General features: G+C 47.9%; 43 protein-coding genes, 2 tRNA genes and 1 rRNA gene. 45 read left to right on the top strand and 1 reads right to left on the bottom strand.

Annotation, left to right across the window (positions count from 1 at the left end):
- The first annotated feature begins 120 nt into the window (after positions 1-120).
- The 9 genes from KNP98_RS14865 to rsmI are packed head-to-tail and all read left to right on the top strand — an operon-like array spanning position 121 to position 6,579.
- Complete coding sequence (locus tag KNP98_RS14865; RefSeq protein ID WP_214806002.1) at positions 121-1,542, top strand: aminotransferase class I/II-fold pyridoxal phosphate-dependent enzyme; 1,422 nt, start codon at positions 121-123, stop codon at positions 1,540-1,542.
- Positions 1,539-2,177 (top strand): dTMP kinase, encoded by a 639-nt coding sequence (gene tmk, locus KNP98_RS14870; protein ID WP_088835962.1) that lies wholly within the window; start codon positions 1,539-1,541, stop codon positions 2,175-2,177. The genes KNP98_RS14865 and tmk overlap by 4 nt, the downstream gene beginning before the upstream one ends.
- Positions 2,174-2,503 (top strand): cyclic-di-AMP receptor, encoded by a 330-nt coding sequence (locus tag KNP98_RS14875; protein WP_029332194.1) that lies wholly within the window; start codon positions 2,174-2,176, stop codon positions 2,501-2,503. Before tmk ends, KNP98_RS14875 begins: the two co-directional genes overlap by 4 nt.
- Complete coding sequence (locus KNP98_RS14880; protein ID WP_088835963.1) at positions 2,503-3,495, top strand: DNA polymerase III subunit delta'; 993 nt, start codon at positions 2,503-2,505, stop codon at positions 3,493-3,495. The genes KNP98_RS14875 and KNP98_RS14880 overlap by 1 nt, the downstream gene beginning before the upstream one ends.
- Positions 3,496-3,501: 6 nt before the next feature.
- Positions 3,502-4,332, top strand: coding sequence for a PSP1 domain-containing protein (locus tag KNP98_RS14885; protein WP_214812178.1), 831 nt, complete (start codon positions 3,502-3,504; stop codon positions 4,330-4,332).
- Complete coding sequence (gene yabA / locus KNP98_RS14890) at positions 4,329-4,691, top strand: DNA replication initiation control protein YabA (RefSeq protein WP_029332197.1); 363 nt, start codon at positions 4,329-4,331, stop codon at positions 4,689-4,691. Before KNP98_RS14885 ends, yabA begins: the two co-directional genes overlap by 4 nt.
- Positions 4,692-4,740: 49 nt before the next feature.
- Positions 4,741-5,478 (top strand): tRNA1(Val) (adenine(37)-N6)-methyltransferase, encoded by a 738-nt coding sequence (locus tag KNP98_RS14895; protein WP_214767925.1) that lies wholly within the window; start codon positions 4,741-4,743, stop codon positions 5,476-5,478.
- On the top strand, positions 5,471-5,725 hold the full coding sequence (locus tag KNP98_RS14900; protein ID WP_088835965.1) for a GIY-YIG nuclease family protein: 255 nt from the start codon (positions 5,471-5,473) through the stop codon (positions 5,723-5,725). The genes KNP98_RS14895 and KNP98_RS14900 overlap by 8 nt, the downstream gene beginning before the upstream one ends.
- Positions 5,722-6,579 (top strand): 16S rRNA (cytidine(1402)-2'-O)-methyltransferase, encoded by an 858-nt coding sequence (gene rsmI, locus KNP98_RS14905; protein WP_214812181.1) that lies wholly within the window; start codon positions 5,722-5,724, stop codon positions 6,577-6,579. The genes KNP98_RS14900 and rsmI overlap by 4 nt, the downstream gene beginning before the upstream one ends.
- Positions 6,580-6,620: 41 nt before the next feature.
- Here the strand turns inward: rsmI and KNP98_RS14910 are convergent, their stop codons facing one another.
- Entirely contained in the window at positions 6,621-6,917 is a 297-nt protein-coding gene (locus KNP98_RS14910) for a transition state genes transcriptional regulator AbrB (RefSeq protein ID WP_012368944.1), read from the bottom strand.
- A gap of 341 nt (positions 6,918-7,258) precedes the next feature.
- On the opposite strand from KNP98_RS14910, the gene metG reads away from it, so the two are divergent.
- The 36 genes from metG to KNP98_RS15090 form a co-directional block, all read left to right on the top strand.
- Complete coding sequence (gene metG, locus KNP98_RS14915) at positions 7,259-9,211, top strand: methionine--tRNA ligase (RefSeq protein ID WP_214767919.1); 1,953 nt, start codon at positions 7,259-7,261, stop codon at positions 9,209-9,211.
- A 58-nt stretch (positions 9,212-9,269) separates the two neighbouring features.
- Complete coding sequence (locus KNP98_RS14920; RefSeq protein WP_214812183.1) at positions 9,270-10,037, top strand: TatD family hydrolase; 768 nt, start codon at positions 9,270-9,272, stop codon at positions 10,035-10,037.
- Positions 10,034-11,314 carry a 3D domain-containing protein gene (locus KNP98_RS16205; protein ID WP_214771748.1) on the top strand — a complete coding sequence of 427 codons (1,281 nt, stop codon included), beginning with the start codon at positions 10,034-10,036 and terminating at the stop codon, positions 11,312-11,314. The genes KNP98_RS14920 and KNP98_RS16205 overlap by 4 nt, the downstream gene beginning before the upstream one ends.
- A gap of 69 nt (positions 11,315-11,383) precedes the next feature.
- Positions 11,384-11,941, top strand: coding sequence for a ribonuclease M5 (gene rnmV, locus KNP98_RS14930; RefSeq protein WP_088838386.1), 558 nt, complete (start codon positions 11,384-11,386; stop codon positions 11,939-11,941).
- Complete coding sequence (rsmA, locus tag KNP98_RS14935; protein ID WP_029332205.1) at positions 11,938-12,816, top strand: 16S rRNA (adenine(1518)-N(6)/adenine(1519)-N(6))-dimethyltransferase RsmA; 879 nt, start codon at positions 11,938-11,940, stop codon at positions 12,814-12,816. Before rnmV ends, rsmA begins: the two co-directional genes overlap by 4 nt.
- An 84-nt stretch (positions 12,817-12,900) precedes the next feature.
- The gene (locus KNP98_RS14940; protein ID WP_012368950.1) at positions 12,901-13,140 is read left to right on the top strand and encodes a Veg family protein; all 240 of its coding nucleotides are present in this window, start codon (positions 12,901-12,903) and stop codon (positions 13,138-13,140) included.
- Between the two features lie 96 nt (positions 13,141-13,236).
- Entirely contained in the window at positions 13,237-14,097 is an 861-nt protein-coding gene (gene ispE, locus KNP98_RS14945) for a 4-(cytidine 5'-diphospho)-2-C-methyl-D-erythritol kinase (protein WP_029332206.1), read from the top strand.
- A gap of 69 nt (positions 14,098-14,166) precedes the next feature.
- Positions 14,167-15,006, top strand: coding sequence for a pur operon repressor (gene purR / locus KNP98_RS14950; RefSeq protein ID WP_029332207.1), 840 nt, complete (start codon positions 14,167-14,169; stop codon positions 15,004-15,006).
- Positions 15,007-15,168: 162 nt separating this feature from the next.
- Positions 15,169-15,480, top strand: coding sequence for a septation regulator SpoVG (gene spoVG, locus KNP98_RS14955; protein WP_088835971.1), 312 nt, complete (start codon positions 15,169-15,171; stop codon positions 15,478-15,480).
- A gap of 326 nt (positions 15,481-15,806) precedes the next feature.
- Positions 15,807-17,156, top strand: coding sequence for a bifunctional UDP-N-acetylglucosamine diphosphorylase/glucosamine-1-phosphate N-acetyltransferase GlmU (gene glmU, locus KNP98_RS14960; RefSeq protein WP_214767913.1), 1,350 nt, complete (start codon positions 15,807-15,809; stop codon positions 17,154-17,156).
- A 69-nt stretch (positions 17,157-17,225) separates the two neighbouring features.
- Positions 17,226-18,182 carry a ribose-phosphate diphosphokinase gene (locus KNP98_RS14965; protein WP_029332210.1) on the top strand — a complete coding sequence of 319 codons (957 nt, stop codon included), beginning with the start codon at positions 17,226-17,228 and terminating at the stop codon, positions 18,180-18,182.
- Positions 18,183-18,282: 100 nt separating this feature from the next.
- On the top strand, positions 18,283-18,840 hold the full coding sequence (pth, locus tag KNP98_RS14970; RefSeq protein ID WP_088835973.1) for an aminoacyl-tRNA hydrolase: 558 nt from the start codon (positions 18,283-18,285) through the stop codon (positions 18,838-18,840).
- Positions 18,841-18,895: 55 nt separating this feature from the next.
- Positions 18,896-22,414 (top strand): transcription-repair coupling factor, encoded by a 3,519-nt coding sequence (gene mfd, locus KNP98_RS14975; protein WP_088835974.1) that lies wholly within the window; start codon positions 18,896-18,898, stop codon positions 22,412-22,414.
- Positions 22,411-23,961 (top strand): polysaccharide biosynthesis protein, encoded by a 1,551-nt coding sequence (locus KNP98_RS14980; protein ID WP_214812185.1) that lies wholly within the window; start codon positions 22,411-22,413, stop codon positions 23,959-23,961. Before mfd ends, KNP98_RS14980 begins: the two co-directional genes overlap by 4 nt.
- The gene (gene yabN, locus KNP98_RS14985) at positions 23,958-25,388 is read left to right on the top strand and encodes a bifunctional methyltransferase/pyrophosphohydrolase YabN (RefSeq protein ID WP_214803555.1); all 1,431 of its coding nucleotides are present in this window, start codon (positions 23,958-23,960) and stop codon (positions 25,386-25,388) included. Before KNP98_RS14980 ends, yabN begins: the two co-directional genes overlap by 4 nt.
- Entirely contained in the window at positions 25,385-25,657 is a 273-nt protein-coding gene (locus KNP98_RS14990; RefSeq protein ID WP_214767903.1) for an RNA-binding S4 domain-containing protein, read from the top strand. The genes yabN and KNP98_RS14990 overlap by 4 nt, the downstream gene beginning before the upstream one ends.
- Positions 25,658-25,722: 65 nt before the next feature.
- Entirely contained in the window at positions 25,723-26,103 is a 381-nt protein-coding gene (locus tag KNP98_RS14995; protein ID WP_088835978.1) for an FtsB family cell division protein, read from the top strand.
- A gap of 83 nt (positions 26,104-26,186) precedes the next feature.
- Positions 26,187-26,711, top strand: a complete 525-nt coding sequence (locus KNP98_RS15000) for a S1 domain-containing RNA-binding protein (protein WP_088835979.1) — start codon at positions 26,187-26,189, stop codon at positions 26,709-26,711.
- A gap of 153 nt (positions 26,712-26,864) precedes the next feature.
- Positions 26,865-26,941: transfer RNA gene (locus tag KNP98_RS15005), tRNA-Met, on the top strand.
- Between the two features lie 9 nt (positions 26,942-26,950).
- A tRNA-Glu gene (locus tag KNP98_RS15010) sits at positions 26,951-27,022 on the top strand.
- A 76-nt stretch (positions 27,023-27,098) separates the two neighbouring features.
- Complete coding sequence (gene tilS / locus KNP98_RS15015) at positions 27,099-28,343, top strand: tRNA lysidine(34) synthetase TilS (RefSeq protein ID WP_214812187.1); 1,245 nt, start codon at positions 27,099-27,101, stop codon at positions 28,341-28,343.
- Between the two features lie 33 nt (positions 28,344-28,376).
- Entirely contained in the window at positions 28,377-28,922 is a 546-nt protein-coding gene (hpt, locus tag KNP98_RS15020) for a hypoxanthine phosphoribosyltransferase (protein ID WP_012368964.1), read from the top strand.
- A gap of 120 nt (positions 28,923-29,042) precedes the next feature.
- Complete coding sequence (ftsH, locus tag KNP98_RS15025; protein ID WP_214809049.1) at positions 29,043-31,049, top strand: ATP-dependent zinc metalloprotease FtsH; 2,007 nt, start codon at positions 29,043-29,045, stop codon at positions 31,047-31,049.
- 161 nt (positions 31,050-31,210) lie between these two features.
- A complete protein-coding gene (locus tag KNP98_RS15030; protein WP_088835982.1) occupies positions 31,211-31,972 on the top strand; it encodes a type III pantothenate kinase in 762 nt (253 codons plus the stop codon).
- An 11-nt stretch (positions 31,973-31,983) separates the two neighbouring features.
- On the top strand, positions 31,984-32,910 hold the full coding sequence (gene hslO, locus KNP98_RS15035) for an Hsp33 family molecular chaperone HslO (RefSeq protein WP_029332221.1): 927 nt from the start codon (positions 31,984-31,986) through the stop codon (positions 32,908-32,910).
- A gap of 12 nt (positions 32,911-32,922) precedes the next feature.
- Positions 32,923-33,234, top strand: a complete 312-nt coding sequence (locus tag KNP98_RS15040; RefSeq protein ID WP_214803562.1) for a SurA N-terminal domain-containing protein — start codon at positions 32,923-32,925, stop codon at positions 33,232-33,234.
- Between the two features lie 80 nt (positions 33,235-33,314).
- Positions 33,315-34,259, top strand: coding sequence for a cysteine synthase A (cysK, locus tag KNP98_RS15045; RefSeq protein WP_088835983.1), 945 nt, complete (start codon positions 33,315-33,317; stop codon positions 34,257-34,259).
- A gap of 92 nt (positions 34,260-34,351) precedes the next feature.
- The gene (locus KNP98_RS15050; RefSeq protein WP_353048603.1) at positions 34,352-35,740 is read left to right on the top strand and encodes an anthranilate synthase component I family protein; all 1,389 of its coding nucleotides are present in this window, start codon (positions 34,352-34,354) and stop codon (positions 35,738-35,740) included.
- Positions 35,737-36,318, top strand: a complete 582-nt coding sequence (locus KNP98_RS15055) for an anthranilate synthase component II (RefSeq protein WP_214771754.1) — start codon at positions 35,737-35,739, stop codon at positions 36,316-36,318. Before KNP98_RS15050 ends, KNP98_RS15055 begins: the two co-directional genes overlap by 4 nt.
- A complete protein-coding gene (pabC, locus tag KNP98_RS15060; protein WP_088835986.1) occupies positions 36,302-37,141 on the top strand; it encodes an aminodeoxychorismate lyase in 840 nt (279 codons plus the stop codon). The genes KNP98_RS15055 and pabC overlap by 17 nt, the downstream gene beginning before the upstream one ends.
- The gene (folP, locus tag KNP98_RS15065) at positions 37,138-37,929 is read left to right on the top strand and encodes a dihydropteroate synthase (protein ID WP_159172872.1); all 792 of its coding nucleotides are present in this window, start codon (positions 37,138-37,140) and stop codon (positions 37,927-37,929) included. The genes pabC and folP overlap by 4 nt, the downstream gene beginning before the upstream one ends.
- Before the next feature lie 2 nt (positions 37,930-37,931).
- Complete coding sequence (gene folB / locus KNP98_RS15070; protein ID WP_088835988.1) at positions 37,932-38,303, top strand: dihydroneopterin aldolase; 372 nt, start codon at positions 37,932-37,934, stop codon at positions 38,301-38,303.
- Positions 38,300-38,797, top strand: coding sequence for a 2-amino-4-hydroxy-6-hydroxymethyldihydropteridine diphosphokinase (gene folK, locus KNP98_RS15075; protein ID WP_088835989.1), 498 nt, complete (start codon positions 38,300-38,302; stop codon positions 38,795-38,797). Before folB ends, folK begins: the two co-directional genes overlap by 4 nt.
- Positions 38,798-38,828: 31 nt before the next feature.
- Positions 38,829-39,824: a tRNA dihydrouridine synthase DusB gene (gene dusB / locus KNP98_RS15080; protein ID WP_214771757.1), complete on the top strand. Its 996-nt coding sequence runs from the start codon at positions 38,829-38,831 to the stop codon at positions 39,822-39,824.
- Positions 39,825-39,994: 170 nt separating this feature from the next.
- Complete coding sequence (gene lysS, locus KNP98_RS15085; protein WP_157898521.1) at positions 39,995-41,476, top strand: lysine--tRNA ligase; 1,482 nt, start codon at positions 39,995-39,997, stop codon at positions 41,474-41,476.
- Positions 41,477-41,875: 399 nt separating this feature from the next.
- A 16S ribosomal RNA gene (locus tag KNP98_RS15090) occupies positions 41,876-41,938 on the top strand; the annotation flags it as partial.

Below are 41,938 nucleotides of genomic sequence, written 5' to 3' on the forward strand. Positions count from 1 at the left end.
ACGCCGAAAGTAGTTGGGGGCTTCCCCCTGTGAGGATAGGACGTTGCCAGGCAATTGAAAAGGACCGATCTGCATCTTGCAGGTCGGTCTTTTGTATTTTAAAAACAAGAGGTGTATTTCATGAAAAGTCAGCTTCCAATCATTGAGGCACTTAAGCGACATGTCGAACGTAAGGCAACATCTTGGCACGTTCCTGGTCATAAAAATGGATCAATCGTATTAGGTCTACCTAGTTTTTTGGAATGGGATAAAACAGAACTAGCTGGCTTAGATGATTTTCACCATCCGACAGAAGCGATTCTAGAAGCAAAAGTATTGTTGCGTGAAGTCTATGATTCGGAAGATAGTCATTTTTTAATCAATGGTTCAACAAGTGGTAACTGGGCAATGCTTGCGGCTGTGACTAAACGAGGAGATCGCGTCTACGTTCAGAGAAATTCACATAAGTCGATTTTTAATGCACTCGAATGGTTAGGATTGTCTCCAATCTTCATGAGCCCTGAGTATGATGAAGAAACACAAATCGCCGGCAATGTTTCACGTGAAACATTAAAGGAAGCGTTAACATCTTATCCGGATGGAGTCGCGGTATTTTTAACTTCACCGAGTTACTATGGAGAAACAGCAGCTATCGAAGAAATCGTAGCAGTGACAGCACGTTATAAAATACCATTATTAGTTGATGAGGCACATGGTGCACATTTTGGAGAAGCAGTTGGAATCCGCTCAGCCTTTGAACAGGGTGCTACAGCTGTCGTCCAATCTGCTCATAAGACGTTACCGGCATTAACGATGGGGGCTTGGATTCATGAGCGATTAACGGACGTACAACGTCGTAAGCTCCACCATGCACTCCAGTCGTTTCAAACATCAAGCCCTTCGTATCTCATCATGGCTTCGCTCGATTATGCTCGATACTATCGACAGCAGTGGACGATTGATGAAATGGAAGAGGTCCGGAACAGTCATCAACTGTTCAAAGACGAACTCGACGGACTAGATGGAATGCATGCTTTTACTTTTGATGATTGGTCACGCGTGATTCTTTCCTATGAGGACTATTCCGGAGAACAGTTACTCGATGCATTAGCCAATGAAAAAATAGATGCAGAGTTTGCTTTAGCTTCATTTGTCGTCTGCATTTTACCTCTTCACAAATTATCGGAAACTGTCCGAACTCAGTGGTTAAGACAGGTAAAAGATGCGATTGAAAAGTTGAAAATGAAAGGAATTCCCTCAAAAAGGTATATCGAGCAATCAATTATGGGTAAAATAAAAGTATCTTCACTCGCTTGCCCACTGGATCAGTTAGAGGAGAGGGAATATCGGATTCTTCCGCTTCGTGAAACGATTGGTCAGATTGCACTTGAAACGATTATTCCATATCCGCCAGGTATTCCAGTCTTGTTGCGAGGAGAGCGTGTGACAAAAGAACAGATAGTATGTATTGAGCATCATATAGCCGCATCCGTCCATCTTCAGGGTGGAGAGTCTTTGCAAGAAGGTACGTTGCGTGTCATAGAGGAAGGGTTTGTTGAATGAAGGGAACGTTTATTACAGTCGAAGGACCAGATGGCGCAGGAAAAACGACACAGCTTCAATTGATGGCAGAAGCATTAAAAAAAGAGGGTTATCAGGTCATCATGACACGAGAGCCAGGCGGCACACGCGTTGGGAATGAAATCCGTTCGTTGATTCTGAATCCAGATTTCACGGAGATGGATGAAATGACAGAAATTTTATTGTATGCGGCGTCACGGGCGCAGCACGTCAATGAATTGATTCGTCCGTCACTTACAGCTGGGACTGTCGTTTTATGTGATCGTTTCGTTGATGCCTCGATTGCGTATCAAGGATATGGACTCGGGTATTCAATTGAACAGATCCGTAACGTCAATCAGCAAGCAACAGGAGGATTAACCCCTGATCGAACGTACTTGTTTGACTTGACGGTCATGGACTCGAAAAGACGAATGATTGAACGAGGGGCGCTTGACCGGATCGAGCAACGTGATGATGCATTCAGAGAGCGTGTCTATCATGGCTTTTTATCATTAGCCGCGTCAGAACCGGAACGCATTCGATTGATTGACGCCAATCAATCGATTGAAGCAGTCCAGTCGCTATTGTTAGAAGATGTGTTAGCCTATTTGAAGAAAAGGGAGAGATTATCATGAAAATGGTCATTACGATTGTTCAAGATAAAGATAGCTTACGTTTAGCAGAAGCGCTTGTTGAAAATGATTTTCGGGCAACTAAACTTGCGACGACGGGCGGCTTTTTAAAAGAAGGTAACACGACATTCATGATTGGGGTTCAAAGTGAACGCGTTGACGATTTGATGCGTTTGATCAAGAAAAATTGTTCGAGCCGCGATCAAATGGTCTCGCCGATCTCACCAATGGGAGGACACGCCGACTCGTATATTCCCTATCCGGTTGAAGTTCAAGTCGGAGGCGCGACAGTCTTTGTCTTGCCGATTGAAGGGTTTCATCAGTTCTGATGCGGACATTTCATGAGCTCGAACAAACACAATCTGTCATCTCGACGATTCTTCAAAATTCTTTACGAGCAAATCGAATCAATCATGCTTATATCTTTACGGGAGACTATGAGCCGCTTCTTTTGGAAGCGGCTCAATTGTTCGCCAAGAGTTTATTTTGTGAGCGGAAAGATCAAGTAGAGCCGTGTAATGAATGCCGAAGCTGTCGACGGATGGATAGCGGAAATCTTGTCGATTACTACCAGATTGAGCCAGATGGGGCAACCATCAAAAAAGAACAAATCCAGCAATTGATGCATGACTTGTCACTTCGGGGGTTAGAAGGGGATCGGCAAATCTATGTCGTGACGCAAGCGCACCGGATGACTCCACAAGCAGCGAATAGTTTATTGAAGTTCTTCGAAGAACCGGGCGAAGGAAAAGTAGCGATTCTACTAACGAATCAACCGCAACTGTTATTACCGACGATTCGTTCTCGTGGACAACTGTTAAGTTTTCGACCGGCCGATCGTGTGATGATTGGACAAGTTTTATCGGATAAAACGTCCCGAGATGCGGAGTTAACCCAACTTGCAGCGCGCGTCTATTCAAAAATTGATGATGCGGAGCAAGCCTTAATCGAAGACTGGTTTGTAAATGCGCGAGCGTCAGTGTTACAATTGATGGAGGAATTAGCGAATCGTCCGGCAGATTTGCCTTTGTTCGTTCAAGAGAAGTGGATTAATCAATTTAAGAATCGGCAAGACGTCCGGATTGGTCTAGAACTCGTGACATGTTTCTTCGAAGATGCCTTGCATCTGAAGTTGAATCCATCATGGGAGATCATTACGTATACAAATAGCCGACCATTACTTGAGCAGATGGGTGGAAAGAGTCAGGCGACGATCACCCGCTGGTTGCAGGCAGTACTTGCAGCCGTCAAACGGGTCGAAGCGAATGTTAATCCTCAATTAACAGTTGAGCGTCTCATGTTTGACTTACAGAAAGGGTAGAGCGATATGCTAGAAGTAGTAGGCGTTCGCTTTAAAGAAGCGGGCAAAATTTATTATTTTGCACCTGGACAAGAGTCATTATCACGAGGACAAGCCGTCATCGTGGAGACAGTACGGGGCATTGAATATGGCGAAGTGGTAATCGCCGATAAACAAATGGACGAGGAAGATGTGGTCTTACCATTAAAATCAATTCTTCAGATTGCTGATGATAAAGATGCAATGATCGTCCGTGAAAATAAAGTAGCAGCACTTGATGCACATGCAGTGTGTGTCGAAAAGATTCGCGAACATAAGCTCGATATGAAACTCGTGGACGTCGAATATACGTTTGATCGTAATAAAGTCATCTTTTACTTCACAGCGGAAGGTCGCGTCGACTTCCGGGAACTCGTTAAAGATTTAGCAGCAGTCTTCCGGACACGGATTGAGTTGCGCCAAATCGGAGTTCGTGATGAAGCGAAATTGCTCGGTGGAATCGGTCCGTGCGGCCGTGTCCTTTGTTGTTCATCGTTCTTAGGTGAATTTGAGCCGGTCTCAATCAAGATGGCGAAAGATCAAAACTTATCACTGAACCCAACGAAGATTTCCGGGGTCTGTGGCCGTTTAATGTGCTGTTTGAAATACGAGAACGATACGTATGAAGAAATGCGACGTGATCTACCGGATTACGGAAAACGTCTGACTGTACCAGAAGGCGAAGGTCGTGTCGTCGGATTGAACATCCTCGATCAAGTAGTTCAAATTGAACTGAAAGACCGTTCCCGCGTTCTGACTTATTCGATGGAAGAATTGTTATCCGTCGGTGCCGTAAAACAAAAACGACCAAAAGAATGACGGGGTGCATACGCGTGGAGAGAGTCGATAAAAAAGAAATCATTACGCGTGTCGATGCGATCGAGCAACAGATTCATTTGCTGACTGAGCATCTGAGCGTATTAAAAGATCAGCTTGCTTACATGATGGAGGAAAATCAACACCTCTACCTCGAAAATCATCACCTGCGTGAGAAGGTGGAGCGAGACGAACAACAACCGATTACAGAAGAAGCGGAAGCCGAAGCGTTAGTAGGTGCCGGATACGATAACCTCGGTCGCCTCTATCAAGAAGGATTCCACATTTGTAACTTGCACTACGGTCAAGTCCGTAAAGACGGGGATTGCCTGTTCTGCTTGTCCATGTTAACGAAACATTGAGAGGCTGACTTCCTAGGAGTCAGTCTTTTTTTCAGAAAGGAAGACACCTATGCTTGAATTATTACCAGATGAGCGACTCGATCATCTCCTCGGAAGAGACGGTCGCATCATTCAAAGTCCGACCGTCTTTTCGTATTCACTGGATGCCGCGTTACTCGCGCAATTCGTCTGGGTCCCGATCCGCCAAGGTAAGTTGGTCGATTTGTGTGCCGGAAACGGTGCGATTCCGCTCTTTTTATCGTACCGGACGAACGGAACGATCACGGGACTCGAAATTCAACCGCGCCTCGTCGAGATGGCACGCCGTAGTATCGAGTTGAACGAAAAAGCGGGACAGCTCCAAATGATTGAGGGGGATGTCAAAACGGCCGGGAAACAACTCGGATACGGTGCCTATGATGTCGTGACCTGCAATCCGCCGTATTTTTTAGCACATGAATCATCGAACCGAAATGAGAGTGAACACTATACGATTGCCCGGCATGAAGTGTTATGTACACTTGAAGATTGCATTCGTTCAGCCGCCGACTTACTTAAACAAGGCGGGAAAACGGCATTCGTCCATCGTCCGGAACGTTTACTCGACATCGTGACGCTGATGCGTCAGTACCGGATTGAGCCGAAGCGGATGCAATTGATTTATCCGAAGGCAGGGAAAGAAGCGAACATGCTGTTGATTGAAGGCATCAAGGATGCAAAACCGGGCTTGAAGATGTTACCCCCGTTCATCGTCTACGAGCAAGATGACACGTATACCTTACAAATGCGGGAACATCTGAATGTCTAAGCATGCGGTGTATATCGTGCGTTGCCGTGATGGGAGTCTGTATACGGGATATGCCGTCGATGTCGAGAAGCGTGTTGCGACGCACAACACGGGGCAGGGTGCCAAGTACACACGGGCGCGGCTACCGGTCGTCCTTGCGTACACAGAGACGTTTGAAACGAAATCGGAAGCGCTGAAACGCGAGTATGCGATCAAACAATTGACGCGTGCGAAAAAAGAACAGCTTATTCAAGGAGGGACGTCATGAAGGCGACCAGCAGTTTTAAGGATCAAACGAACGGCTTATATATCGTACCGACGCCAATCGGGAACTTAGAGGATATGACGTATCGAGCCGTCCGCATCTTACAAGAGGCCGATATCATCGCGGCAGAAGACACACGCCAGACGATGAAATTGTGCAATCACTTTGAAATCGACACGAAACTCGTCAGTTATCACGAACACAATAAGCAAGTTAGCGGTGAACGGCTGCTCGAAGACTTATTGTCGGGGAAACAGGTCGCCCTCGTCTCCGACGCTGGAATGCCCGGGATTTCCGATCCGGGGAGCGACTTAATCCGACTCGCGATTGCAGCAGACATTCCGGTCGTCGTCTTACCGGGTGCGAATGCGGCATTGACGGCCCTCGTCGCGTCAGGTCTACCGACGGAACGTTTTTTATATTACGGCTTTTTACCACGCAAGAAAAAAGAGCGGCGTGAAGCACTCGAGACGTTACGTTATGAGCAAGGAACATTGATATTTTATGAAGCACCCCATCGGCTAAAGGAAATGCTTGGAGGTGTCCTCGAAATACTCGGTGATCGCCAACTCACGCTCGCCCGTGAATTGACGAAACGTTATGAAGAATACATTCGTGGATCGGTGACGGAAGCGTTAGACTGGGCGTCAGAAGAGGTCCGGGGCGAATTTGTCGTCATCGTCGAAGGAACGACGGAAGAACGTCCGAGTGAAATCCAGCAAGAGGCAGATCCACTCGATCAAATCGAACGGTATATCGCAGACGGTGAAAAACCGAATGCGGCGTTAAAGCGTGTTGCGAAGGAACGGGGACTTGACCGACAAGCCTTATACCTGTCTTATCACGAATCGAAATGAAAAAAGGAAGCGTACCGAATCGGCGCGCTTCCTTCTTGGTTTTATTCGTTTCCTGCGTAATGACGATCGAGGAAATCTTTTAACTCAACGAGGACACGTTGTGCGCCGTCTGGAGAGAGAATTAATTTTCCGTCTGCCAATTTGAAGTTATCTTCTGATACTTCACCAGTAACTTGGCAAGTCATGTTTGGTTTGTATTTTTTAAGAATGATTTGCTCGTTATCGACGTAGATTTCGAGTGCATCTTTCTCTGCGATTTGGAGTGTGCGGCGAAGTTCAATTGGAATGACTACCCGGCCGAGCTCGTCTACTTTACGTACAATACCTGTTGATTTCATTTTGTTGTTCCTCCTCTGGATGTCTAAGTCTCTGTATTTTTTTAAAAATCGTCAAAATTCGACATCACTTCTATAGAATGTAGAATACTAAACTTTCCAAAAGTAGTCAACCAATCCGAATAGCTTGAAATCAAAATGTCATTTATTTCTCAAAAAAGCCATAATTGAAACGATTTATTAATAGATTTTCCCTTTTTAAAGGAATTCAAACTATTGAGTGTGTTTTTTTGTAATTTGATGTCTGATGTCAAAAAATGTTTTGATTCGACAAAAAACGAGTTTCGACAGCGGCGATAGAACAGCGTATAATAATGGAATGAACAATAGAACGGAGGAATAACATGTCAAAAACATTTTATATCACGACACCGATTTATTATCCTAGCGCGAAGCTACATATCGGTCATGCGTACACGACGGTCGCAGGAGACGCGATGGCCCGTTATAAACGTCTTCAAGGATTCGATGTACGTTACTTAACAGGAACGGATGAACACGGACAAAAAATTCAGGAAAAAGCAGCTGAAGCAGGTATTTCTGAACAAGCATTCGTCGACGGTGTCGTCGAGCAGATTAAAGTCCTGTGGGATCGTCTCGACATCTCGTATGACGATTACATTCGAACGACAGAACCACGCCACAAGAAAGTCGTCGAACACGTTTTTGAGACATTACTCGAAAAAGGTGATATCTATCTTGGTGAATATGAAGGCTGGTATTCGATTCCGGACGAGACGTATTACACGGAATCGCAGTTAGTGGATGGAAAAAGCCCAGATAGCGGCCATCCCGTCGAACTTGTTCGTGAGGAATGTTATTTCTTCCGAATTAGTAAGTATGCCGATCGTTTAGTCGAATACTTTGAAGCGAACCCATCATTCATCTTACCGGAATCACGGAAGAATGAAATGATCAACAACTTCATTAAACCAGGTCTCCAAGATCTCGCCGTCTCACGGACGACATTTGACTGGGGCGTTAAAGTCCCGTCGAATCCGAAACACGTCGTCTACGTTTGGGTTGATGCCTTGACGAACTACATCTCGTCACTCGGTTACGGAACGGATGATCAAGGGAACTTCGACAAGTACTGGCCAGCAGACGTTCATCTCGTCGGAAAAGAAATCGTTCGTTTCCATACGATCGTTTGGCCGGCACTCTTGATGGCACTCGATCTCCCATTGCCGAAACAAGTTTTCGCGCACGGCTGGTTGTTGATGAAAGATGGGAAGATGTCGAAATCAAAAGGCAATGTTGTTGACCCGATTCCGATGATTGACCGTTATGGTCTTGATGCTCTTCGTTATTATCTCTTACGCGAAGTTCCTTTCGGCTCAGATGGGATGTTCACACCCGAAGCATTCGTTGAGCGGATGAACTTCGATCTCGCGAATGATCTCGGGAACTTACTCAACCGGACGATTGCGATGGTCACGAAATACTTTGATGGGGTCATCCCGACCTATGCGGGAAATGTCACGCCGTTCGATGCGACATTGTCGACGCTTGCGAAAGAAACAGTCGAGAAGGTCGAGGCTTCGATGGAGCATATGGAATTCTCGGTTGCCTTAGCGCACGTCTGGCAATTAATCAGTCGCGCGAATAAATATATCGACGAGACACAACCGTGGGTACTCGCGAAAGACGAAACGAAGACGGATGAACTCGGCTCGGTCATGGTCCACCTCGTCGGAACGCTGCGTCACGTCGCGATCATGTTGCAACCGTTCATGACACAATCTCCGACCGAGATGTTCCGTCAGCTTGGTCTTGCTGGTCAGCCGATGAACTGGGAAGCACTCGCACAGTTCGCGTCGATTGAAGAAGGAACAAAAGTCGGGATTGCTGAACCGATTTTCCCGCGCCGCGACATGAAAGAGGAAGTTGAAGCAATCGTCGAAATGATGCAACAGGCATCTGCTGCCCGAGTTGAGGAAGAAGAAGTCGAAGAAACAGATGAGGATGTTCGTCCGGAAACGACAATTGATGTCTTTGATCAAATTGAGCTGCGTGTCGGCGAAGTCGTCACAGCAGAAAAAATCAAAAAAGCAAAAAAACTGTTAAAGTTAACGGTCGACATGGGGAAAGAAACACGCCAGATCGTTTCAGGCATCGCTGAATGGTACGAGCCGGAAGACCTGGTCGGTCGGAAGGTCATCGTCGTCGCGAACTTGAAGCCGGTCACTCTCCGTGGCGAATTATCGCAAGGTATGGTGCTTGCGGCTGAAAAATCAGGTAAACTTGAACTAGCGACCGTCCCGTCAACGATGGCGAACGGTGCCAGTGTAAAATAATTCGGATGCCTGTGGACTTCACGTCACAGGCATTTTTTTGAAAAAGGAGTTGAGGATATTGTTAATCGATACACACACACATTTAAATTCCGATCAGTTCGACGGAGACGTCGAAGAAACGATTGAACGCGCACGCGCGAACGGAGTCTCACCAATGATCGTCGTCGGATTCGATCATAAGACAATCGACCGGGCGATGGAACTTGTTGAACAGTATGATGATCTGTATGCCGTCATCGGTTGGCATCCCGTCGATTCAATCGATTTCGACGATGCAGCGTACGCGAAAGTCGAGCGCCTCATGGACCTTGAGAAAGTCGTCGCCCTCGGTGAGATTGGTCTTGATTATCACTGGGATACGTCACCAAAAGATGTCCAGGAAGCTGCGTTTCGTAAACAAATTCAACTCGCGAAGAAAAAGAATAAGCCAATCGTCATTCACAACCGGGAAGCAACGGAAGATACGTTACGTATTCTCGAAGAAGAAGACGCGAAAGAAGTCGGTGGGATTCTCCATAGCTACAGCATGAGTGCCGAGCTCTTACCCCGTTGCCTAGCGATGAACTTTTATATTTCGCTCGGTGGACCGGTAACGTTTAAAAATGCGAAGATGCCAAAACGTGTCGCTCAAGAAGTTCCGCTTGATCGGTTACTCGTCGAGACAGATTGTCCTTACCTGACACCGACACCATACCGCGGCAAACGGAATGAACCGGCGTACGTCCGGTTCGTGGCGGAAGAAATCGCGCAACTGCGTGGCATGATGTATGCCGATATCGAACAAGCGACAACAGAAAACGCGAAGCGGGTCTTCCGTTTACCATGATGCGTTCGTTCTCTTATATCGCGACAGGGTGTGCCTTATTGTTAATTGCGATTCTAATCTACTTGGCGATGAATCATCCGCGTGACGTCACTATCATGATTGACGGACAAGAACAACACGTCAAGACGATAGAAACATCAGTCTATGGTGTCTTACGTGAAAATGGAATCGAAGTGCGAGCGGAGGATAACATCGAACCTTCGCGCAGTGCGGATTTACCAAAGAATGGTTTGATTGTCATCCAACGTGCAAAAGAAATTACGATGATTGTCGGATACGGGCAAGCACAGACGGTTCGGACACATGCTCGTCTTGTATCGGATTTATTGAAGGAACGTGGCATCGTCCAAGCCGATACCGATGATGTATACCCTTCGATTCATGCCGTCTTGACGACCGGGATGACAGTCCGATTCCGTGAAGCATTTCCGGTTGACATCGTCATCGGAGGACGAGCCAGTCAAGTCTATACGTACCAAACGACCGTCCGTGAGCTCCTTGCGAAACAAGGAGTGACGTTACAAGCAACAGACCGTGTTGCGCCGAGCCTTGATACCGTTGTCTCGGAAGATACGCTCGTCACCGTCAATACGACGCGACGGGCGACCTTAACGGAAGAACAGTTGCTTCCGTTCGATGTCGAGCAAGTAGAAGATCCGACATTACCGAAAGGACAACAACTTGTAACGACGACGGGGCGTCCTGGAATCCGGACCCAAAAGTACGAATTGACGCTCGCTGACGGGCTCAGTAAAGAGAAGAAGTTACTGACCGATGAAGTAACGAGTGAACCGGTGAAACAAATCATTAAAGTCGGAACAAAACCGATTGAACGAGTAGAAACACCGGCACCTGTCTTCAATGAAGAGGAGGCAACGACGCCATTGACGGTCGCACCGGAAGTCACGGCAGACTTAGACTTCAAGAATGCGAAGACGCTGATGGTCGAGGCGACGGCCTATACGAATGACCCGGCATCGAACGGGAGTCAATTGTATGATGGGCGCGCATTGACAGCGACGGGGTACGATGTCACGGATACAATCACCTATCAAGGGTTACCGATCGTCGCCGTCGACCCGAAAGTAATTCCGCTCGGGACGAAAGTGTATGTCGAGGGGGTCGGACTGGCGGTCGCGCTCGATACGGGCGGTGCCATTAAAGGCAATAAAATTGATGTCCTCGTCAGTGACGAACAGACGGCGAAGACGTTCGGGCGGAAGACCGTCAAGCTTTGGGTCATTCCGAATGAGTCGGGCACGGAAGCGGGCAGTTGACGCTTCCTTGTTTTTTTCGTGGAAACAGGTACAATTACGGAAGTGTTTGAAGAAGGTGGAGAAGAATTGATGCAAAAACGCTTAAAAGAAGTCATCGTCGTCGAAGGACGTGACGATACGACACGACTACAGGAAGTATTCAATGTCGATACAATTGAAACGAACGGCTCTGCCGTCAATGAGCAAACGTTACAACGAATTGAAAAAGCACTCGAACGCCGAGGCGTCATCGTCTTCACGGATCCAGACTTTCCGGGTGACCGGATTCGCGCACGTATCAATGAACGTGTTCCGGGATGCAAACAAGCCTATCTGCCACGTGCGGACGCAAAAGATAAACGCGGTAAAATCGGTGTCGAGCATGCTTCACCGCAGGCAATCGAACGTGCACTCGCAGCCGTTTATGAAACAGAAGAAGTCCATGTCGCAGAAGTGACACGGGATATGATACTTGCAGCAGACTTAATCGGTGGTCCATCAGCATCGTCACGCAGACGTCGGCTCGGACAGTTGCTCGCAATCGGTGAACCGAATGCGAAACAACTCGTCAAACGCGTCGCTTCGATTCGGATCACAAAAGAGGAATGGGAAGCTGCACTGAGACAGTTAGAGGAGGAACAAGATTGAAAGACATCGCAACACTACACCGGACGAAGGAAATCCTCGCGCGACACGGATTTTCATTTAAGAAGTCCTTAGGACAAAACTTTTTAATCGATTTGAACGTACTCGCGAACATTGTCGGCGCTGCTTCGTTAACAAAGGAGAGCGGTGTTCTTGAGATCGGACCGGGAATCGGGTCGTTGACGGAACAGTCCGCGAAACAGGCGAAAAAAGTCGTCGCCCTTGAAATCGACCAACGGCTGTTACCGATTTTAGATGATTCGCTCTCACCTTATCCGAACGTCAAAATCATCCATGGAGATGCACTTGAACTGGATCTCGAAACGATTGTCAACGAGGAGTTCACACAAGAAGGAATTACGGATCTTGCGGTCGTCGCAAACTTACCGTACTATGTCACAACACCTATCATCATGCGGATATTAGAGGCGAAAGCACCATTCCGGACACTCATCATGATGATTCAAAAGGAAGTCGCGGAACGGATCGGTGCGAAACCAGGTACAAAAGCGTATGGTTCATTATCGATTGCGATTCAATACTATGCGGAAGCGGAAGTCTGTTTCACGGTGCCGAAGCAAGTCTTCATTCCCGCTCCGAACGTCGATTCGGCTGTCATCCGCTTGAACATCCGAAAAGAGCCGGCCGTCCAAACGAAAGATGAAAAATTATTCTTCGAAGTTGCGCGTGCGAGTTTTGCCCAGCGCCGGAAAACGATTTTAAATAATTTGTCGAGCCACTTCGGAAAAGCAGAAAAAGAAGCTGTCGAAGCCGCGTTGCATGAAGCAGGTATCGACCCAAGACGTCGTGGTGAAACGCTCAGCTTGCAGGAATTCGCACAGCTCGCGGACGCACTTTTGCCGATTAAAAAACGTTGACGGTAGCGGGAAGAAAAGATATAATATTTGCCCTTTCTAATATTTAATTAATATGCTATAATAAATATTAGTGAGGTGAAGCGTATGCCAAAGACGTTGAACGAAATCAGACATGTTTTCGAAACACATGTTGGTGAAAGACTGACGCTAAAAGCAAGCGGCGGTCGTAAAAAGGTCGTAACCCGAATCGGAACGCTCGTTGAGACGTATCCTTCGGTGTTTGTAGTCAAGCTAGACGCAGAGCGCCACAATGTCGAGCGAGTTTCTTATAGCTACGCTGACGTGTTAACCGACTCCGTACAAATCGAATTTGCGAATTCGTAAACTTACCTTCCGAAGCGGACAGAAATGTTCGCTTCTTTTTTTGTGGAAAGGTTGATACAATTCGTACAGGATACGTACTAGAGGAGGAACGGCACGATGACGATTATTGTAAAGGCACCAGCGAAAATCAATTTAGTGTTGGATGCGACGGCGAAGCGGACAGATGGTTACCATGATGTACATATGGTGATGACGACAGTGGACTTGGCAGACCGCTTAGAGTTGACGGAACTTCCGTCAGGCGAGATTCGAATGAATGCACAGCACGCCTATGTTCCGAACGATGAGCGGAACTTGGCTTACAAGGCGGCAGCCGTCTTGAAGAAAAAATTTAACATCCAGGCTGGAGTAGAGATTTACCTTGAGAAACAAATTCCGGTCGCAGCGGGTCTCGCGGGTGGATCGAGTGACGCTGCCGCGACATTACGCGGTTTGAATGATTTATGGCAGCTCGGATTGACGCTCGAACAACTCGCAGAAATCGGCGCGGAAGTCGGTTCGGATGTCCCGTTTTGTGTCATGGGTGGGACGGCGATCGCGACAGGACGTGGTGAAAAGCTTGAAAAATTGATTGCTCCGCCTCCGTGCTGGGTCGTGCTTGCGAAACCAACGATTGGTGTGTCGACGGCAGACGTTTATGGCGCACTCGATTTGACGACGGCCAAACGACCGGATGTCGAAGCGATGATTACAGCTGTTAAAGAGCAAGATTTTACGGCGATTTGTCAATCACTCGGAAATGTTCTTGAGTCGGTCACGTTACCGATGCACCCGGAAGTCGAGCAAATCAAGGATTTCATGACGAGTTGCGGGGCGGAAGGTGTCTTGATGAGCGGGAGTGGTCCGACGGTCTTCGCGTTGACGGAACACGAAAACCGGGCCCAACGTCTCTATAATGGCTTAAGAGGTTTTTGTAACGAAGTCTACGTCGTTCGTCTTTTAGGCGAAAACCATTGATAATATCCGTATGAAAATGATATATTCACTAGTGAATATTCGGAATTACGGAGAGGTGGAACAATTTAGATGAAAATTCGGAGAAGTGGTCGGTTAGTCGATATGACACGTTATCTACTCGACCATCCGCATCATCTGATCTCATTGACAATTTTCGCAGAACGCTATAAATCTGCAAAATCGTCAATCAGTGAAGATTTAGATATCGTGAGTGAAATGTTAGAGCATGAAGGAACAGGACGACTCGTCACAGTCCCGGGGGCTGCGGGCGGTGTCATGTTCATTCCGACATGGAGTAGCGAAAAAGCATTACCGTTCATCGATGATTTATGTGAACGCGTCGCACGGCCAGATCGTCTGTTGCCGGGTGGGTATTTGTATCTGACAGATTTACTTGGCAATCCACGGATGGTCAAGCAGATGGGACAAGTTTTTGCATCTGTCTTCAGTCAGAAAAAAGTGGATGTCGTCATGACGATTGCGACAAAAGGAATCCCGCTTGCTTACGCCGTCGCTGAACAACTCGGTGTACCGTTCGTGATCGTTCGTTCGGACAGTCGTGTTACGGAAGGGTCGACCGTCAGCATCAACTACGTATCAGGCTCATCAAAAGCGATTCGGACGATGGCACTGGCGCGACGAAGTCTTCCGCGCGGAGCGAACGTCTTGTTGATTGATGACTTCATGAAAGCTGGGGGAACGATTCGTGGGATGATGAGTTTACTGAGCGAGTTCGAAGCGAAAGTAGCCGGTGTCGGGGTCTTGATTGAAGCAGAAGGTGCCGAGAAGAAGATGGTCAGTGAATACGTCAGCTTAATGAAACTTGCCGACGTCGATGTCGATCTCGGACAGATTCAAGTGAAGCGTGGGAACGTCGACCAGTATTTCACAAGTGATGGGAATACCTGAATTTGACACGTGATTTCTTTGAAACTATACTGTGATTATCAAACTTTTGGAAATTATGCCTAAAAAGATTGGAAAAAGCTAAACCTTTATTTGTTTTGAACCGTAAGTAGAAGTAGACAACGAAGAGTTGTGACATCGGTTACTAAAAGGGGTGCGGACAAAATGAACGTTACGGACGTTAAAATTCGTCGCGTCGTGGCAGAGGGGCGCATGAAAGCACTCGCCTCGATTACGCTCGATCACGAATTCGTAGTACACGATTTACGTGTGATTGAAGGGAACAGTGGTCTCTTCGTCGCGATGCCGAGCAAACGGACGCAAGAAGGCATCTTTCGTGATGTCGCTCATCCAATCAATGCATTAATGCGAAAAAAGGTCGAAGATTCAGTACTAGAAGCATATGTGTTGCGTGAAGAAAATGAAGAGGCGCTCGATTTAGAGCTGACATCAGTCGAATTGACAGATCGCCCTTAATAGAGGAGACCGGTTTCCCGTATTGCGGCGGACCGGTCTTTTTTTTGCTGTTAAAAAGGTTTGCTGCAATCTTCTTACAAAACAACAACGGGTTGTGCCTCTTCCGATGAAAGCAATGAAAAGAAAAGCCCGTCCATCACAAAGGTTGATTTTAAAACGACTTATGAGTCAGCCTCCTCACGTTGTCTACAGTCTGTTTTTAATGGATGTTTCATCAATTTGACTCGGTCCTGTGATTGAATAGTGGCCTCATTTTCGTTATAGTTGGTACGAGTGTACTATTTCTGAACGAAATCAACACTAATTTACGTGGAGGAGCGACAAGGATGAATCATTTCGCGGTAATTCTAGCAGCTGGTAAAGGAACACGCATGAAATCAAAACTCTACAAAGTACTCCACCCAGTAGCTGGGAAACCTATGGTACAACACGTCGTGGACCAACTCGCGACACTTGGCGTCAAGCGTCAAGTCGTAATCGTTGGGCATGGTGCGGAGTCTGTAAAAGAAGTGCTTGGCACATCGGTGGAATATGCGCTTCAAAGTGAGCAGCTTGGCACGGGTCATGCTGTTCAAATGGCAGAACCGGTACTTGGAAACGAAAAAGGATCGACGCTTGTCGTCTGTGGGGATACACCACTCTTAACGAGTGAGACGTTAGCCGCGTTACTCGACCACCATGCAGAAACGGGTGCAAAAGTGACCGTCTTGACGGCTCATGCGGATGATGCGACTGGATATGGTCGGATTATTCGTGGTGAAGAGGGCCATGTTTCAAAAATCGTTGAACATAAAGATGCGACAGAACAAGAACTCGCGATTAAAGAAATCAACACAGGAACGTACGTGTTTGATAATGAGTTGTTGTTCGCTGCGTTAAAACAAGTCAAGAACGATAATGTCCAAGGAGAGTATTACTTGCCGGATGTCATCGAAATCGCGAAAGCCGATGGCGAAACGATTGCTGCCTATGCGGCGCCGACGTTTGAAGAGACAATCGGTGTCAATGACCGTGTCGCACTCGCGCAAGCTGAGACGTCGATGCGTAAGCGGACGAACGAGCATTGGATGCGTCAAGGTGTCACATTCATCGACCCGGCATCGACCTATATCGGACCAGATGTTACGATTGGTTCGGATACCACGCTCTACCCAGGGACACAATTGCTTGGGAAGACGATCATCGGGTCTGAATGTATCATCGGACCGAATAGTGACATCCGTAACAGTGAAGTGGCAGATGCTGCCGTCGTCCGTCAGTCGGTCGTAACCGATAGCCGGATCGGGCAAGCGGCACAAGTCGGTCCATTCGCGCACTTGCGTCAGCAAGCGGTGCTCGGAGCGAACACGCGTGTCGGTAACTTCGTTGAAGTCAAGAAATCGACGTTCGGTGAAGGAAGTAAATCGGCACACTTGAGTTACGTCGGAGACGCAACGATTGGTAAAAACGTCAATTTAGGATGTGGATCAATCACCGTCAACTATGATGGAACAAACAAGTTCGAAACGGTCATCGAGGATGATGCGTTCATCGGTTGTAACGTCAACTTGATTGCCCCCGTCACAGTCGGTAAAAATGCACTCGTCGCAGCAGGTTCGACAGTGACAGATGATGTTCCGGAAAACGGTCTTGCGATCGCCCGTGAGCGTCAAACGACAAAACCTGATTATCGTTAATTCAGCTATACCTTATTCATTACTTGTCGCTCTACTCGTCTAAACCAAACAAATGGAGGCCACCTAAACATGTCTACTGTCTTAGAACATGAAATTCGTATTTTCGCACTCAACTCGAACAAACCACTGGCAGAGGAAATCGCTAAGGTCATCGGAATTCCCGTTAGCGAAAGTTCAGTCAAACACTTCAGTGATGGCGAAATCTCGATGAACATCGAAGAAAGCGTTCGCGGAGATGATATCTACATCATCCAATCGACAAGTCAGCCGGTCAACGAGAACTTGATGGAGCTCCTCATCATGATTGACGCATTAAAACGTGCTTCTGCACGGACGATCAACGTCGTCATGCCGTATTATGGTTATGCACGTCAAGACCGTAAAGCACGTTCGCGTGAGCCGATCACAGCAAAACTTGTTGCGAACTTACTTGAAGTCGCAGGAGCGACACGTGTCGTCACGATGGATCTCCATGCCGCTCAAATCCAAGGTTTCTTCGATATTCCAGTAGATCAGTTAATGGGTGTTCCACTTCTTGCTACTTACTTCGAGAAGAAAAACATCGACCCAAATGAACTCGTCATCGTTTCTCCAGACCATGGCGGTGTTACACGGGCACGTAAATTAGCAGAACAATTAAAAGCACCGATCGCAATCATCGATAAGCGTCGTCCGAAACCGAACGTCGCGGAAGTCATGAACATCGTCGGTCAAGTCGATGGCAAAATCGCCATCATCATCGATGACATCATCGATACGGCAGGAACGATTACACTTGCTGCGAACGCTTTAATCGAAAATGGGGCGAAACAAGTTTATGCTTGTTGTACGCACCCTGTTCTTTCTGGTCCAGCGATGGAACGGATTGAGAACTCAGCGATTGAAGAGCTCGTCGTCTTGAACACGATCGACTTGACGCAACGTGAATGCGCAAGCAAAATCAAACAAATTTCTGTCGCGCGGTTACTTGCAGAAGCAATCATCCGTGTCCATGAACAAAAATCAATCAGCCCGCTCTTTAGCTGATCAACAAACAGATACGAACGATGAGGTCCGGTTTTTTGAAATCGGACCCTTGTTCGTGCTTTTTTTTCATCAAAGGAAATGAACAAAAGGAGGTAGCGATATGAAATGTATCGTCGGTCTAGGGAACCCTGGAGCTAAATATACGAACACACGTCACAACATCGGTTTCCTCGCGATTGATGCGTTGGCGGAGGAACACGGAATAAAATTATCCGAGTCGAAGTTTAAAGCAGTCTTCGGAACGGGAATGATAAATGGGGAACGTGTTGTGCTCGTCAAACCATTGACTTACATGAATCTATCCGGGGAAGCAGTTCGTCCGCTCCTGGATTTTTATAAAATCGCGGTCGAAGACGTCCTCGTCATCTATGATGATCTCGATTTGCCGCTTGAAAAGATGCGTCTTCGCTCAAAAGGAAGCGCCGGTGGGCATAATGGTGTCAAGTCGCTTATTCAGCATTTAGGCACACAAGAAATTAAACGCTTAAAACTCGGTGTCGGTCGTCCGCCTGCTCCGATTCAAGTCATCGATTGGGTCTTGATGCCGTTCTCAAAAGCAGAACAACCTGTCTTGCGGGAAGTATTGGCGGACGCTGTGAAAATCGCGACAGACTTTACCGATACACCATTTTTGGCTTTGATGAATCGCTATAACTGAACGAAACGCTTTGGAATTCCAAAGCGTTTTTGCTGTCGTCTTAGGAGGGGAAACTATGAAACAACTACAAAATCTGTTGCTCGGAATACCAGAAATAAAAACGGTCCGTGAGCGTTTTCGACAAGGGGTCGATGCCCAACTCATCACAGGCTTGATGAATAGCGGGAAAGCGTTGTTCGTCGCAGGCATTTATCAAGAAACAAAAAAACGGTTCGTCATCGTCACCCACAATATGTTTCAAGCGCAAAAACTGTATGATGATTTGATTGAACTGGTGCCTGAACAGGAAGTGATGCTCTACCCGGTCGACGAGACATTAGCTGCTGAATTATCGTACGGGGCGAGCCCGGAATTACGGGCGACACGGATTGAAACGCGGCACCGGCTCCTGACGACCGATGATGGTATTTTAATCATCCCACTCGTCGGTCTCAGACGGTATGCTCCACCTGCAAGTGATTTCTTAGCACATACGAAACGGATTAAGCCGGGCGATATCTTGGCAATTCCGGACTTCATTCAAGAATTAGTCGACGCCGGATATGAGCGAACGGCGACCGTGACAACACCGGGAGAATTTTCAGTTCGCGGGAGTATCATCGATATTTATCCGTTGACGGTCGACCGTCCCTATCGATTGGATTTATTTGATGAAGAAGTCGACTCGATTTATACATTCGATGCAGAAACGCAACGATCACTCGGTGTGGTCGCAGAAGCGTTGCTTCCACCGGCAGCTGAACACTTTGCGACGACGGAAAATCTCCGTGCCGCGGGTGAACGGTTGCGTGCACTCTATGAAGCGACGAAAGAACGTGTCCAAAGCACGGAAGTCCTTGCAGCACTTGAAGAAGGGATCGCCTATGACGTCGAATTGCTCGAAAGTGGGGAGCGACCGAAACAACTCGCGAAATACGCGCCGTTACTGTATCAGAAGACATTACTGGCTGATATCACAGATGCCGTCTTGATCGTCGATGAAATCGCACGGATCGAAGAAGCGGCGGAAGTTCAGGATGCGGAAGAAGCGGAATGGATGGCTTCGTTGATTGAACGGGGGCAAAGCGTTAGTGATTACATTCTCTCGGTTCCGATGCTCAAAGTCTTTGAACAACGTCAGCTACTCTACTTGTCGCTCCTTCCGACACGCAGAAGCGGCGTCCCTGAAAGTGCAGCGATTCACTTCAACATCAAACCGATCGCTCCGTTTCATGGCCAAATGGAACGTCTGAAACAGGAAATCGATCGGTATGCCCGGGCAGACATGTGGATGGTCTTTCTTGCGAGTAACAAAGAGCGGGCGGAGCGGATGCGGCAGACACTTTCCGACTACGGTGTCGAAGCGTCCTTGCATACGGCAGAAGAAGATATGCGTCGGGGACATCCGTCGATTTTAATCGGTGGCATTCATGGTGGTTTCGAAATGACGAATGCACGACTCGTCGTCGTGACGGAAGAAGAAGTCTTTAAGCAACCGACCCGTCGCCGGAAACAGACGACGAAATTGACGAACGCGGAACGGATCAAAAGTTACCAAGAGTTGAAGACGGGTGATTATATCGTCCATATCCACCATGGAATTGGTCGTTACCACGGCATCAAAACGATTGATGTCGCAGGGAACCATAAAGATTACTTGCACCTTGTCTATGCCGGTGACGACTCCTTGTATGTTCCGGTTGACCAAATCGACTTGATTCAAAAATACGTCGGAGCAGAAGGAAAAGAACCGAAAATCTATAAACTCGGCGGAACGGACTGGAAGAAAGTCAAAGCGAAAGTCCAAAAATCAGTTGAGGACATCGCAGATGAACTAATCAAATTGTATGCGACACGAGAAGCGGCAGTTGGATTTGCTTTCCCGGAAGATGATGACAGCATGCAGGCATTCGAAGCCTCGTTCCCGTACGAGGAAACGGTCGATCAAGTCCGGTCGATTGAAGAGATTAAGAAAGATATGGAACGGCCGCGTCCGATGGATCGTCTGTTATGTGGAGACGTCGGATACGGGAAAACGGAAGTCGCGATTCGGGCGGCATTTAAAGCAGTTATGGCAGGGAAACAAGTCGCTCTCCTTGTACCGACGACTGTTCTTGCCCAACAACACTATGAAACGATGCTCGAGCGATTCAGCGAATGGCCAATCAATGTTTCAGTCATGAGTCGGTTCCGATCGGCGTCAGAACTGAAAGCAACAAAAAAAGGCTTGAAAGAAGGAACGATCGACGTCGTTGTCGGAACACACCGTGTCTTATCAAAAGATGTTCAGTTCGCTGACATTGGTCTGTTGATCATCGATGAAGAGCAACGCTTCGGTGTTAAACATAAAGAACGATTGAAACAACTCAAAACGAATGTCGATGTTTTGACGTTGACGGCGACACCGATTCCACGGACCTTACACATGTCGATGATCGGGATTCGTGATTTGTCGGTCCTCGAGACACCGCCTGAAAACCGCTATCCTGTCCAAACGTACGTGATGGAGTACGACGGAATCATCATGCGTGAAGCACTTGAACGTGAACTTGGTCGAGGGGGGCAAGCCTTTTTCCTCTACAATCGCGTTGAAGGGATTGAACGGAAGGCGGAGGAAATCCGGGCGCTCGTTCCGGAAGCACGTGTCGTCACGGCACATGGTCGGATGACAGAGACGGAACTTGAAAGTCAATTGATTGCCTTCTTCGAGGGGGATGCCGATGTTCTTGTCAGTACGACAATCATTGAAACGGGGATCGATATTCCGAACGTCAATACATTGATCGTCAACGATGCCGATCAAATGGGTCTATCACAGCTCTACCAACTGCGTGGTCGTGTCGGACGTTCAAGTCGTGTCGCGTATTCCTACTTTACGTACCGTCCGCAAAAACGGTTGACCGAAGTCGCCGAGAGTCGTCTTCAGGCGATCAAGGAATTTACGGAGCTTGGAAGTGGCTTCAAGATTGCCATGCGTGACTTGTCGATTCGCGGTGCCGGGAATCTGCTCGGATCCCAACAATCCGGTTTTATCGATTCAGTCGGGTTCGATTTGTATTCACAAATGTTATCGGAAGCCGTCGAAGAACGGAAGGAACGAATGAAAGGGAAACAACGTGTCCAAAAATTCGTACCAGACTTTACGTTCAGTCTCGATGCGTATATTCCGAGTCATTATATGTCGGATTCTGAACTGAAAATTGAGTTCTATAAACGCTTGAAGTATGTTGATACGACAGAAAGTCTTGATGCACTCGAAGGAGAGATGCTGGAGCGCTTCGGCGAATTCCCGAATGAAGTCGCACGATTGATTCAGTTGACGCGGATGCGGATTTTTGCTGAACGGGCTCGGATTGAGCGGGTCAAACAAACGGACCCGAAAATCGAGATCGTCTTATCCGAACAAACGACTCAGACGCTCGATGTTGCGGATTTCGTCAAGTGGACGGTACCGATTGGTCGCGGACTCGGCATGGGACAACAAGAAGGAAAACTTGTTTTGACGTTGAACCGTGGCAAACAAACCGTTCAACAAACAACGGAACAAGCAGAGCGGTTGCTCGCTGAACTTGACCGCCGGATCTCGATGCGATGAGTCAACGGCGAACGATTGCGCAAGGGGCAGCGCTCCTGGCGATCTCGAGTTACATCTCAAAGCTGCTGAGCTTTTTTTACCGGATTCCGTATCAAAACATGGCAGGGGATTTTGGATTGTACGTCTATCAGACGGTCTATCCATTATTCGCGATTGCGGCAGCACTGGGGATTTATGCGCTACCCGTCATCGTCGCAAAGTTGACGTTGCATCACCCGGAAGAAAAACGAGAGGTTCTCTGGTCGATTTTCTTTGTCCTTGCGAGTCTTTCGTTAGTGTTCGGTCTGCTCGGCTGGATCATCGCACCAGAACTTGCTTTACTGTTCGGAGATCCGAAGCTCGTCCTTCCGTTACGTGCTGTGACGTTGACGTTTTATTTATTGCCGGTCATTGCCGTGTTACGAGGAATGTTTCAAGCAGACCTTGAGATGCGACCGACCGCCTTTTCACAAATTACGGAAAACGCCGTGCGTGTCTGTTTATTGTTACTCGTGACGTATTATGGTGTCTCGATCGGAGCGAATCCTTATCAAATCGGTGCTGCGGCACACGTGACGGCGCTCGGTGGCAGCGTCGCTTCATTGTTGTTGCTCCTTCGCTTCGCGAAAGGGCGGATTGGTCGCCCGGTCGTCTCGAAGCGTCATTTAAAACGTGTCGGGAAAGTCTTATTGACGAGTGGGATGGCGGTCAGTATCGCGTCGCTTGCTTTACTGTTGATGCAGTTGATTGATGGATTGACGTTCGTCAACTTGCTCGGGGATACGATGGAGACGAAAATCGAGAAGGGGATTTTTGATCGTGGTTATCCATTGTTGCAGTTCGCAATTTTATTTGCGACGTCAATCAGTCTGGCCAGTGTTCCGACGTTGCTGACGGAGTATCGTAAACAAAATGACGCGGCGACACGGTTGCACCTTGAAACACTCCTTCGTTCTGGTCTATTGGTCGCGGCAGCTGCGACGGTCGGATTGTTTAGTGTCATGCGTCCACTCAACATCGCGCTCTATCAAGATGATAAAGGGACGATTGCGCTCAGTTGGCTTGCTGCGACGGCCTTTACGGCATCGCTCTCGATGATTATCATCTCTTGTCTCCAGTCCGTCGATGCTGAAAAATATGCCTTTGCAGGCGTCGTGCTCGGACTGGTCGTCAAGCTGTTATTAAACATCTACTTGTTGCCCCGTTATGGTATGATCGGGGCGGGAATGGCGACATTCGGCGGATTCGCAATGATGGCATCAGCACAACTCATCTTATTGAATCGGAAATTCGGACGTGTAACAGCAGGACGAATTTTCTACGTCCGATTGCTCCAAGCAATCATCCCGATGGCGTTGTTTTTGTACGTGGTCGAACGTCTGTTTCAATGGGCAGGTTTCGAGACGCGGATTGGAGCGATGTTTGAAGTGGGTCTACTCGTCATCGGTGGTGCATTGATCTTTTGTATATTTGCACTGCGCAGGCGGGTCCTGACAGAGCGGGAGTGGTCTTTATTGCCGTTCGGAGACAAACTTTATCGAATTCATCATCGGAGGAAAATCATATGACACACCGTATTACAGTCGTCGGCTTAGGTGTTGGCGAACTAGAGCAATTGCCGTTTGGCGTTTATAAGTTATTGAAAGAAACAACACAACCTGTTTATTTACGGACAGCAGATCATCCCGTCGTTTCAGAACTGGCGACAGAGGGAATGAAATTTACATCGTTTGATTCGATTTATGAGCGGCACGACCGTTTTGAAGCGGTCTATACGGACATCGTCGAAACACTGCTTGATCAGGCGACACAAACGCCAATCATCTATGCGGTACCGGGACACCCGCTTGTAGCAGAAAGTACCGTTCAACAACTACTTGCGCGTGCGACTGACATCGACATCGTCGGTGGACAAAGTTTTCTTGATCCGATGTTCGCAGCGGTCGGGGTAGATCCGATTGAAGGATTTCAATTGCTTGACGCAACGGCCTTCCGTGTTGATGAAGCGCAAATTCGTCAACACGTACTGATCGGACAAGTGTACGATGCGTTTGTCGCAGGTGACTTGAAAGTCATGTTGATGGAACGTTATCCGGATGAACACCCGGTGACGCTCGTCACAGCAGCGGGGACGAGCAAGCAACACGTCATGACAGTTCCGCTCTATGAACTGGATCGTGTGACGATGCTCAGTAATTTGACGACGGTCTATGTGCCGCCGGTGACGGAGGAAAAGGCGCTGAATCGGGATTTCGCGACGCTCAAGGACATCATCGCCCGTTTACGTGGTGAAGGAGGGTGTCCATGGGATCAAGAACAGACGCATGAATCGCTCAAAAAACATTTAATCGAAGAATCTTACGAATTACTGGAAGCAATCGACCTTCAGGACGATAACTTAATGATAGAGGAATTAGGGGATGTCTTACTTCAAGTCATGCTCCACGCACAAATCGGTCTCGATGAAGGGTACTTTGATATCCGGGACGTCATCGGCAGTGTCAGCGATAAGATGATTCGTCGTCATCCACACGTCTTTGCAGAGACGACGGTTGATTCGGCGGCAGACGTCGTTGCGAACTGGCAAACGATCAAGTCGCAGGAGAAACCGGAGCGGAAATATCTGCTCGACGGTGTCACAAAAGGGGCACCTGCCTTGATGCGTGCTGAACAGATTCAGAAAAAAGTCGCAAAAGTCGGCTTTGAGTGGGACACAGTCAGTGGTGCGCTTGAAAAGGTACAAGAAGAAATACGTGAACTACAAGAAGCAGCGCCAAAAGAACAACTTGCTGAATTCGGAGATCTCTTATTTTCGTTAGCACTTGTCGGAAAATATATGGGATTATCGGGAGAAGAAGCGTTGCAGCTGACGAACGATAAGTTCATTCGCCGTTTTACGCGGGTGGAACAACTCGCAAAGCGACCAATTGAAGAGTTGTCGCTCGACGAACAAGATCAGTTATGGAATCAAGCGAAGCAGGAGGAACAGTCATGAGACTCGATAAATTTTTAAAGGTATCCCGTTTGATTAAACGACGGACACTCGCAAAAGAAGTAGCCGATCAAGGCCGTATCACGATCAATGGTTTAGTCGCCAAAGCAAGCAGTAACGTCGCAGTCGGCGATGAGATGACGATTCGATTCGGAAACAAAATCGTCACCGTTCAAATCGACGGCATTAAAGAGCATGCGAAAAAAGAAGAAGCGACGGACATGTATAAGATTATTCGTGAAGAAAAAGTGAATTCTGAAGAATCAATGTAATTTACCTGAAAAAGGAAGTATACTAAAGAGTGTCAGAGATGACCACTCGGATAAGGAGGGATGATATGCCGGCACCGTTAGAATCAGGTCGTCAAACACCACCAAAGATTAAACCGCTCAATGATCGTAAAAAGCAATTAAGCCAAAATGCGATTGAGAACCGATCGCGCTTAAAAAAACGTTTCTTGATTTGTATGTCAATCTTTCTCATCGTCCTTTCTCTCATGGGGTGGTCATACATCGAAAAGAAACAATTGATTGCTGAACAAAATCAATCGTTCCAGGTCGCTCAACAAGAGCAAACAAAAGCGAAAAAAGAGTCGGCACGCCTGAAAGAGGAAATCGAACGGCTGAACGATAAAGAATATGTTGCGAACTTAGCGAGAAGTGAGTTGTTGTACTCGAAAAAAGGCGAAACAATTTTCTATTTCTCACCTGAAGATTAACCGATGGTTGCCGATTGATTGAAAAAATATGTAATCACTCGTATAATAAGAAATGAATCAACTAAAAAGGAGCAATACAATTTATGTCGATTGAAGTAGGCAGCAAAGTGCAAGGGAAAGTTACAGGCATCACTAATTTCGGAGCGTTCGTAGAATTACCGACTGGGAAAACCGGTCTCGTTCACATCAGCGAAGTGGCAGATTCTTACGTTAAAGATATCAATGATGTCTTGACGGTTGGACAGGAAATCACAGTTAAAGTCTTGAGTGTAGAAAACGATGGTAAAATCGGTCTTTCAATCAAGAAGGCTGTTGACCGCCCTGAAGGCGAACGTCCTCGTCCTGCACGTCAATTCGACCGTGGCCCACGCCCGGCCGGTCAAGATCGCGGACCACGTCCGTTTGATAACAAAGGACCGCGCAGTGGCGGCGGTGGTGGAAATCGTGGAGGATTCAACAAAGGTGGTCGCGGAGCACCTGCTCCACGTAAAGAGCAAACGTTCGATACGTTGATGACGAGTTTCCTCAAAGACAGTGAAGATCGTCTTGCGACACTCAAACGCCAAACGGATTCAAAACGTGGCGGACGCGGTGCTAAACGTCAATAACTTGCTGACCTGTTCTTTATAAGAATAGAGATGGAATGACGCTGTTCATTCCATCTTTTATTTTTTTGAAATTATTTTTATAAAAAGCGTTGACTTTCATTTGACTCCACCGTATTATAGAAAATGTGCTTAAGACGCACGAGTTAAAAATATGGCGGTGTAGCTCAGCTGGCTAGAGCGTACGGTTCATACCCGTGAGGTCGTGGGTTCGACTCCCTCCGCCGCTACCATATTTTTTTGGCCCGTTGGTCAAGCGGTTAAGACACCGCCCTTTCACGGCGGTAACACGGGTTCGATTCCCGTACGGGTCATTCTTTAAAAGCTATCTCTATTATATAGAGGTGGCTTTTTTTAGTATAGTAGATTCGAAAAGGGGATGCGTACATCATGGAAACGATTGCTCCTGTTCCGAATGAACCGCTCATCGTCGGCGTATCCGGAGGCTGCGACTCGATGGTGCTCGCGCATCTGTTGCACGAGGCGAAGTTTGATCTTTTAATTGCCCATGTCCACCATGGTCTTCGTGCAGCATCGGATGAAGAAGCCGCGTTTGTCGAAAACTGGGCCTTTGAACGTAATATCCCGTTCCGGACGATCCGTTTAGAATGGGGTGGACAACGGGTGAGTCAAGCCCGTTGTCGCGAGAAACGGTATCAGTTTTTTGAAAACTTAATGGAAGAGACGAACCGGAGTCACTTAGTTTTAGCACATCATCGTGACGATCAACTCGAGACGTTATTGATTCAGTTGTTGCGGGGTGAAGCGACGATCGACGGGATTCCGATTCATCGCCCGTTCGGTCCCGGTCAGTTGCATCGTCCGCTGGTGAACTGGACGAAACAGGAACTGACGGCTTATGCGACGCGTCAACAAATCGAGTGGCGTGAGGATGCGACAAATGCGGAAACGAAGTACTTAAGAAATCAAATCCGGCACGATATTTTACCAAGGCTCGCTCAAGTGCGCCCGGGGTTCGAAGAAGCGGCGGTCCGTGCCGCACGGCTTCGTCAAACGATACAGGACGAGCACTTAGCGTACGTCGAAGCATTAGTAGCGCGACATACGACGGAGGATGGGATAGTAATCGATGAGATCAACCAGCTGCCGACAGATTTGAGACGACTCGCTTTACAAGTGCTCTTACCGGATGTCCGGTTGACATCAGAGGATTTCGATCGCTTTTTAGCATGGCTCCGAGTAGATATGCCCTCGAGCGAAGTGTATTATGGAAACTGGAGGATTCGCCGCGCGTACGGATACTTGACCTGTATCGAGAAAGATACGACAGATTCTGCACTTGAATCGTTTCAAGTAGGGGCTGATTTGGGAACATACCGTTATGGTGAACGAGATGTGACGTTTTCATACGGGGATGCAGGGATTCCGTTAGCGGAAGTTACTTTCCCGCTGACGGTACGAAGTCAGTTGCCAGGGGACCGGATACAGCTAGAAATCGGAACGAAAAAAGTAAGCCGGATTCTAATTGATGCGAAAGTACCACGTTATCTTCGGGCAGAAGTTCCGGTCGTCGTCGACGCCACGGGTCAAGTTTTAGCGGTCGTCGGACATCGAATTGCAAAATTCGGGTCATTTGAACTCCTCGCACGGTCTTATTTAATGATAGAATGGTAATGTAGTGTTTAAAATGGAGGAGGAATACCTAGCATGACCTTAATGAATGATATGGAGAAAGTACTGATTTCGGAAGAAGAGATCCAACATAAAGTCGGTGAACTCGCGGGTGAATTGACAGCAGATTATGGTGATCGTTTTCCACTGCTCGTCTGTGTCTTAAAAGGCGCAATGCCGTTCATGTCTGATCTCGTCAAAAAGATGGACATGCACCTTGAGATGGATTTCATGGATGTTTCGACATACCACGGTGGAACGACATCGACAGGCGAAGTTAAAATCGAAAAGGATTTGAACACATCTGTAGAAGGACGTGACATCCTGATTGTCGAAGATATCATTGACAGTGGATTGACGCTTGGATACTTGGTTGATCTCTTCAAGTACCGTAAAGCAAAATCTGTCAAAATCGTGACATTGCTCGATAAGCCGTCAGGTCGCAAAAATGATCTTCACGCGGATTATAGTGGATTTGTGATTCCACACGAGTTTGTCGTCGGTTACGGTCTCGACTATGAAGAGAAATATCGTAACCTTCCATATGTTGGTGTGTTGAAGCCGGCAGTCTACGGTGGCTAATTATTTTTAATCTTGACTGTCACATGATAAGATGAAACCAATTACAAAGCGCGCTTTGCCGCGTCAGGATTCGTATCAGTTGATGAAGGTATGTCAGTTGGTGCGGAGAGGAGGCATAAGATGAACCGAGCAGTGAAGAATACCCTCGTGTTTGGGGTCATTTTTCTAGCTTTGATCTTGTTTCTGCAATACTTGCAGAGTCCAGTGAACAAAAGCAAAGAAATCAATTACACACAGTTTGTCGAGTCGGTTGAAAAAGGTGAAATTAAGACGGCTACCTTCCAGTACGAAGGACAGACGTATAATGTGACTGGTGATTTACGTGAAAAGGATTCGACGTATGAAACGGTTGTTCCAGCTGTTGATACGGAGTTAACGGATCTTTATACACAATTGCGCAGTCAAGGTGTCAATATGGACTTTAAAGCAGCAGAGACGAATGGCGGTTGGATCGCGTTACTGACGACGATCGTCCCGTTCATCATCATATTCATTCTCTTCTTCTTCTTAATTAATCAAGCACAAGGTGGCGGCGGCGGTGGTCGTGTGATGAACTTCGGTAAATCAAAAGCGCGCCTCTATGATACGGAGAAAAAGAAAATTACGTTTGAAGATGTCGCTGGTGCAGACGAAGAGAAGCAAGAACTCGTCGAAGTTGTCGAATTCTTGAAAGACCCACGTAAATTTGCACGTCTCGGTGCACGTATCCCTAAAGGGGTCCTTCTTGTCGGTCCTCCAGGTACAGGTAAAACGTTACTTGCACGTGCAGCAGCAGGTGAGGCTGGCGTTCCATTCTTCTCGATTTCAGGTTCTGACTTCGTTGAGATGTTCGTTGGTGTCGGGGCGTCACGTGTACGTGATCTCTTCGAAAATGCAAAGAAAAATGCACCGTGTATCATCTTCATCGATGAAATCGATGCAGTCGGTCGTCAACGTGGCGCAGGTCTCGGTGGCGGACATGATGAGCGTGAACAAACATTGAACCAACTTCTCGTTGAGATGGACGGATTCAGTGAAAATGAAGGCATCATCATGATCGCAGCAACGAACCGCGCTGATATCTTGGACCCAGCCTTGCTTCGTCCAGGTCGTTTTGACCGTCAAATTACGGTTGAGCGTCCAGATGTCGTCGGTCGTGAAGCAGTTCTTAAGGTACATGCACGAAATAAACCACTCGACTCAACAGTCGATTTAAAAGCAATCGCACAGCGGACACCAGGATTCTCTGGTGCTGATCTTGAAAACCTGTTGAACGAAGCAGCACTCGTTGCAGCGCGTACCGACCGGGATAAGATTTCCATTGTCGATCTAGAAGAAGCGATTGACCGCGTTATCGCTGGACCAGCGAAGAAGAGCCGGATCATTTCGCCGAAAGAGAAAAAAATCGTTGCGTGGCATGAAGCAGGTCATACGATCATCGGTGTCACACTTGATGATGCGGATGAAGTGCATAAAGTAACAATCGTTCCTCGTGGGAATGCCGGCGGTTACGTCGTCATGCTTCCGAAAGAAGATCGTTACTTCATGACAAAACCAGAACTTGAAGATAAAATTACCGGATTGCTTGGTGGTCGTGTCGCGGAAGATATCGTCTTTGGTGAAGTATCGACTGGAGCAAGCAACGACTTCCAACGTGCGACAGGACTCGCCCGGAAGATGGTGATGGAGTTCGGGATGAGTGAAAAACTCGGACCGCTTCAGTTCGGTTCAGGTCAAGGCGGAAATGTCTTCTTAGGACGTGACTTCCAAAATGAACAAAACTATTCGGACGCGATTGCGCATGAGATTGATACAGAAATCCAAGCGATCATCAACCGCTGTTACCAAAAAGCGAAAACGATCTTAACGGAAAAACGTGATCAGCTTGATTTGATTGCGACAACGTTACTTGAAGTTGAAACGCTGGATCAAAAACAAATTCACCACCTCATTGAGACAGGTGAATACAAAAAGAACGAGCCAGAAGTGGTAGCTGAACAAACAGAAGACGAGAAAAACCCGGAATCGACGACTCCTGTCATCGATGAACCGACAGAATCTCCGACACAACGTGGTTCAGTCATCGACGAAGGTCAAAATGTGGATGTAGAAAAGCCTGATCAACCACGCCGTGATGATCAAATTTAATCGCTGACACAACGAGACAGGACCAGTACCCGCTATGCGGGTGCTGGTCCTGTTTTTATATGCCGTGATGCTTGCGCACTTCGGTAGGTGAAGCTTAGCCGACGTGGTATAATCACAACGTATATTGCAGGTATCGTATAGAAAAGTGGGGAATCAGTCAAATGATCTTAGTAATTGATGTTGGAAATACGAATATCGTACTGGGTGTCTATGCTGGCGAGACATTGGTCGAGCACTGGCGGATCGCAACCGATCGGACACGGACGACCGATGAGTACGGGATGCTCGTCAAAGCCTTGTTCCGGGATGCAGAGTTAAACGTGGAAGAAATCGAGGGAATCGTGTTATCATCTGTCGTACCCCCCGTCGTGTTTCCACTGGAGAACATGTGCGTCCGTTATTTCAATCGACGCCCGTTCGTGATTGGACCAGGTATTAAAACCGGACTCGACTTAAAAGTCGATAACCCAAGGGAAGTCGGGGCGGATCGAATCGTCAATGCGGTCGCCGCGACGGTCAAATATGATGGTCCATTGATCATCGTCGACTTTGGGACAGCAACGACCTATTGTTATATCGATTCACAAAAACGCTATTACGGTGGAATCATTTCACCGGGTGTCATGGTGTCGACTGAGGCACTCTATAACAAAGCAGCAAAACTGCCGCGCATTGAGATTGCGAAACCACAATCCGCGATTGGGCGGAATACGATTCATGCGATGCAGTCAGGGACGTATTTTGGATATGTCGCGCAAGTGGACGGTCTTGTCCACCGGATGAAAGAAGAAATGGGTGAAGCAAAAGTCATCGCGACTGGTGGGCTTGCCCGATTAATCAGCGAGGAATCCGCAACGATTGAAATCGTCGATCCATTTTTGACGCTTGACGGGTTGCGTATTATCTACGAACGAAATAAGTGAGGGAATAAATAATGAAACGTGAAGAATTATTAGCACAACTAAAAGATGATTATTTAGTACGGGCGCTCGGTTTTAACGGCGAAGTCCGTGCATTTGCAATCCGTTCGACAAAGTCGGTGTATGAAGCACAGCTCCGGCACCAAACGACTCCGGTCGTCACGGCGGCGCTTGGCCGGACGCTGACAATCGGTGCGATGATGGGAACGATGCAAAAAGGCGACACACGTGTGACCCTGAAAGTTGAAGGGGACGGTCCGATCGGAAAAATCATCGTCGATGCCGATGCAAAAGGAACGGTCCGTGGATACGTCAGCCATCCACGTGTCGAAATGGATACGTACGTCAATGCAGACGGTCTGACGAAATTAAAAGTCGGCGATGCAGTCGGTCGCGGAAATATTTCCGTTATCAAAGACTTAGGTCTTCGTGACTTCGTCGGAGGGCAATCACCGATCCAAACCGGTGAAATCAGTGAAGACTTTACGTATTACTTCGCAGTCTCAGAACAAAGTCCATCTGTCGTCGGTGCAGGTGTGCTCGTTTATCCGGAAGATGAGTCGGTCATCGCAGCAGGTGGGTTAATCGTGCAATTGATGCCAGGCGCATCGGAAGAAACGATTGCCGCACTCGAAGCACGAGTGGCCGCATTAAAACCAATCTCGATTCTTGTCGGAGAAGAAAAAACACCGGAAGAAATGCTTGAACTCGTCCTCGGTGAATCATACGAAGTCCTCGATACAGTGCCGGTTACGTTTGGTTGCACATGTGATCGCGAAAAGCTCGCGACAGCCATCGTGGCGCTCGGACCTGACGAGATTCAATCGATGATTGATGAAGATGGTGGAGCAGAGGCAGTTTGTCATTTCTGTTCAGAACACTATCAGTATGGCGTCGAAGAATTACAATCACTTCGTGAAAAATCGCTCGAACGAGCATAAGAGGGTCTGAAAATGGGAAATGTAAACTCTAAGTACTTGTGGATGTTGATTTTCATCTTACTGTTGACGAACTTTTTAACGGGAGCATATGCCTTCATGGGAGAACTACCGAAAGTCGATTCTCCGAAGATCGTCCAAGAAAGTATCGGTGGACCGCTTGAAGACGTCGTCGCGACAGTCGGAGACGAAGACATCACACGAGCGGATGTCTATCAAGTAATGCGTAAAGAACACGAACAAGATACACTCGATCGTTTGATTCAAGAAGCGATAGAACGTCAATCCAAAAATGGAACGAAACCTACCGTGGAGCGCTTTGATTGACAGATTTCATCCAGTCCATTGATAATTGATTTATCGGATTACTTGGAATTAAAGGTTTTTCATTATGAGGAGGAATGGTCATGCGTATTGCAAATTCAGTACTAGATTTAGTCGGCCGCACGCCGATCGTCAAATTGAACCATCTGACAGGACCAGAGGATGCAGATGTCTACTTGAAACTGGAGTACATGAATCCCGGGTCAAGTGTCAAAGACCGGATTGCGCTGTCGATGATTGAAGCGGCAGAGGATGCTGGGAAACTGAAAGCGGGCGATACGATCATCGAACCAACGAGTGGCAACACCGGGATTGGTCTAGCGATGGTCGCAGCAGCGAAAGGATACCGGGCCATTCTCGTCATGCCAGAAACAATGAGCATGGAACGTCGAACTCTTCTTCGTGCGTACGGCGCGGAGTTGATTTTAACACCTGGTCCGGAAGGAATGAAGGGTGCAATCGCGCGAGCGACGGCGGAAGCAGAGGAACATGGTCATTTCATGCCGCAACAATTCAACAACGGAGCGAACCCCGTCGTCCACGAACAGACGACAGGACCTGAAATCGTTGAAGCGTTCGAAGGACTATCACTGGATGCCTTCATCGCCGGAATCGGAACAGGTGGGACGATCACGGGTGCTGGTAAAGTATTACGCGACGCCTTCCCGGGAATCGAAATCATCGCTGTCGAACCAACGGATTCACCTGTTCTTTCGGGTGGTAAACCGGGTCCGCACAAGCTCCAAGGAATTGGTGCTGGATTCGTACCCTCGATTCTCGATACACACATCTATGACGGTGTCGAACAAATCACGACGGAAGAAGCATTTGATCATGCGCGCCGTGCCGCGAAATCAAACGGAGTTCTCGGTGGGATTTCTTCAGGTGCTGCAATCGCTGCAGCTCTTAAAACGGCCAAACGTCTTGGAAAAGGCAAAAATGTGTTAGCGATCATTCCTTCGAATGGAGAACGTTACCTCAGTACGCCACTCTATCAAGTCGAGGAAGAAGAAGGTTCGAAACTATAATTTTTTTCAGGCACACGGAAGTCATTCGACTCCCGCGTGCCTTTTTTTTGCGTATAATGAGGACAGAATACGTACAGAGGTGGGGGACGCAAGTGCGACAGACGAGATATGTAGCATTTACATGGACGAAGGAACAATTTTATAACCGTTATGTGGAGCGGACAAAAGAACAAACCGGTCATATCTGGCTCGAAAGTGGTCGTATCGGTTCCTATACGATGGCTGGTGTGCACCCGGTCGGGCAGTTACGCACGAAATCCGGACAAACGACGATTACAACACGTGATGGTGTCGAAGAACGAACAGATTCTCCGTTTTCATTAATTGAAGAAGTACGCGCACGTCATGCATCGGCTCGTCCGGACGGGATGCCTGCATTTTTCGGTGGACTGGCAGGCTACGTCAGTTATGACGCTGTCCGGTATTTAGAGCGATTACCGGACGAAGCGGAGGACGATTTAGAAACAGCAGATATTTCGTTGTATTGGTACGATGAAGTCGCCGTGTATGACGAACAGGCAGGTCAGTTATTCGTTGCCGTGACGCGTGATACGGTCGAGGCAGCGGAAGCAGCACTTGAAACTGAAGTACTTGCTTGGAAAGTGGAGAGTCCTGCGCCAGTCTTTCGCCCGGTTTCGAATGAACGGTTAGAGCGGGGTCGGTCGTTCGAACAAGCCGACTTTGTCGAGGCGGCAGACCGCGTCAAACGTTATATTGAAGCGGGTGACGTCTTTCAAGTCAATCTTGCGGTTCGTCAACATGAACGTCTCTTAACATCGCCGGCTCATGTCTATGACGTGTTGCGGCAGGTGAACCCGTCGCCGTACATGGGCTACTTCGTCGATGAAGAGTTGACGCTCGTCTCAGCGTCACCCGAGTTGCTCGTCGAAAAAATTGGAGACGATCTCGCGACGCGTCCGATTGCTGGGACACGTCCGCGCGGGAAGGATGAAGCGGAAGACTTAGCGCTTGCGAAGACGCTGCTCGATAATGAAAAAGAGCGGGCGGAACACGTCATGCTCGTTGATTTAGAACGCAACGATTTAGGACGGGTCAGCCGGTATGGGTCCGTTCATGTCGATGAATTGATGGTGATCGAAAAATATTCTCATGTCCAACATATCGTCTCGAATGTCCGTGGGAAAGTAGCGGAACACCAAGGTGCGAGCGATGTTCTCGCAGCGATGTTCCCCGGTGGGACGATCACCGGTGCACCAAAAATCCGGACGATGGAGATCATCGAGGAGTTAGAACCGGTCCGGCGTGGTATTTATACAGGGTCACTCGGATTTATCAGTTGGGCGGACGATGCGATCTTCAACATCTTGATTCGGACGCTCGTCGCCAAAGATGGCGTCGCTTATATTCAGGCGGGAGCAGGAATCGTCACCGATTCTAGTTCAGTGAGCGAATATGAAGAATCACTCAGTAAGGCAAAGGCACTTTGGGTCGCAAAAGAAATGGCGGAGGGAACGACATGATTGTATTGATTGATAACTATGACTCATTTACGTACAACTTAGTCCAATACTTTGGGGAGCTCGGGCAAGAGATCCAGGTGTTTCGGAATGATGCGATTACACTCGAGGAGATTGAACAACTCAAACCCGATCACCTAGTGATTTCGCCAGGACCTTGTACTCCGAACGAGGCGGGCATCAGCCTTGCTGCGATCGAATACTTCGCAGGCAAGTTGCCTATCCTTGGTGTCTGCCTCGGTCATCAAGCAATCGGACAAGTCTTCGGCGGACAAGTCGTCCGGGCACAAGACTTAATGCACGGAAAAGTTTCGTTATTGTCTCACGACGCGACCGGGATGTTTGAAGGCATCGCTCAAGATACACCAGTGACACGGTACCATTCGCTTGTCGTCGAGCGGGAGACCTTTCCGGATGCCCTGGAAGTGACAGCGGAAGCAGGGGGAGAAATCATGGCCCTGCGACATCGCGAGTTACCGATCGTCGGTGTCCAGTTTCATCCGGAAGCAATCTTGACCCGAGACGGGAAACGGATGTTAAAAAACTTTTTGGAGTTGAATCGATATGTATCTTTGGCATGATGGACAGGTAGTAAAAGAAGAAGACGTTCGGATTTCACCATTTGACCATGGTTATTTATATGGAATGGGGATTTTTGAGACATTTCGTACGTATGCAGGACATCCATTTTTATTTGATGATCATATTAAACGGCTACAGATGAGTTGTGCCGCGATTGGAATCGTCATCCCCTATACGCGGGATGAACTGTTAGTTGCGATTGAGACCTTATACCGTGCCCATGCGACGACTGATTTATACATCCGCTTAAATGTCTCGGCTGGTCCCCGTGATATCGGACTCTCCGTTGAGCGGTATGACACGCCGACGGTCGTGATTTATGCGAGACCGATTGGTGCGCGACAAGCGACGGAGCGGGCGCTTGAAACGGTCCGGTTGCCACGCAGTACACCGGAAACGGCGTATCGCTTAAAGTCGCATCACTACATGAACAATCTAGTTGCGAAACGCCAACTGTTTAATCCGGAAGCGGAAGGGCTCTTCTTGACGAAGGAAGGATTCATTTGTGAAGGCATCACTTCGAACATTTTTTGGCGTTATGGGGAGAAGTGGTATACACCGTCGCTTGAGACGGGTGCCTTGAATGGGATCACCCGCCAGTTCTTGATGGAGCAACTTATGGTCGAAGAACGCCTTGCTTTATTGCCACAGTTGATGGAGGCAGACGAAATTCTCTACACGAATTCCGTTCAAGAAGCAGTCGCCGTTTCATCACTTGACGGACGAACGTTCCCGGGTCAATCGGGAAGCGGCTATCAACGTGTGCGTCAGCTATTCGATGAGGCCGTCGAGACGCGGTGGTCGAGGAGGGAAAAACGTTGACAAAAATCATGGGAATTTTAAATGTGACGCCGGATTCGTTTTCAGATGGTGGACAATACGTTGATGTCGAACTCGCTGTTCGTCATGCTAGGCAACTTGTTGCGGACGGGGCAGATGCAATCGATGTTGGTGGAGAATCGACGCGACCGGGTGCGGCATTTGTTTCAGCAGCAGATGAAATCGACCGCGTTGTTCCAGTGATTCGTCGCTTGAAGCGTGAGCTCGATGTCTTGATTTCGATTGATACGTATAAACCGGAAGTCGCTGAAGCCGCTGTCCGTGCCGGTGCAGATCTCATCAATGACGTTTGGGGTTCGAAATGGGGGGATCGTTCAATGGTAACGGTCGCCGCCCGGCACGAAGTCCCAATCATCCTGATGCATAATCGGACGGAACCACACGGAACAGACGTCTTAGCTGAAGTCCGCGCCGACCTTGAAGAATCAATCCGATTAGCGAAACAGGCGGGTGTCTCGGAAAATCGGATTTGGCTTGATCCAGGGATTGGTTTCATGAAAACGTATGAAGAGAATTTATTTTTGATGCGTCACCTCGCGATTGCGACAGATTTCGGATACCCCGTCCTGCTCGGGACGTCGAGAAAGTCACTGATCGGATTGACGCTCGGGCTCCCGGCGGCGGAACGGGTGGAAGGGACGATTGCGACCGTCTGTTACGGAATCCAACAAGGTTGCGAGTGGATGCGTGTCCATGACGTGAAAGAAATCAAGCGGGCCGCTCTGATGATGGACGCGATGCTTGCAGCAGAATTACCGAAGGGGGAATGAAGATGGATCGCATACACGTTTCAGGGATGCGTTTTTATGGTTATCATGGAGTGTTCGCAGAAGAAACGAAGTTAGGACAGCGCTTTAATGTGGATTTATCCATCGGACTTGATTTATCACGCGCCGGCGAGACGGACGATTTACGGGAAAGTGTCAATTATGCGGAACTCTATGAAGCGACGAAACATGTCGTCGAAGGGGAGGCCGTTCAGTTGGTCGAGGCGCTCGCGGACCGAATCGTCCGACACGTCTTTTTGCTCGATCCACGAATTTTGGAAGCGACCGTCAAAGTCATCAAACCTGATCCACCGATCGCAGGGCACTATGAGCATGTCGCGGTAGAAATCAATCGGGTTCGGGGGGATTATGCATGAACCGTGCTTACATCGCCCTTGGGTCGAACATCGGGGATAAGGCCGGGCACTTACATGCTGCAATTGAAGCGATGACGGCGTACCCGGAGATTCAAGCGATTCGCCCGTCCTCGATTTATGAGACCGTTCCTGTCGGTTACCTCGATCAAGATTTATTCTACAACATGGTCGTCGAACTTGAGACGAGTTGGTCCGCGGAGGTGTTGCTCGAGCACTTGCAGGGCATCGAACGCCAAGAAGGACGGAAGCGATTGTTCAAGAATGGACCGAGAACGTTAGACCTTGACATCATCCTTTATAATACAGATGATATACATTCAGAAGGATTAACGGTGCCGCATCCACGGATGCAAGAGCGGGCATTTGTCCTCGCGCCGTTGCAGGAATTGAATCCGCAATATGAGGTACCGCATTTAAAGAGGACGGTCGAGGAACTCTACGCGCAACTACCGGAAACGGAACGAGCGGGCGTCAGACGAATCGTGAAGGAATAGAGGGTATTGAAGAAGAGAGGAAGAGCGCTACATGTCAGGTTTTAAGATTGGTGACGTCGAACTGAACAATCGTGTCATCCTCGCACCGATGGCGGGCGTCTGCAATCCTGCGTTTCGTTTGATTGCAAAAGAATTCGGGGCAGGACTCGTCTGTGCGGAAATGGTCAGCGATAAAGGGATTTTGTATGAAAATGAACGGACGTTAGAGATGCTGTATGTCGACGAACGCGAAAAGCCGCTCAGTCTGCAGATTTACGGCGGATCGAAGGAGACACTCGTAAAGGCGGCACAGTATGTCGATGCCAACACGAATGCGGATATCATTGACATCAACATGGGATGCCCGGTTCCAAAAGTCACGAAATGTGATGCCGGTGCAAAATGGTTGCTTGATCCCGATAAAGTATATGAAATGGTTCATGCTGTATCGCAAGCGGTCGAGAAGCCCGTCACGGTGAAGATGCGGACAGGGTGGGACAGTCATCATATTTATTGTGTCGATAATGTCCGGGCAGCGGAAGCGGGTGGAGCAAAGGCGGTTGCTATTCACGGGCGGACCCGTTCGCAAAAGTATGAGGGCGTTGCGGACTGGAACATCATCGGGGAAGCAAAACGGGCAGTGCAGATTCCGATCATCGGAAACGGTGATGTGCAAACGCCGCAAGACGCGCAACGGATGATTGATGAAATCGGTGTAGATGGTGTGATGATTGGTCGGGCGGCGCTCGGCAATCCATGGATGCTCTATCAGACGATCCAGTATCTCGAATCCGGGACGTTACCAGCCGAGCCGACACCACGTGAAAAGATTGATATTTGCTTGTTGCATGCGGCACGACTCGTTGCACTGAAAGGTGAGAAACTAGCCGTTCGTGAAATGCGTACCCACGTCGCGTGGTATCTCAAAGGATTAAGTGGGAACGGGCAAGTCCGAAAAGCCTTATTCGATATTGATACCCATGCCGGTCTTCAAGAGTTGTTACGTCAGTATGTCGAAACCTTGGAAACAACCGCAGTACATGCGTGACAGGTAAAGTATAGTCGGCATTACCCGTTTTATGGTACGCTAATTGCATTAAAGATGAGCGAATCGGTTTTTTTCAAGGTGCTGTCGGTCATGCCGGCAGCTTTTTGATGCAGAATGATGAAGACCGTCGTGAACAATTTTTAGAAGGAGTGAATACAGTGAGTCAGGACATGGAAATGAATGATCAAATGCAGGTGCGTCTCGGTAAGATGAACGCGATGCGTGAGCAAGGACTCGACCCGTTCGGTGCTCGTTTTGAACGGTCAACGGATACAGCAAGCATTCGTTCAGCTTACGGCGAGAACGAAAAAGAGGAATTAGCTGAATTAAAACCGGAAGTAACGATTGCGGGACGTGTCATGACGACACGCCGTAAAGGGAAAGTTGGATTTACGAACGTTCAGGATGTGACAGGTCAAATTCAGTTATATGTCCGGAAAGACGATGTCGGAGAAGCAGCGTATGAAATTTACAAGACATGTGATTTAGGTGATATCATCGGAATCAGTGGTTATGTCTTTAAAACGAACGTCGGCGAGTTATCAGTCCATGTCACGTCGTTTACATTGTTGACGAAAGCACTTCGTCCGCTTCCAGATAAATATCATGGATTAAAAGATGTGGAACAACGGTACCGTCAACGTTACCTCGATCTCATTACAAATACGGAATCACGGGAGACATTCATCGCCCGAAGCAAAGTAATTCGAGGCATCCGTCAATACCTCGATAGTCTCGGCTACTTGGAAGTCGAAACACCGATGTTACACACAATCGCAGGTGGAGCATCTGCCCGTCCGTTCATCACGCACCACAATGCTCTTGATATGACGCTTTACATGCGAATTGCGATTGAATTGCACCTAAAACGTCTTATCGTCGGTGGACTCGAAAAAGTATATGAAATTGGTCGTGTCTTCCGAAATGAAGGAATTTCAACACGCCATAACCCAGAGTTCACGATGATTGAGTTGTATGAGGCATATGCGGACTATGAAGATATCATGGATTTAACAGAAAACCTGATTGCTCACGTCGCTCAAGAAGTACTTGGGACAACAAAAGTTACGTATGGCGAAGACGTCATCGATTTAACGGTTGGTTGGAAACGTGCCCATATGGCAGATCTCGTTAAAGAAGCGACAGGAATCAATTTCTTTGATGATATTTCGAAAGAGCGGGCCCATGAACTTGCCCATGAACACGGAATCGAAGTTCAGTCACATATGTCGACGGGGCATATCTTAAACGAATTCTTCGAACAAAAAATCGAGGAGACACTCGTTCAACCGACTTTCGTTTATGGTCACCCAGTTGAAATTTCACCACTCGCGAAGAAAAACCCAGAAGATCCACGCTTTACGGATCGTTTCGAATTATTCATCGTGCGTCGTGAACATGCGAATGCCTTCACGGAGTTAAACGATCCAATCGACCAACGTGAACGTTTCGAAGCACAGCTTGTTGAAAAGGAAGCTGGGAACGACGAAGCACACGAGATGGATAATGATTTCATCGAAGCATTGGAATACGGAATGCCGCCAACGGGTGGACTTGGAATCGGAATCGATCGCCTTGTCATGTTGCTAACAAATGCACCATCGATTCGGGACGTTCTCTTATTCCCAACGATGCGCCACCAACAAAACTAACAAACACGTTTGCTCCCTTTCTTCTATATATAGTAGAGAGGGAGCTTTATTATGAAAAATGAAGGCTCGAAAAGACATGATGGATTGGAATCAATCAGCAATAAAACGGGTAAATAATCTTTTTAAATGTTTTTCTAATAAAATGCTTGTACAATCGAAAAAGCCGTGGTATATTATTTCTTGTGCCGCAAATGGTTGTGACACACCGAAAAAAATATCAAAAAAAGTTGTTGACAATTGTGTTGATAACTTGGTAAGATATTAAAGTCGCTGAAAACGACACGACGAACTTTGAAAACTGAACGATGAGGCAAAAAACGTATCTTCGGATACAAACAATGAATGAAGCGCAAGCTTCGTCAACGTGACTTCGGTCACAAAAACGAGCAAGTCAAACACTTTATGGAGAGTTTGATCCTGGCTCAGGACGAACGCTGGCGGCGTGCCTAATACATGCAAGTC

It is taken from the genome of Exiguobacterium sp. s127 (assembly GCF_018618695.1).
In the GTDB taxonomy this organism is placed as follows: domain Bacteria; phylum Bacillota; class Bacilli; order Exiguobacteriales; family Exiguobacteriaceae; genus Exiguobacterium_A; species Exiguobacterium_A oxidotolerans.

What these genes read in the sequence shown, in the direction of transcription:
- KNP98_RS14865 (WP_214806002.1), top strand. Translation starts at nt 121, where the DNA reads ATGAAAAGTCAGCTTCCAATCATTGAGGCACTTAAGCGACATGTCGAA.
- tmk (WP_088835962.1), top strand. Translation starts at nt 1,539, where the DNA reads ATGAAGGGAACGTTTATTACAGTCGAAGGACCAGATGGCGCAGGAAAA.
- KNP98_RS14875 (WP_029332194.1), top strand. Translation starts at nt 2,174, where the DNA reads ATGAAAATGGTCATTACGATTGTTCAAGATAAAGATAGCTTACGTTTA.
- KNP98_RS14880 (WP_088835963.1), top strand. Translation starts at nt 2,503, where the DNA reads ATGCGGACATTTCATGAGCTCGAACAAACACAATCTGTCATCTCGACG.
- KNP98_RS14885 (WP_214812178.1), top strand. Translation starts at nt 3,502, where the DNA reads ATGCTAGAAGTAGTAGGCGTTCGCTTTAAAGAAGCGGGCAAAATTTAT.
- yabA (WP_029332197.1), top strand. Translation starts at nt 4,329, where the DNA reads ATGACGGGGTGCATACGCGTGGAGAGAGTCGATAAAAAAGAAATCATT.
- KNP98_RS14895 (WP_214767925.1), top strand. Translation starts at nt 4,741, where the DNA reads ATGCTTGAATTATTACCAGATGAGCGACTCGATCATCTCCTCGGAAGA.
- KNP98_RS14900 (WP_088835965.1), top strand. Translation starts at nt 5,471, where the DNA reads ATGTCTAAGCATGCGGTGTATATCGTGCGTTGCCGTGATGGGAGTCTG.
- rsmI (WP_214812181.1), top strand. Translation starts at nt 5,722, where the DNA reads ATGAAGGCGACCAGCAGTTTTAAGGATCAAACGAACGGCTTATATATC.
- KNP98_RS14910 (WP_012368944.1), bottom strand. Translation starts at nt 6,917, where the DNA reads ATGAAATCAACAGGTATTGTACGTAAAGTAGACGAGCTCGGCCGGGTA.
- metG (WP_214767919.1), top strand. Translation starts at nt 7,259, where the DNA reads ATGTCAAAAACATTTTATATCACGACACCGATTTATTATCCTAGCGCG.
- KNP98_RS16205 (WP_214771748.1), top strand. Translation starts at nt 10,034, where the DNA reads ATGATGCGTTCGTTCTCTTATATCGCGACAGGGTGTGCCTTATTGTTA.
- rnmV (WP_088838386.1), top strand. Translation starts at nt 11,384, where the DNA reads ATGCAAAAACGCTTAAAAGAAGTCATCGTCGTCGAAGGACGTGACGAT.
- KNP98_RS14940 (WP_012368950.1), top strand. Translation starts at nt 12,901, where the DNA reads ATGCCAAAGACGTTGAACGAAATCAGACATGTTTTCGAAACACATGTT.
- ispE (WP_029332206.1), top strand. Translation starts at nt 13,237, where the DNA reads ATGACGATTATTGTAAAGGCACCAGCGAAAATCAATTTAGTGTTGGAT.
- purR (WP_029332207.1), top strand. Translation starts at nt 14,167, where the DNA reads ATGAAAATTCGGAGAAGTGGTCGGTTAGTCGATATGACACGTTATCTA.
- spoVG (WP_088835971.1), top strand. Translation starts at nt 15,169, where the DNA reads ATGAACGTTACGGACGTTAAAATTCGTCGCGTCGTGGCAGAGGGGCGC.
- glmU (WP_214767913.1), top strand. Translation starts at nt 15,807, where the DNA reads ATGAATCATTTCGCGGTAATTCTAGCAGCTGGTAAAGGAACACGCATG.
- KNP98_RS14965 (WP_029332210.1), top strand. Translation starts at nt 17,226, where the DNA reads ATGTCTACTGTCTTAGAACATGAAATTCGTATTTTCGCACTCAACTCG.
- pth (WP_088835973.1), top strand. Translation starts at nt 18,283, where the DNA reads ATGAAATGTATCGTCGGTCTAGGGAACCCTGGAGCTAAATATACGAAC.
- mfd (WP_088835974.1), top strand. Translation starts at nt 18,896, where the DNA reads ATGAAACAACTACAAAATCTGTTGCTCGGAATACCAGAAATAAAAACG.
- KNP98_RS14980 (WP_214812185.1), top strand. Translation starts at nt 22,411, where the DNA reads ATGAGTCAACGGCGAACGATTGCGCAAGGGGCAGCGCTCCTGGCGATC.
- yabN (WP_214803555.1), top strand. Translation starts at nt 23,958, where the DNA reads ATGACACACCGTATTACAGTCGTCGGCTTAGGTGTTGGCGAACTAGAG.
- KNP98_RS14990 (WP_214767903.1), top strand. Translation starts at nt 25,385, where the DNA reads ATGAGACTCGATAAATTTTTAAAGGTATCCCGTTTGATTAAACGACGG.
- KNP98_RS14995 (WP_088835978.1), top strand. Translation starts at nt 25,723, where the DNA reads ATGCCGGCACCGTTAGAATCAGGTCGTCAAACACCACCAAAGATTAAA.
- KNP98_RS15000 (WP_088835979.1), top strand. Translation starts at nt 26,187, where the DNA reads ATGTCGATTGAAGTAGGCAGCAAAGTGCAAGGGAAAGTTACAGGCATC.
- tilS (WP_214812187.1), top strand. Translation starts at nt 27,099, where the DNA reads ATGGAAACGATTGCTCCTGTTCCGAATGAACCGCTCATCGTCGGCGTA.
- hpt (WP_012368964.1), top strand. Translation starts at nt 28,377, where the DNA reads ATGACCTTAATGAATGATATGGAGAAAGTACTGATTTCGGAAGAAGAG.
- ftsH (WP_214809049.1), top strand. Translation starts at nt 29,043, where the DNA reads ATGAACCGAGCAGTGAAGAATACCCTCGTGTTTGGGGTCATTTTTCTA.
- KNP98_RS15030 (WP_088835982.1), top strand. Translation starts at nt 31,211, where the DNA reads ATGATCTTAGTAATTGATGTTGGAAATACGAATATCGTACTGGGTGTC.
- hslO (WP_029332221.1), top strand. Translation starts at nt 31,984, where the DNA reads ATGAAACGTGAAGAATTATTAGCACAACTAAAAGATGATTATTTAGTA.
- KNP98_RS15040 (WP_214803562.1), top strand. Translation starts at nt 32,923, where the DNA reads ATGGGAAATGTAAACTCTAAGTACTTGTGGATGTTGATTTTCATCTTA.
- cysK (WP_088835983.1), top strand. Translation starts at nt 33,315, where the DNA reads ATGCGTATTGCAAATTCAGTACTAGATTTAGTCGGCCGCACGCCGATC.
- KNP98_RS15055 (WP_214771754.1), top strand. Translation starts at nt 35,737, where the DNA reads ATGATTGTATTGATTGATAACTATGACTCATTTACGTACAACTTAGTC.
- pabC (WP_088835986.1), top strand. Translation starts at nt 36,302, where the DNA reads ATGTATCTTTGGCATGATGGACAGGTAGTAAAAGAAGAAGACGTTCGG.
- folB (WP_088835988.1), top strand. Translation starts at nt 37,932, where the DNA reads ATGGATCGCATACACGTTTCAGGGATGCGTTTTTATGGTTATCATGGA.
- folK (WP_088835989.1), top strand. Translation starts at nt 38,300, where the DNA reads ATGAACCGTGCTTACATCGCCCTTGGGTCGAACATCGGGGATAAGGCC.
- dusB (WP_214771757.1), top strand. Translation starts at nt 38,829, where the DNA reads ATGTCAGGTTTTAAGATTGGTGACGTCGAACTGAACAATCGTGTCATC.
- lysS (WP_157898521.1), top strand. Translation starts at nt 39,995, where the DNA reads ATGGAAATGAATGATCAAATGCAGGTGCGTCTCGGTAAGATGAACGCG.